52 protein-coding genes, 1 tRNA gene and 2 pseudogenes (2 of these 55 running past the window's edge) are annotated in these 57,553 nt (G+C 56.8%); 22 read left to right on the top strand and 33 right to left on the bottom strand.

Going from position 1 to position 57,553, the window contains the following annotated elements:
• The 5 genes from ACXAET_RS18935 to ACXAET_RS18955 all read left to right on the top strand — a co-directional run.
• Positions 1–749 carry the 3' portion of an ABC transporter permease gene (locus tag ACXAET_RS18935; protein ID WP_475188815.1) on the top strand. Its footprint begins 172 nt before the window's first position, so 749 of the gene's 921 nt are visible here — the last part of the coding sequence; its start codon lies off the left edge, out of view; the stop codon is at positions 747–749.
• A 31-nt stretch (positions 750–780) separates the two neighbouring features.
• Positions 781–1,854 carry a BMP family ABC transporter substrate-binding protein gene (locus tag ACXAET_RS18940; protein ID WP_475188818.1) on the top strand — a complete coding sequence of 358 codons (1,074 nt, stop codon included), beginning with the start codon at positions 781–783 and terminating at the stop codon, positions 1,852–1,854.
• 229 nt (positions 1,855–2,083) lie between these two features.
• Positions 2,084–3,157: an NAD(P)/FAD-dependent oxidoreductase gene (locus ACXAET_RS18945; RefSeq protein WP_475188823.1), complete on the top strand. Its 1,074-nt coding sequence runs from the start codon at positions 2,084–2,086 to the stop codon at positions 3,155–3,157.
• Entirely contained in the window at positions 3,154–3,807 is a 654-nt protein-coding gene (locus tag ACXAET_RS18950) for a DUF938 domain-containing protein (RefSeq protein WP_475188827.1), read from the top strand. The genes ACXAET_RS18945 and ACXAET_RS18950 overlap by 4 nt, the downstream gene beginning before the upstream one ends.
• A gap of 69 nt (positions 3,808–3,876) precedes the next feature.
• Positions 3,877–4,212: a carboxymuconolactone decarboxylase family protein gene (locus ACXAET_RS18955; protein ID WP_475188830.1), complete on the top strand. Its 336-nt coding sequence runs from the start codon at positions 3,877–3,879 to the stop codon at positions 4,210–4,212.
• 34 nt (positions 4,213–4,246) lie between these two features.
• Here ACXAET_RS18955 and ACXAET_RS18960 read toward each other — a convergent pair whose 3' ends face one another.
• The 5 genes from ACXAET_RS18960 to ACXAET_RS18980 all read right to left on the bottom strand — a co-directional run bounded on the left by ACXAET_RS18960 (position 4,247) and on the right by ACXAET_RS18980 (position 12,484).
• Positions 4,247–6,754 (bottom strand): GcvT family protein, encoded by a 2,508-nt coding sequence (locus ACXAET_RS18960; protein ID WP_475188834.1) that lies wholly within the window; start codon positions 6,752–6,754, stop codon positions 4,247–4,249.
• A gap of 135 nt (positions 6,755–6,889) precedes the next feature.
• Positions 6,890–8,146 (bottom strand): hypothetical protein, encoded by a 1,257-nt coding sequence (locus ACXAET_RS18965; RefSeq protein WP_475188836.1) that lies wholly within the window; start codon positions 8,144–8,146, stop codon positions 6,890–6,892.
• A 94-nt stretch (positions 8,147–8,240) separates the two neighbouring features.
• The gene (locus tag ACXAET_RS18970) at positions 8,241–9,653 is read right to left on the bottom strand and encodes an FAD-binding oxidoreductase (RefSeq protein WP_475188841.1); all 1,413 of its coding nucleotides are present in this window, start codon (positions 9,651–9,653) and stop codon (positions 8,241–8,243) included.
• A gap of 12 nt (positions 9,654–9,665) precedes the next feature.
• Entirely contained in the window at positions 9,666–11,459 is a 1,794-nt protein-coding gene (gene ggt, locus ACXAET_RS18975; RefSeq protein ID WP_475188844.1) for a gamma-glutamyltransferase, read from the bottom strand.
• A gap of 38 nt (positions 11,460–11,497) precedes the next feature.
• On the bottom strand, positions 11,498–12,484 hold the full coding sequence (locus ACXAET_RS18980) for a 2-hydroxyacid dehydrogenase (protein WP_475188847.1): 987 nt from the start codon (positions 12,482–12,484) through the stop codon (positions 11,498–11,500).
• A gap of 171 nt (positions 12,485–12,655) precedes the next feature.
• On the opposite strand from ACXAET_RS18980, the gene ACXAET_RS18985 reads away from it, so the two are divergent.
• Positions 12,656–13,144, top strand: a complete 489-nt coding sequence (locus tag ACXAET_RS18985) for an SH3 domain-containing protein (protein ID WP_475190164.1) — start codon at positions 12,656–12,658, stop codon at positions 13,142–13,144.
• A gap of 315 nt (positions 13,145–13,459) precedes the next feature.
• Positions 13,460–13,534 (top strand) — tRNA-Gln (locus ACXAET_RS18990).
• Positions 13,535–13,707: 173 nt separating this feature from the next.
• On the opposite strand, the gene ACXAET_RS18995 is transcribed toward ACXAET_RS18990, so the two are convergent.
• Together ACXAET_RS18995 and ACXAET_RS19000 are read right to left on the bottom strand one after the other, a co-directional pair.
• Positions 13,708–14,865: a recombinase family protein gene (locus ACXAET_RS18995; protein ID WP_475190168.1), complete on the bottom strand. Its 1,158-nt coding sequence runs from the start codon at positions 14,863–14,865 to the stop codon at positions 13,708–13,710.
• A 6-nt stretch (positions 14,866–14,871) separates the two neighbouring features.
• Positions 14,872–14,979, bottom strand: a pseudogene (locus tag ACXAET_RS19000) (recombinase family protein); the annotation flags it as partial.
• Between the two features lie 53 nt (positions 14,980–15,032).
• Between ACXAET_RS19000 and ACXAET_RS19005 the strand changes: the two are divergent.
• From ACXAET_RS19005 to ACXAET_RS19020, 4 genes are all read left to right on the top strand, one after another.
• Positions 15,033–15,293 (top strand): hypothetical protein, encoded by a 261-nt coding sequence (locus ACXAET_RS19005; RefSeq protein WP_475188850.1) that lies wholly within the window; start codon positions 15,033–15,035, stop codon positions 15,291–15,293.
• Positions 15,294–15,306: 13 nt separating this feature from the next.
• On the top strand, positions 15,307–15,822 hold the full coding sequence (locus tag ACXAET_RS19010) for a type II CBASS E2 protein (protein WP_475188856.1): 516 nt from the start codon (positions 15,307–15,309) through the stop codon (positions 15,820–15,822).
• A complete protein-coding gene (locus ACXAET_RS19015) occupies positions 15,770–16,834 on the top strand; it encodes a CBASS cGAMP-activated phospholipase (RefSeq protein WP_475188859.1) in 1,065 nt (354 codons plus the stop codon). Before ACXAET_RS19010 ends, ACXAET_RS19015 begins: the two co-directional genes overlap by 53 nt.
• Before the next feature lie 127 nt (positions 16,835–16,961).
• Positions 16,962–18,536 (top strand): nucleotide-binding domain-containing protein, encoded by a 1,575-nt coding sequence (locus ACXAET_RS19020; protein WP_475188863.1) that lies wholly within the window; start codon positions 16,962–16,964, stop codon positions 18,534–18,536.
• Between the two features lie 293 nt (positions 18,537–18,829).
• Here ACXAET_RS19020 and ACXAET_RS19025 read toward each other — a convergent pair whose 3' ends face one another.
• Complete coding sequence (locus ACXAET_RS19025; RefSeq protein ID WP_475188865.1) at positions 18,830–19,786, bottom strand: restriction endonuclease; 957 nt, start codon at positions 19,784–19,786, stop codon at positions 18,830–18,832.
• Positions 19,787–20,245: 459 nt separating this feature from the next.
• On the opposite strand from ACXAET_RS19025, the pseudogene ACXAET_RS19030 reads away from it, so the two are divergent.
• From ACXAET_RS19030 to ACXAET_RS19040, 3 genes and pseudogenes are all read left to right on the top strand, one after another.
• Positions 20,246–20,395 (top strand): annotated as a pseudogene (locus tag ACXAET_RS19030) (integrase core domain-containing protein); the annotation flags it as partial.
• 347 nt (positions 20,396–20,742) lie between these two features.
• Complete coding sequence (locus ACXAET_RS19035; RefSeq protein WP_475188871.1) at positions 20,743–21,864, top strand: hypothetical protein; 1,122 nt, start codon at positions 20,743–20,745, stop codon at positions 21,862–21,864.
• A complete protein-coding gene (locus ACXAET_RS19040; RefSeq protein ID WP_475188875.1) occupies positions 21,861–22,433 on the top strand; it encodes a hypothetical protein in 573 nt (190 codons plus the stop codon). Before ACXAET_RS19035 ends, ACXAET_RS19040 begins: the two co-directional genes overlap by 4 nt.
• 978 nt (positions 22,434–23,411) lie before the next feature.
• Here the strand turns inward: ACXAET_RS19040 and ACXAET_RS19045 are convergent.
• Entirely contained in the window at positions 23,412–24,215 is an 804-nt protein-coding gene (locus tag ACXAET_RS19045) for a DUF1194 domain-containing protein (protein WP_475188880.1), read from the bottom strand.
• A 665-nt stretch (positions 24,216–24,880) separates the two neighbouring features.
• On the opposite strand from ACXAET_RS19045, the gene ACXAET_RS19050 reads away from it, so the two are divergent.
• On the top strand, positions 24,881–25,627 hold the full coding sequence (locus tag ACXAET_RS19050) for a porin family protein (RefSeq protein ID WP_475188882.1): 747 nt from the start codon (positions 24,881–24,883) through the stop codon (positions 25,625–25,627).
• 14 nt (positions 25,628–25,641) lie between these two features.
• Here the strand turns inward: ACXAET_RS19050 and ACXAET_RS19055 are convergent, their stop codons facing one another.
• The 13 genes from ACXAET_RS19055 to ACXAET_RS19115 all read right to left on the bottom strand — a co-directional run bounded on the left by ACXAET_RS19055 (position 25,642) and on the right by ACXAET_RS19115 (position 38,120).
• Entirely contained in the window at positions 25,642–26,037 is a 396-nt protein-coding gene (locus tag ACXAET_RS19055) for a RidA family protein (RefSeq protein WP_475188887.1), read from the bottom strand.
• Positions 26,034–26,441 carry an acyl-CoA thioesterase gene (locus ACXAET_RS19060; protein WP_475188890.1) on the bottom strand — a complete coding sequence of 136 codons (408 nt, stop codon included), beginning with the start codon at positions 26,439–26,441 and terminating at the stop codon, positions 26,034–26,036. The genes ACXAET_RS19055 and ACXAET_RS19060 overlap by 4 nt, the downstream gene beginning before the upstream one ends.
• A complete protein-coding gene (locus tag ACXAET_RS19065) occupies positions 26,441–27,127 on the bottom strand; it encodes an ABC transporter ATP-binding protein (RefSeq protein ID WP_475188892.1) in 687 nt (228 codons plus the stop codon). The genes ACXAET_RS19060 and ACXAET_RS19065 overlap by 1 nt, the downstream gene beginning before the upstream one ends.
• Complete coding sequence (locus tag ACXAET_RS19070) at positions 27,124–27,873, bottom strand: ABC transporter ATP-binding protein (protein WP_475188895.1); 750 nt, start codon at positions 27,871–27,873, stop codon at positions 27,124–27,126. Before ACXAET_RS19070 ends, ACXAET_RS19065 begins: the two co-directional genes overlap by 4 nt.
• The gene (locus ACXAET_RS19075) at positions 27,866–28,852 is read right to left on the bottom strand and encodes a branched-chain amino acid ABC transporter permease (protein ID WP_475188898.1); all 987 of its coding nucleotides are present in this window, start codon (positions 28,850–28,852) and stop codon (positions 27,866–27,868) included. The genes ACXAET_RS19070 and ACXAET_RS19075 overlap by 8 nt, the downstream gene beginning before the upstream one ends.
• On the bottom strand, positions 28,849–29,769 hold the full coding sequence (locus ACXAET_RS19080) for a branched-chain amino acid ABC transporter permease (protein ID WP_475188902.1): 921 nt from the start codon (positions 29,767–29,769) through the stop codon (positions 28,849–28,851). Before ACXAET_RS19080 ends, ACXAET_RS19075 begins: the two co-directional genes overlap by 4 nt.
• Positions 29,770–29,821: 52 nt before the next feature.
• Positions 29,822–30,952: an ABC transporter substrate-binding protein gene (locus tag ACXAET_RS19085; protein WP_233422034.1), complete on the bottom strand. Its 1,131-nt coding sequence runs from the start codon at positions 30,950–30,952 to the stop codon at positions 29,822–29,824.
• A gap of 109 nt (positions 30,953–31,061) precedes the next feature.
• Positions 31,062–32,693 (bottom strand): AMP-binding protein, encoded by a 1,632-nt coding sequence (locus tag ACXAET_RS19090; protein ID WP_475188913.1) that lies wholly within the window; start codon positions 32,691–32,693, stop codon positions 31,062–31,064.
• Complete coding sequence (locus tag ACXAET_RS19095; RefSeq protein ID WP_475188916.1) at positions 32,693–33,844, bottom strand: acyl-CoA dehydrogenase family protein; 1,152 nt, start codon at positions 33,842–33,844, stop codon at positions 32,693–32,695. The genes ACXAET_RS19090 and ACXAET_RS19095 overlap by 1 nt, the downstream gene beginning before the upstream one ends.
• The gene (locus ACXAET_RS19100) at positions 33,844–34,644 is read right to left on the bottom strand and encodes an enoyl-CoA hydratase family protein (protein ID WP_475188920.1); all 801 of its coding nucleotides are present in this window, start codon (positions 34,642–34,644) and stop codon (positions 33,844–33,846) included. The genes ACXAET_RS19095 and ACXAET_RS19100 overlap by 1 nt, the downstream gene beginning before the upstream one ends.
• Positions 34,634–35,101, bottom strand: coding sequence for a MarR family winged helix-turn-helix transcriptional regulator (locus ACXAET_RS19105; RefSeq protein WP_068340578.1), 468 nt, complete (start codon positions 35,099–35,101; stop codon positions 34,634–34,636). Before ACXAET_RS19105 ends, ACXAET_RS19100 begins: the two co-directional genes overlap by 11 nt.
• Positions 35,098–35,829: an SDR family NAD(P)-dependent oxidoreductase gene (locus ACXAET_RS19110; RefSeq protein WP_475188926.1), complete on the bottom strand. Its 732-nt coding sequence runs from the start codon at positions 35,827–35,829 to the stop codon at positions 35,098–35,100. The genes ACXAET_RS19105 and ACXAET_RS19110 overlap by 4 nt, the downstream gene beginning before the upstream one ends.
• Positions 35,826–38,120, bottom strand: coding sequence for a bifunctional salicylyl-CoA 5-hydroxylase/oxidoreductase (locus tag ACXAET_RS19115; RefSeq protein WP_475190173.1), 2,295 nt, complete (start codon positions 38,118–38,120; stop codon positions 35,826–35,828). The genes ACXAET_RS19110 and ACXAET_RS19115 overlap by 4 nt, the downstream gene beginning before the upstream one ends.
• Before the next feature lie 363 nt (positions 38,121–38,483).
• On the opposite strand from ACXAET_RS19115, the gene ACXAET_RS19120 reads away from it, so the two are divergent.
• The 4 genes from ACXAET_RS19120 to ACXAET_RS19135 are packed head-to-tail and all read left to right on the top strand — an operon-like array spanning position 38,484 to position 44,045.
• Positions 38,484–40,583, top strand: coding sequence for a hydantoinase/oxoprolinase family protein (locus tag ACXAET_RS19120; RefSeq protein WP_475188929.1), 2,100 nt, complete (start codon positions 38,484–38,486; stop codon positions 40,581–40,583).
• Positions 40,580–42,229, top strand: a complete 1,650-nt coding sequence (locus ACXAET_RS19125) for a hydantoinase B/oxoprolinase family protein (protein WP_475188930.1) — start codon at positions 40,580–40,582, stop codon at positions 42,227–42,229. Before ACXAET_RS19120 ends, ACXAET_RS19125 begins: the two co-directional genes overlap by 4 nt.
• Positions 42,226–43,308, top strand: a complete 1,083-nt coding sequence (locus tag ACXAET_RS19130; RefSeq protein WP_475188934.1) for a pyridoxal phosphate-dependent aminotransferase — start codon at positions 42,226–42,228, stop codon at positions 43,306–43,308. The genes ACXAET_RS19125 and ACXAET_RS19130 overlap by 4 nt, the downstream gene beginning before the upstream one ends.
• Complete coding sequence (locus ACXAET_RS19135; RefSeq protein WP_475188938.1) at positions 43,305–44,045, top strand: maleate cis-trans isomerase family protein; 741 nt, start codon at positions 43,305–43,307, stop codon at positions 44,043–44,045. Before ACXAET_RS19130 ends, ACXAET_RS19135 begins: the two co-directional genes overlap by 4 nt.
• A 141-nt stretch (positions 44,046–44,186) precedes the next feature.
• Here ACXAET_RS19135 and comE read toward each other — a convergent pair whose 3' ends face one another.
• The 4 genes from comE to ACXAET_RS19155 form a co-directional block, all read right to left on the bottom strand.
• Positions 44,187–44,741, bottom strand: a complete 555-nt coding sequence (comE, locus tag ACXAET_RS19140; RefSeq protein ID WP_475188945.1) for a sulfopyruvate decarboxylase subunit beta — start codon at positions 44,739–44,741, stop codon at positions 44,187–44,189.
• Positions 44,738–45,244, bottom strand: coding sequence for a sulfopyruvate decarboxylase subunit alpha (gene comD / locus ACXAET_RS19145; RefSeq protein ID WP_475188950.1), 507 nt, complete (start codon positions 45,242–45,244; stop codon positions 44,738–44,740). Before comD ends, comE begins: the two co-directional genes overlap by 4 nt.
• Positions 45,245–45,292: 48 nt before the next feature.
• On the bottom strand, positions 45,293–45,703 hold the full coding sequence (locus tag ACXAET_RS19150) for a universal stress protein (RefSeq protein WP_475188955.1): 411 nt from the start codon (positions 45,701–45,703) through the stop codon (positions 45,293–45,295).
• 67 nt (positions 45,704–45,770) lie between these two features.
• Positions 45,771–45,929 carry a hypothetical protein gene (locus tag ACXAET_RS19155; protein ID WP_475188960.1) on the bottom strand — a complete coding sequence of 53 codons (159 nt, stop codon included), beginning with the start codon at positions 45,927–45,929 and terminating at the stop codon, positions 45,771–45,773.
• 293 nt (positions 45,930–46,222) lie between these two features.
• Between ACXAET_RS19155 and ACXAET_RS19160 the strand changes: the two genes are divergently transcribed.
• Complete coding sequence (locus ACXAET_RS19160; RefSeq protein WP_475188964.1) at positions 46,223–47,191, top strand: agmatinase; 969 nt, start codon at positions 46,223–46,225, stop codon at positions 47,189–47,191.
• Positions 47,192–47,312: 121 nt separating this feature from the next.
• Here ACXAET_RS19160 and ACXAET_RS19165 read toward each other — a convergent pair whose 3' ends face one another.
• The 6 genes from ACXAET_RS19165 to ACXAET_RS19190 all read right to left on the bottom strand — a co-directional run bounded on the left by ACXAET_RS19165 (position 47,313) and on the right by ACXAET_RS19190 (position 53,339).
• Complete coding sequence (locus ACXAET_RS19165) at positions 47,313–48,902, bottom strand: ABC transporter permease (RefSeq protein WP_475188972.1); 1,590 nt, start codon at positions 48,900–48,902, stop codon at positions 47,313–47,315.
• Positions 48,895–49,932 (bottom strand): quaternary amine ABC transporter ATP-binding protein, encoded by a 1,038-nt coding sequence (locus ACXAET_RS19170; protein WP_475188977.1) that lies wholly within the window; start codon positions 49,930–49,932, stop codon positions 48,895–48,897. Before ACXAET_RS19170 ends, ACXAET_RS19165 begins: the two co-directional genes overlap by 8 nt.
• An 82-nt stretch (positions 49,933–50,014) precedes the next feature.
• Entirely contained in the window at positions 50,015–50,965 is a 951-nt protein-coding gene (locus tag ACXAET_RS19175; RefSeq protein ID WP_475188983.1) for an ABC transporter substrate-binding protein, read from the bottom strand.
• Between the two features lie 266 nt (positions 50,966–51,231).
• Complete coding sequence (locus ACXAET_RS19180) at positions 51,232–51,366, bottom strand: hypothetical protein (protein ID WP_475188989.1); 135 nt, start codon at positions 51,364–51,366, stop codon at positions 51,232–51,234.
• Positions 51,367–51,459: 93 nt separating this feature from the next.
• Positions 51,460–52,161, bottom strand: coding sequence for a dimethylsulfonioproprionate lyase family protein (locus ACXAET_RS19185; protein WP_475188994.1), 702 nt, complete (start codon positions 52,159–52,161; stop codon positions 51,460–51,462).
• A gap of 206 nt (positions 52,162–52,367) precedes the next feature.
• A complete protein-coding gene (locus ACXAET_RS19190; protein WP_475188996.1) occupies positions 52,368–53,339 on the bottom strand; it encodes an NAD(P)H-dependent flavin oxidoreductase in 972 nt (323 codons plus the stop codon).
• Between the two features lie 110 nt (positions 53,340–53,449).
• Between ACXAET_RS19190 and ACXAET_RS19195 the strand changes: the two genes are divergently transcribed.
• Positions 53,450–54,280: a LysR family transcriptional regulator gene (locus ACXAET_RS19195; protein ID WP_475188999.1), complete on the top strand. Its 831-nt coding sequence runs from the start codon at positions 53,450–53,452 to the stop codon at positions 54,278–54,280.
• Between the two features lie 196 nt (positions 54,281–54,476).
• Entirely contained in the window at positions 54,477–56,177 is a 1,701-nt protein-coding gene (gene aspT, locus ACXAET_RS19200; protein ID WP_475189001.1) for an aspartate-alanine antiporter, read from the top strand.
• 1 nt (position 56,178) lies between these two features.
• Here the strand turns inward: aspT (ACXAET_RS19200) and aspT (ACXAET_RS19205) are convergent, their stop codons facing one another.
• Positions 56,179–57,553, bottom strand: partial view of an aspartate-alanine antiporter gene (gene aspT, locus ACXAET_RS19205; protein WP_475189003.1) — the 3' portion only. 299 nt of this gene lie beyond the right edge of the window; only the last 1,375 of its 1,674 coding nucleotides appear in the window; its start codon lies beyond the right edge, outside the window; the stop codon is at positions 56,179–56,181.

Genomic DNA, 57,553 nt, shown 5'->3' on the forward strand with positions numbered 1-57,553 from the left:
TCGAGACGGGCTCGCCCTACTTGGGATTTGTTGCGGCTGCTGTAGGTGGCGCGGTGCTGTCACTGTTGTTCGTACTGCTGACACAGGTGGCACTGGCCAATCAGGTTGCCAGCGGGTTGGCGTTGACGCTTTTTGGACTGGGATTCAGCGCCTTGATGGGGCAGGGCTACGTTGGGGTCAAACCGCCCAGCATGGGTGAAATCCATATCCCGGTAATCAGCGATATCCCGGTAGTCGGCCCGATCCTGTTTCAGCATGACCCGATCCTCTATGTCGGTATCGGCCTGACCGCCGCCGTCTGGGCCACACTGAAATACACGCGGGTCGGCCTGATCTTGCGCGCTGTGGGCGAAAACCACGATGCTGCGCACGCGCTTGGCTACAAGGTGATCAAGATCCGCATATTGGCGATCCTGTTCGGCGGCGCCTGCGCAGGCCTGGGTGGAGCCTATATCAGCCTGATCCGCGTCCCACAGTGGACCGAAGGGATGACCGCAGGCGTGGGCTGGATCGCTCTCGCCTTGGTCGTGTTCGCCAGCTGGAAGCCGTGGCGCGCGTTGCTGGGTGCCTATTTGTTCGGCGGCATCACCGTGTTGCAGCTTAATTTGCAGGCAGCGGGCGTTGCCATCCCTGTCGAGTATCTGGCAATGTCGCCATACATCATCACGATCCTTGTGCTCGTGATCCTTTCGGCCGACAAGAGCAGCGCACCTGCCTCACTGGGCCGGATCTTCCATGCCTCACACTAGGGGCCAACTGAACCAACTTGGGGAGTAACACATGAAATTAACTTCAGTTCTGACAAGCGTCGCCATCGCGCTTGGTCTGGCCACAAGCGCCATGGCCCAAGACAAAACCAAAGTCGGTTTTGTCTATGTCGGCCCCATCGGCGACGGCGGCTGGACCTATGAGCACAACAAGGGTCGTCTGGCCGTCGAAGAGCATTTTGGCGACAAGGTTGAAACCGTGTTCGTCGAATCCGTTCCAGAAGGTCCGGATGCCGAACGCGTGATGACACAGATGGCGCTGGACGGTGCAGATCTGATCTTCACCACCTCATTTGGCTATATGGACCCGACCATCAATGTCGCCAAGAAATTCCCGGATGTGAAGTTCGAGCACGCAACAGGTTACAAGACCGCGCCGAACGTTTCGGTTTACTCGGCTCGTTTCTACGAAGGACGCGCCGTTCAAGGCCATATCGCTGGTAACATGACCGAGTCGAATATCATCGGCTATATCGGCTCCTACCCGATCCCTGAAGTGATCCGTGGCATCAACTCGGCCTATATCCACGCCAAGAAGGTGAACCCGGATGTCGAGTTCAAGATCGTCTGGGCCTACACATGGTTCGATCCTGCGAAAGAGGCTGATGCCGCCACCGTTCTGATCGAACAGGGCGCGGATGTAATCCTGCAGCATACCGACTCGACCGCACCGCAAGCGGCTGCACAAGAGGCAGGCAACGTTGTCACCTTTGGTCAGGCCTCGGACATGAGCGAATACGCTCCGTTCCCGCGCGTGTCTTCGATCATCGACGACTGGGCACCCTACTACATCGCTCGGACTCAGGCCGTCATGGACGGCACATGGGAAACCGCCAACACATGGGATGGCATCCGCGAAGGCATGGTCGCAATCGGAGAGATCTCGGACGCCGTACCGGCCAATGTAAAGGAAGAGGCGCTGGCGCTGAAAGCAGCAATGGCCGCAGGTGAATATCACCCCTTCACCGGCCCGCTGAAGAAGCAGGACGGCAGCGACTGGTTGGCAGAAGGCGAAGTGGCCGATGACGGCACGCTGGCGGGTATGAACTTCTATGTCGAAGGTCTGGAAGGTGACATTCCGCAATAGGCAGCACCGAAAAAACACCGAAGGGCTGGCCGCTTAGCCGGCCCTTTTTTTCTGCACTACACAGTAGTTTTGGAATACATTCGCTCCGTTTGATGCAGGACGATCAACGCCGCTTTTGGTCAAGCGGCTTGATGCGTTCCAGCAAGACTGCTTTAAGCGTCCAGGCAGGTTCAGGTGGCAGCGTCTTGCTGGCCTGCACCGTTCAATCGAAGCGTACCGTAGAGAGCAAATGATTGATTTCCTTGTCATAGGCGGCGGCATCGCTGGCCTGAGTGCCGGGGCGCGCCTGTCAGCTAACGGGCGGGTGACCGTTCTTGAGGCTGAAGATGCGATTGGCTATCACGCGTCCGGTCGCTCGGCCGCATTGTTCGAACAAAGCTATGGTCCGCCTTCGGTTGTTGCGTTGAACAAGGCCAGCGCGGCGTATCTGCACGATGAGAATGGCGGATATCTGACTCCACGCGGTATTTTGTTGGTCGGTCGCAAGGACCAGCAAGCCGCGTTTGAAGCTGACGCTGTCGCGTTGAACATGCGTGCCATTTCTGCGGCTGATGCAATAGATCGCGTACCCATTCTGGACTCAGACAAACTTGCCTATGCGGCTGTTAGCCAATCTGCATTCGATATCGACACCTACAGGTTGATGCAGGATTTCGTCCGAACAATCCGCGCCAACGGTGGCGCGGTGCTGACCAAGGCGCGCGTCACCTCAATTCGGAAAGACACCCATTGGATCGTCGAGGCCGGGGATTTTTACGACGCGCGCAATTTGGTGAATGCAGCAGGTCCTTGGGTCGATGAGATCGCTAGTCTCGCGGGGATCAAACCCATAGGTATTACGCCAAAGCGCCGGTCAATGGCGCGCCTGCCTGCCCCGGGCGGGCATGACATCAGGGGCTGGCCGATGCTGTTCGGTGTGGGTGAGGCATGGTACGCCAAACCCGATGCGGGTAAACTGCTGGTCTCACCGTCCGAGGCCGAGCCTGTGCCGCCTCAGGACGCATATGCCGACGATATGGTGCTGGCCGAAGGCTTAGCCCGCTACGAAGAGATGGTCACCGAACCCGTCACACGGGTTGAGGCGAACTGGGCCGGGCTGCGCAGCTTTGCACCTGATGGGACCCTAGTGCTTGGCCCCGATCCGGCAGACCCTTCCTTTATCTGGTCGGCGGGTCAGGGTGGGTATGGATTCCAGACCTCGCCTGCCGCGTCGCAACTGGTTGCTGATCTGGCGACAGGTATGACCCCCGATCTTGATACAGAAACCACAGCCGCCCTCAGCCCGGAAAGACTGCGCCGATGATCAAACGAACCCTTCCCCCTAGCGCCAGCGTTGCCACCAAAGGTCAGGACGGGCGGCTTGTTGCCCCCGCTGCGACCCGCAACGCGGATGCACTTTGCGATTTGCTGGTGAAATGGGCGCCGACCGAGGGTCAGGCCCTGGAAATCGCCAGCGGGACAGGTCAGCATGTCAGCGCATTCGCCCAGTGCTTGCACGCCTTGAAATGGCAACCGACCGAAGTTGAGCCCGAGCGACGCGCAAGCATCAATTCCTATACCTCGGATTTGCCGAATGTTGCAGAAGCGGTCGCACTGGACGCAACGGCCCCCGGTTGGCATGCGAAGTTTTCGGATCAGAACCTTATCGTCTTGATCAATCTGGTGCATCTGATCAGTTGGCCGGAAACGCAGGTGCTGATTGCCGAGGCCGCGCAGGCGCTTGCCCCAAAAGGTCGATTTATACTCTATGGGCCGTTTAAAAGGTCGGGCCACCTGACGAGCGATGGCGACCAGAGGTTCCATGATGCGCTTGTCCAGCAAGATCCGGAAATCGGATACAAAAATGACGGTGATGTTGCTAGTTGGATGGCCACCCAGGGCCTGGAGGTCCTTGAAGTGGTTGAGATGCCGGCAAACAACCTGACGTTTGTTGCAGAAAAACGTGATAGCTGATCAAGATCAAAGTCGGGCTCAGCGCGCTGCAGCATATCCATATCACATTGTGTAAAATGGAATGGTGACATGAGCTGGCAGGAAAAGATCAAGGACACGCGACAAGGTCTGCGCGCCCTTAACGGTGCGCTACCGGATACCACCCGCGCATTCGGTGCGCTTGGGGCAGTCGTGAAGCAAGGGGGTGAGCTGGACTACAAAACCAAAGAGTTCATCGCTTTGGGCATCTCGATCGCGATCCGATGCGAGCCCTGCATCACGCTCCACACCGAAGCCCTGATCAAAGCCGGGGCTTCGCGCGCTGAGTTTTCAGACGTGTTGGCGATGGCCATCCAGATGGGTGGAGGCCCGTCGATGATGTACGCCGCCAAAGCGTTGGAATGTTTCGACGAACTGTCCGAATAAAAAGACCCCGGAGTTCTCCGGGGTCTTTGACTAATCACCCATCCTTGCGGATGGTTTCGTTTTTCGGGTCATAGGGGCTGTCGCAGGTCACGACCGCGTCCCACAGCTTGTCTTGCATCTTGACCTTCAGTTTGGTGCCTTCGACCGCCAATTCGGGCTTCACATAGCCCATGCCGATGGATTTCTCGAACGCCACCGAATACCCGCCCGAGGTCAGACGCCCCACGCGCTCACCTTCCGGAGTGTACAACACCTCACGTCCCCACGGGTCGGCATCGTCTGGCCCGTCGATCAGCAGGGTACAACACTTCACCCGTACGCCGGTCTCTTCCAGCTTGGCCTTTCCGTAGAAGTCTTTCGACAGATCGACAAAGCGCGGCAGGTCGGCTTCCAGCGGGGTCGCATCGCGGCCCAGCTCGGTGCCGAAGGCGCGATAGGATTTCTCCTGACGCAGCCAGTTCTGGGCGCGGGCTCCGACCAGCTTCATACCATGTTTCTCACCGGCTTTTTCCAGCAGGTCGAACAAGTAGTTCTGCATCTCGATCGGGTGGTGCAATTCCCAGCCCAGCTCACCTGTATAAGCCACGCGGATCGCGTTAACCGGGCACATGCCCAGTTCGATCTGGCGCGCCGACAGCCACGGGAAGCGCTTGTTGGACAGTGCAGTTTCCGGATCAGCGTCCTTGATGACCTCTTTCAGAACGTCACGCGACTTGGGTCCGGCGATGGCGAAGACGCCCCACTGAGTGGTCACGTCCTGGATTTCTATGTAACCGAACTCCTCCATCTTGTCCTCGGCCGCTTTACGCAGGTAATCGGCGTCATACTCGGTCCAGGCACCGGCAGAGACGATGTAGTAGCTGTTCTCGCCATTGCGGACGATAGTGTATTCGGTGCGGGTAGTGCCGTGCGAGGTCAGCGCGTAGGTCAGGTTGATACGACCGACCTTGGGCAGCTTGTTGCAGGTGAACCAATCGAGGAACTGGGTCGCGCCGGGGCCTTTGACGACATGCTTGGTGAAGGCCGAGGCGTCGATCAGGCCAACGCCGTTGCGGATCGCCTTGGCTTCTTCAACGGCGTACTGCCACCAGCCACCGCGACGGAACGAGCGGCTTTCCTTGTCGAAATTGTCCGGCGCGTCCAGTGGTCCGAAATAGTTCGGACGTTCCCAACCATTGACCCAACCGAACTGCGCGCCGCGGGCCTTCTGACGGTCATAAGCTGGAACGGTGCGCAGCGGGCGGCAGGCTTCACGCTCTTCATCCGGATGGTGCAGGATGTAGACATGCTCATAACACTCTTCGTTCTTGCGCGCGGCGAACTCGGTGGTCATCCAGTTGGACGAATACCGCTTGGGGTCAAGCGAGGCCATGTCGATCTCGGCTTCGCCATCAACCATCATCTGCGCCAGATAGTAGCCGGTGCCACCTGCAGCGGTGATCCCGAAAGAGAAACCTTCGGCCAACCACATGTTGCGCAGGCCCGGAGCCGGGCCAACCAGCGGGTTGCCGTCAGGTGTGTAACAGATCGGCCCGTTAAAATCGTCCTTCAGGCCCGAGTCGGCGCAGGACGGCACGCGTTCTGCCATCGCCATGTATTGCTCGGCAATCCGGTCCAGATCCAGCGGGAACAGATCCGCACGGAAGCTGTCAGGCACGCCGTATTCAAAGCGCGCAGGTGCACCGTGTTCGTAGATACCCAAAATCCAGCCGCCGCGTTCCTCGCGTGCATAAGATTCGTTGTCAGCGTCGCGGACAACGGGATGCTCGGGGTTGCCTGCCTCACGCCATTTGACCAACTCAGGGTCTTTGTCCATGACGATGAACGTGTGCTCAACCGGGATTGCGGGCATCTTGATGCCCAGCATCTTGGCCGTGCGCTGTGCATGGTTTCCCGATGCAGTCACAACATGTTCGGCTGTGATAACAACCTGCTCATCTGATGGGACAAGGTTGCCACCTTGCTCGACCATCTTGGTGCAGGTGACTTCCCAGTGGGTGCCGTTCCAATGAAAAGCGTCGGCCTGCATTTTGCGTACAATCTCAACACCGCGCTGACGGGCACCCTTGGCCATCGCCTGGGTCACGTCGGCTGGGTTAATGTAACCGTCCTCGGTGTGATAGATCGCGCCTTTTAAGTCGCCGGTTTCGATCAGCGGCCAGCGTTCCTTGATCTGATCCGGGGTCAGCCATTCGTATTTCACGTCGCAGGTTTCGGCCGTGGACGCATAGAGCATGTACTCATCCATACGATCCTGTGTCTGCGCCATACGCAGGTTCCCGACCACGGCAAAGCCCGCGTTCAAACCCGTCTCTTCCTCAAGCGTCTTGTAGAAATCGACCGAGTATTTGTGGATATGGGTTGTCGCATAGGACATGTTGAACAACGGCAGCAAACCGGCTGCGTGCCAGGTTGAGCCAGACGTCAACTCATCCCGTTCGATCAACATCACATCGTCCCAGCCCGCCTTGGCCAGGTGATAGGCAATCGAGGTCCCGATGGCGCCGCCGCCAACGACCAATGCTTTGACTTGGGTTTTCATAACCGGGCGTCTCCCCTTGAATTCAGTTGACACCATATGGCGCAATTGAAGTCCCCGGCGCGACATTCATCCGACCAGTGAGAGAAAGAAAACGACCCGCTATTCAATACGGGCCGTTGATTCAATGGATTTGACCTATTGGCCGGCGGCCGCGCATCGTTTTATGCTGCCAACTTGTGCGCAAGATGTCCCCAACCCGCCCTTGTGCACGCGCACAGGTTGCGACGATTTCTTAGGCGCAGCAGGGTCCGCAGACGCGCCAGTGACCCCAGGTATCCCGAAAGCCGGTAATTTGTCTTTCAACCGCTTGAAAAAGCCCGACCCCTGCGCCGTGTCGTCAGCAAGCGCAGCTTGGCGTTGGTCGGACTCCAACAGCAGCTTTTGCGCCCGACCATATCCGATTTGCAGAACATCCTGGTTTTCGAACACTTTGCCACCGGTAATGTCCATGATGCCATCGCTGTTATACCCAGATGCCGTCATCGCGTTGACCATCACCGCAGCAAAGTTAAGGTTCTCGAGTTTTTCGTCGGTCATCTTTTCCTGAACCAAAATCATCTCAGAGTATAGGTCATCCATCTTCTCTGCGACTTCTGCTTGCCGGTCTTGCGGGATCAGGACACCAGCCCCCACGACGGGCGAGGGGAAGGTCAACAACGCATTCAGGGCGGCATAATCGACAGCTTGCAACAGTTCGAGAATGGCTTCGTCGGACGCATTGGTGTTCATTCGGATCACGACTTCTTCATCGATCCCGATGCGCCCAGAAATCCTGCGATAGTCAGGGGCTTCGTCAGACTCCAACATGGAGTATGTGGTTTCCATGAATGCTACGCCATCAATGACCGCGAAACCTTTGGTGATCTCGGTCATCGCTGCAAAGTTCTGCTGCCGCGACAAGGCGATACCAGCCAATGAATTGCGCGCGGATTTGGGCTTGAGGCTAATGTCGAACCAAAGAGTCTCTTCCCCGTTGGCATAGACCAGCCCCGTCTTGCTCAGCTTGCGGGCGAAGCCCTCTTTCCCCGCTTTGGACAGGCGTATCAACTCGGACGTACCAGAAACCGAGCTTATCAGCGGCGTTGGGTCATACTCCGAAAGAACAGTGTCGACCGGTGCGCTGTCGAGATCTGACAGCTCATATCGATCCCAACCCTGTGCGGCCGCAGGAAGATAGGGTTTGGCCCCGGCATTCCAGCGGTTCTGACGATCACGTTCTACAGCTTTGGCTTCGCGTTCGCCCTGTTGCTGCGCGAAACGCTGCTTGATCGTGTCAACATAACCACTGACGGACAAACTGCCGTCGTGTTTTTTATCCTGCTGGAAATAGTCAAGGCCAGCGATGACCAAACACACGATCATTGCAAAACCCAAAATCCGAAAAACGCCCATTTGCGACCCTAAAATCAATCACTGCTCTTGAACGCGAAAGATAGTCTGCAAATAGGGCAGCCATATGGCTTCAGGGTCAGATTTTTGTCGAAGGTCAGTTTCCGGGGAAAGACAGGATTTTACCTGGATTCATGATGTTATCCGGGTCCAGCGCCTTTTTTATGGCATCCATGTAAGTAACCGCCGCACCCAGCTCTTTGAGCAAGTAGGGGCGCTTGCCCTGCCCGATTCCATGCTCACCCGTGCACGTGCCTTCCATCGAGATCGCCAGGTCGTTCAGCCAGCCAACAAACGCATCTCCACGGGCCACTTCCTCGGCATTGTCCATGTCGATCAGCAGCAGGGTGTGAAAATTTCCATCCCCCACATGTCCGACAATTGGAGCCATGAGGCCCATCTCTTCGGCCTTGTCCCGAGTGGTCGTGACACATTCCGCAAGACGCGATATCGGAACACAAACGTCGGTTGAGATTCCGCGTGCACCGGGGCGCAGTTGCAAGCTGGCCCAATACATATCGTGCCGGGCTTGCCAAAGCTTGTTCCGCTCTTCTGTGGTCGAGGTGGCGGCGAAATCGGCACCGCCGAATTCTTCGGCGATCTGCCCGAAGGTGTCCGCCTGTTCGACCGCGCCTGCGTCCGAGCCGTGAAACTCCAAAAGCAACAGCGGCGTTTCAGGCAAACTCAGCCCGGAATATGCGTTGGCAGCCTTGACCGACAACGCGTCAAGCAGCTCGATCCGGGCCACAGGAACGCCATACTGGATCGTCATCATCACGGCCTGACAGGCCGCATCGACGGACGGAAAAGAACACCGGGCCGAGGTGATCGCCTCGGGGATGCCCTGCAGGCGCAGGGTAAGCTCGGTGATGATGCCCAACGTGCCCTCGGCCCCGATCAAAAGGCGGGTCAGATCGTATCCGGCAGAAGATTTCCGCGCCCGATGCCCGGTGCGAATGATCTGACCGTCGGGCATCACCGCCTCAAGGCTAAGGATATTGTCCTTCATCGTGCCATAACGCACGGCGTTTGTACCTGACGCCCGCGTTGCCGCCATGCCGCCAAGTGAGGCATTGGCCCCCGGATCGATGGGGAAGAACAAGCCCTGATCCCGCAAATGAGTGTTCAGATCTTCGCGCGTCACGCCGGGCTGCACAACGCAGTCCAGATCATTTGCATGTACGGCCAACACCTTGTTCATCTGTGTCAAGTCAACCGAAATCCCCCCTGCCGGGGCGTTCACGTGCCCCTCAAGCGAGGTGCCGGTGCCGAAAGCAATCACAGGGACCTTGTGCAAGGCGCAGGTTTTGACGATCTGCGAAACCTCTTCGGTCGAATGAGGGAAAACCACAGCGTCCGGCGCCTGATTTTCGATCCAGGTGGTCGTGTGGCCGTGTTGTTCGCGAATAGCTTGGCCCGTTTGCAGACGGTCTCCGAATTTCTGCTTGAGAATGCTTACAGCCGTTTCAATCCCGGCCTCGTTTCGCGCCAAAGCTACAGCCTGCACCATTTGTAGTTCCCTTTATTCGCCCAGCGCGATGCCTTCGCGGCGCGGGTCTGCGCCACCGATCAGACCTTCGCTGATCTCAATCGCGTGCAACCCCGAAGTCAGATCGCGTGGATTGACCTCATAGCCCAGTTCGATCAGCGAATCCAAGAACCCCTCGGCTGCCGTACCTTGTTCGACATCGTAGGTGCCGAACCGATTGACAAGATGCGGCAGCGACAGCGCCTGTTGCACATCCATATCCCAATCTGCCCAGGCAATGATCGACTTGGCCACGTACCCGATGATCCGGCTGCCACCCGGTGAGCCGATCGCCAGCACCGGCGCGTTGTCCTGCATAACGATGGTTGGGCTCATGGAGGAACGTGGACGTTTGCCGGGTTCCAACCGGTTCGCGATTGGCACACCGTTGCTGTGGGTTTTGAACGAGAAATCCGTCAACTCGTTATTTAGCAGGAACCCATTGGTCATCAGGCGTGAGCCAAACCCGTTCTCAATGGTAGTGGTCATCGACAACACGTTTCCGTACTGATCCACGATCGAGATATGCGAGGTCGAAGGCAGTTCCAGCGACACATCATCCGCCCAGTTGGATGCGTGATCGAATTCCGGATTGCCGGGCGATACCTCAGTCAGTGCGCCCTCAGCGTTCAGCAACTGACTGCGTTCAGAGAGATAGTCCGGGTCAACCAGCCCCTGCGTGGGCATCGGAACAAAATCATGATCCGCCATGTAACGACCTCGATCCGCAAAGGCGAGGCGTGAGACATCGCCGATCAGCCTCCAGGCATTTGCGTCCTCCGGCCCCATCGCGGCCAGATCAAAATTGTTCAACATGCCCAAAATCTGCCCAACCGTCAGCGCCCCCGACGAGGGCGGGCCCATGCCGCAAACCTCAAAGCTGCGATAGGTGGCGCAGACGGGTTCACGCTCGATCACTTGATACAGCGCCAGATCGACACCGGAAAGAACACCGGGATTACCGGGCGCGTTGCGCACGGTGCTGACGATCCCGGCAGCGATTTCGCCACCATAGAACCCGGCAGATCCCTCGCTGGCTAATACGCGCAAAGTTTCTGCGTAATCCGAATTCATCAGACGCTGACCTTGCTGCAGCGGCTCGCCGCCCGGCAGGAAATACTCGGCCGTGACCGGAAAGCGTGACAGCCGTTCAGCATCCGCTTCGACAAGGGACGCCAGGCGCGGAGACACAAGAAACCCGTCTTCCGCCAACCTGATGCCATCCTGAAACAGGCCCGGCCATGGGCTGCGTCCCCAGCGGCGGTGGGCCTCTTCCATCAGTGCAGGCGTGCCGGGCGTACCGACGGAAAGACCGCCAACAACGGCATCGAAGAATTGCAACGGCTCACCGTCCTTGTCCAAAAACAATCGGTGGTTCGCTTCCAGAGGTGCTGTCTCGCGCCCGTCCAGCGTAGTCAATGTGCCAGTCGCGGCGTCATACCAGACCAGAAACGCACCGCCACCAAGGCCCGAGGATTGCGGCTCAACCAAACCCAAGACGACTTGGACGGCGACCATGGCATCAGCCGCCGACCCACCGGCACGCAACACCTTGGCCCCTGCCTCAACGGCCAGAGGATGCGCCGCAGCAACCATCCAGTTGTCAGAACGCACCGGTGTCCCGGCCATTTTCGCCTCAAGCGAGGCGATAACCTCATCGGTCAGAGCCTGAACCTGACCTTCGGAGGCACCTTCGGGCGCGACCGCATCTGCCGTTTCCTGCGCAAAGGACGTGCCACCAAAGGTCAACGCCGCGAAAAACAACCCCGAAATCAGATTTCTATTCATCGTATCCTCCAGAAAACTGTTTCTGCGGCGCGGGCGCGTCACAGCATAGATGGGACAACTTGGTCCGGCGGGCGGTGTCCGTCCTCAAAGGTTTTGATGTTGATAATGACCTTCTCCCCCATCTCGATCCGCCCTTCCAGAGTGGCTGAGCCCATGTGGGGCAAAAGAACGACATTCGGCAATTGCCGCAAACGCGGGTTCACCTGAGTACCGTGTTCATAAACGTCGAGGCCCGCACCCGCGATATCACCAGACCGGATCAGGCGGGTCAGTGCGTTTTCGTCAATCACTTCACCCCGAGAGGTATTGATAACCACAGCGGAGGGTTTCAACAGCTTCAAACGACGCGCATTCATCAGGTGAAACGTGGATGGAGTCGACGGACAATGGACCGAGATAACATCCATCCGCGCCACCATCTGATCAAGACTTTCCCAATAGGTTGCATCAAGCTCCTGCTCAGTCTCGGGGCGCAACCGGCGACGATTGTGGTAATGAACTTGCATCCCAAACACGCTGGCACGGCGCGCCACGGCCTGCCCGATCCGACCCATTCCCAGAATCCCAAGACGCCGGCCACCGATCCGACCACCCAGTAAGGCTGTGGGCGCCCAGCCGGACCAATCCCCCTGCTGCATCAGGCCAATACCTTCGGGCAGGCGGCGCGTGACAGCAAGGATCAGAGCCATCGTCATGTCCGCCGTGTCATCGGTCAGAACGCCGGGTGTGTTAGAGACAAGGATGCCGCGCTGTCGCGCTGTCGCAACGTCAATGTTATCGACACCCGCCCCGTAGTTGGCAATCAGGCGTAGGTTTTCGCCCGCCTGCCCCAACAAGCCACCATCAATTGTATCGGTAACTGTAGGAACCAATACATCAGCACTTTGAACCGCAGCGACCAGTTCTTCGCGCGACATGGGGGCATCATCGTCGCGCAGTTGAACATCGAACAACTCGCACAGCCTGGTTTCCACTGCCTCGGGCAACCGTCGCGTTACGACAACACTCAGACGTTCTCTTGGCACCTTTGCCCTCCCATCGCTTTGCAAATCTTTGCGCGCCATGGCATCGTGGCGCAGGATCAGGCGGGGCACAAGAACCCCAATCGCATTGAGACGACCTTTTTTCGAAACCAGATCAACAGGCACAAGAGCAGGCAGTCAGTGAGTGGTTTTCTAACGGTAAAACGCCGCCTTCTGGTGATTTCGTGCGCATTTCTTGTGTTTCTGGGGGCATTCAGCGCCAACGCACAAGACAAGCGTGGCCAAGTCACAAACCTGCCGATACCCCGCTATGTTTCGATGAAGGCCGCCGAGGGCAACGTGCGCCGCGGCCCGTCGCTGACGCATCGAATCGATTGGGTTTTCAAGCGGCGCGGTATGCCGCTGCAAATCACGGCCGAATACGGCAATTGGCGCAAGGTGCAGGATCGTGACGGAGCCGGAGGATGGGTACACTATGCACTGCTTTCAGGTGTGCGAACTGTCCTGATCGATTCCGAATTGCTGCCCGTCTACACAAATCCCGACCCCAATTCCCAAGTCAGCGCCAAATTCGAATCCGGCGTGGTGGCACGCCTTGGGAAATGCAGTCTCGATTGGTGCCACATCTCGGCTGGCGGGTATCGTGGCTGGGCAGAGAAATCCAAGCTCTGGGGCGTCGACCCTTCTGAAATCCGCGAATAGTGCGGCGATCAGACCACCGCGCAAGACCGGGCAAGTCTTGCAATTCGAACCAAGCACCCACGTTTTCGCATGTCCGGACCGAATGGGGCAGATCTTCGGCACGCATATTTGCGTTCTCTGTCTCTTTCACCATTTCGTGACTTATCAACTCCGGGTGATATGCGGCGGCGCTCCTTGTGCCCCGCTGCTAAACGAATGCCAGGTTGACTGTTCCGGACTATCGGACATGACAAAAATATTTTTGCCCAACGCCGATTTTTTCGCCCAAAAGCTCTTGAACCCTCCAAACAACAATCGTAGACAGCGCCTCATCGTTGGGGTGTAGCCAAGTGGTAAGGCAGCGGTTTTTGGTACCGTGTATCGTAGGTTCGAATCCTACCACCCCAGCCAAACACTTCTCTGATTTCAGACCCTGAGAAGTTGCCGGGCAATTGCCGCGTGTTTCCGGGCGCTTGGCGTGCGACGCTTCCAGCCGAGACGCAGTCCCGAGCACATTCGAGGCCGTTTTCGGGCCGCAGTCTCTGTTTGCAAATCCGGCGGTACGAGTTTGGCAGGTTCTGATGTCAGAGCGCTGCGAACTGCTCGCGCTGTTCTGACCAGATTGCGGGGAACCGGGTCTTGATCAGATAATCGGTGGTGAGACCTTTGGGTTGTTCACCCTGAACGATTGACCCAAGAACATCAGGGGCAAGCAACGCGAGACTAGTCACGTCCTGGACGCGCCGTTTTGAAACGCCATCGGCTTCTGCGATCTCCGAGAAGGTCTTTCCCGCAATAACCATCGACAACCAACGCCGTCCCTTCACGATGTTCTGCACGAGAGTTTGGTCGATCTCTGGTGGCGGTGCACCCAAATGCAGTTTCAACTCCACCCCGCGCCGGCGCATCTGGAAGGGAGCTTCAATCATCAATTCCGGCTGATTTATTTGTTTCGATTGGAACCCCAACTGCTTTGCGAGAACGGCAGCACTCAATTGCATGGTGACCAAACCCGGTCGCAAATCAGCACGTTCGACGAGTGCCAAGCATGCCTGCGTCGGCGTCAGCTCTTTCAGTTTTTCGGCCGCCGAGACGATCTCCGCCGCTGATGCATTCTGGATCATTGACGACGCCGCATCAGGTCGGCCCAAATGCTGCGCAACCAAATCTGTCAGAAGCCTTTCAACCTGCTCGGCGGGTAGCCGCCAGGCGTCAGGATGTTTCCGACTGCGATCTTTGACCAGCCTGCGGGAGATATAATAGCGCAGACGTTTGCCATTCTTGCGGCTGTGGCTGGGTGTCAGGCGATCGCCAGTGTCATCGAAGAGCTTTCCAGCCAGCAGAGATGTTGTTGCCCTTTTTCTTGAACCGCGTGCGATGGGGGCCCTGCCTTGCAGCATATCCTGAACCGTGTCCCAGATCTCAGGATCAATGATCGCAGGATGCTGCCCTTCATACACCTGCTGTTTGTGACGGATCCGTCCGGCATAGACCGGGCTACTCAGGATGTGCTGGAGGTGACCACGATCAAAGTGTTTTCCGCCTGATATCCGACCACCCGCCCAGTTACGGCACCGGGACCTGAGGTCGAGTTGCTCTGCCCGCTCTTTCACCTCTCGCAAAGCGCCGTGTTTCAGATAGAGGTCGTAAAGCGTCCGGATCGTGGTCGCTTCATTCTCGTCTATCTTCAGCGATCGGCCATCAGGCTGATAGCCAAGTGGAACGCTCCCACCCGTCCACATGCCCTTGCGTTTTGAGGCTGCGATCTTGTCGCGGATGCGCTCTGCCGTGACCTCACGCTCGAACTGGGCAAAACTGAGCAGCATGTTGAGAGTCAGCCGCCCCATGCTGGTGGCCGTGTTGAAGCTTTGGGCAGGCGCTCATAGATCGGCTTAAGAATCTCCAACGCGTGGGGTTTGATCCAGCGGTTATCCAATCGACCTTCGACGATCTTTTCGGCGAAAAGGCGGGTGAAGTAGCATTGCAGGCCTATCATCAGGCGCGGATGGTCCAGCTTGAACACGGCGCGCTCGGAATGAAGCCGGGCGGAGAGTTCAAGCCCGCGGCCCCAGCTTTAGGCGCCGGTGTTGCGGCCGCAAGCGGCCTCATCACACCGGCCCGAGCCAACACCAACATGGGGGGCGTCGTGCCCGATGATAACTGTTGGTAACCAAATCGCGGATATGCGCGCGGTTCTTCCGGGCTGGTCATGCGATCAGCTGGACAATCGAACTGCCGTTTGGCATGGCACACTCACACCGCATAATACGACCTATAGGTTGCGCGTGGAATACACCGAACCTCTGTTGCCCGAGGGGCGGTCAAATCTCTATCTTCAGCCTCTGGTTGAGGTGTTAAATCCGACGCTGATACGGAGATTTGGAAATGCGGAAGGCTCGCTCCCGCATGTCTATATTGCACATCCGCGAACGCAGCGGCACGGCCCCTTTCTTTGCCTCTTTGATGATGAAGCAAACGAATGGACACCCGATGATCGCATTAGTGAAATTACCATCCCTTGGACTTCAAACTGGCTCAGTTGCTACGAGTGCTGGTTGTTGACGGGTAAATGGTTCGGCACGAGCAAGCACATCAGGTCAGAAACAGATAGCCGCAATCCAGTCGCGGCAGCATTGGAACGTTACCATGGATCAACCTCAGTGGCGGCGGTCACACGGCACGATTTTTCATCAGCGTGAACAGCTCGAATGGACGGCCGACACCTTCCGCATCCTCTCGATCGATGGTGGCGGTATTAAAGGCATATTGCCTGCCGCCGTGTTGGCCGAATGCGAGCGGCGATTTTTGAAAGGCGGGTCCGCAGCGGCCTATTTCGATTTGCTGGCAGGGACATCGACTGGTGGCATAATCGCGCTTGGTCTGAGCGCTGGTATGCGTGCGGCGGAGGTTCTTGACATTTACCTTACCCACGGTGGGAAGATCTTTCCCAAAGGCTGGACCCCGCCATTTGCTTTGGGTCGGGCGGCAAAATCCGTCTACGGATTTGCGCGCAACATGGCCGTCTACCGCTATGACCGAGAGCCCTTGGAGCGCGCCCTTAGGGACTGTTTCGGCAACAGAACTCTTGGGACTTTGGATAGGCGGCTGAACATTCCGACCTTTGATGGTTTCAACGAGGTCACCGTTCTAAAGACCCCGCATCACCCTGATTTTCGCCTAGACTGGCAGGAGGAGATCGTCACAGCCGCCCTCGCGACCTCCGCAGCGCCTACCTTCTTTTCGACCTACCGAAATGGCACGCGTCACTTTGCCGATGGAGGTGTCTGGGCAAACAATCCAGCCATGGTCGCGTTGGTTGATGCGCTTTCGTGTTTTGATCTCGACCGACATACCGTCGACATTCTATCTCTCGGATGTGGCGAACAGGATCTGCGGTTGTCAGACTCGCAGATTAAGTGGGGCGGGATGTTTCACTGGCGCACAATCATTGAGACAGCCATGCATCTCCAAAGCCAAAACGCAGTGGGTCAAGCCGGTCTGCTTATAGGGCGGGACAGATTACTGCGGGTAACAACTGCACCTTCATTGGCTCCGATTGCGATGGACGACTTTGAAAGAGCACGTGATGAGCTTCCTGCGCAAGCACGGCGGCTTGTTGAGGAGAACGCCCAGCGGCTAGAATCTCTCTTCGATAAGGAAAGGCCTCGGGTAGATTTTTTTCATGGGGAACACAAAGATGAGTATGAGTGACTGTGTTTGGGAAGTTTCATTCTCCAATGTCACTAGACAGCAACTTTTTCGCCGACCGTGGGCATACGGATATCAGTCGCCTAATTTCATGACATTTTTGCAGGGACTATTTGGAGTGGAAAACTAAATGAGCATTCTCTTTTCGCCTTTTAGTTCCAATTTTTTGGAGAAGCTTCTGGAACAAGTTGAGGTTACGCAAACTCAGTATGAGCAGGCTCAAAGAGCGTACAAATCACTTGGCGATTGGCTTGAGCGGCCTAAGTCGGAGCTTCGCAACCGAGCCCCAACTGTATACGTGCAAGGATCATTCCGCCTCGGCACCGCGATTAAGCCGAGTTCGTCGGATGATGACTTGGACATCGATGTCGTGTGCGAGATCAAAGGAAGCAAGGCAGAGGATACACAACAGCTCGTCAAGAACTTCGTCGGCTATGAGGTAAAATCCTATGCTGATGCTCACGGCGTCAGCATCGATGAACCGGGAAACCGCTGTTGGACCCTTCTCTATGCGGATGGTTCTAAGTTTCACATGGATGTTCTTCCCGCCATCCCAGACGCTGAGGGTAGGCGTGTCTTGCTCGAACAGCGCGAGCTGGATACGAAGTGGACTGATACTTCACTTGCTATCACAGACCAAAGAGACCCAAATTTCAAAAAGATCACGCCCACATGGCCACATAGCAATCCCAAGGGTTTTGCTAGCTGGTTTGCCGAGCAAGGTGGGGATGTCTATCGAGAACGTCGCCAAGCAATCTTTGAAGAAGAACGCAGCGGTATCTTTGATAGCGTCGATGATGTCCCAATGTTTCGCGTTAAGACACCGCTACAGGGTGTCGTACAGCTTCTGAAACGTCATCGGGATATTATGTTTGAGGACAGACGCCATGAAAAACCGATTTCGATCATTATCGCGACCTTAGCTGCGAGGAGTTACGGCTCGGAAAACGATCTTGCTTCTGCTCTTTTCGCCATCCTCTTCAGTATGGATAGACACATTGAGGATAGAGATGGCGTTGCGTGGGTTCAAAATCCAACCGACCCACTCGAAAACTTCGCTGACAAATGGGAACTGGAGCCCAGGCTTGAGGAGTGCTTCTACGAGTGGTTGGAGCAAGCACGTGACGACTTTGAGACTATCGCCGGTGCTTCTTCTGGTGCAGCGCTTCCAAATCACATGGCTGAGCGATTGGGGTCTGGCTATTCAAAGGCACTCGATGAGGCTGTCGGTCCGAAGCTTGAATACGCGCTGGCACCAGCGAGCAACAGTTTTGCAGTTAGGCCAGTACCTGAAATTATTCAGCTAGCACCTCACAGAAAACCGGCAGCATGGGCGCAACATCCGACCGCAATGGGGGAAGTGAAAATTGTTGAAGCTCGGGCGGGCAAGAGCCGGTGGCGGTCCGTCCGATTTCGGAGTGGGGACAAGCCTCTGCCAAAAGGCTGCGATCTACGCTTCCGCGCCAAAACGACCGTCTCAAAACCTTTTGATGTTTTCTGGCAGACGACCAACACTGGGCCAGAAGCTGAAGCGAAGGGTGTGGAAGGTCTTCGTGGCGACATAGATGACGTTAGAACTGAAGCCGGAGGTCTCGTTCGCAAGGAGACCACATCCTATACCGGGTCCCACAGCATAGAATGCTTCATTGTAAAGGATGGCTATCTTGTCGCGCGAAGCGGTCCATTTGTTGTGAACATCGCCTGACGAATAGGGGACACCAAATGCTCGCATGCGCGATGCATCACACCCTACACACTCAAGTCACGAAAATATGCCGGAGCTCATGAACTATGTCCAATAGAGGGCCATCACCCCGTGAAGTAACGAAGCTTCTTGTATGGGCGCGCGCGGCAGGAAGGTGCCAGTTCAAGAACTGTCGGAAGCCTCTGGATCACGATCTTCTTGCGGGAGTGTTTGACCTCAATAGCGCGTAAGGGCCGCTAATTTCTAGTATGCGTGCGTATGAATGAGCGCGACGAAGCTCCCTGAAACCGTATCTACCACAGGGACGTCGGCCTGAGACCATCAGCGCCATGTCCCTCAACCTCGGCAAGGGCCAGTTCCTTCCAATCTGCCCTTAATCGTCCGCCGGAGACGCAATCTCCAGCCCGAAGAATGTTTACAATGTCCTGCCCGGAAAACAGACGTACCGGATAGCGATCCGCCTCGATCTCTTTCTGTGTCTGTTCAGAGTACCACGACGTTGTGAAATACAGTCCGAACTGGCCTCGCCCAAGCCGCGCGACGAGACGGGAAACCTGATCCGGCGTAATGGCCGTCTTGTAGCGTTTGGCCTCGCCCAAGAACTCAATCTCATAGTCAATCGGATAGGGCATCTTAAACATACCGAAGAAGTCGATGCCGTGGTCGCCGGTCCTCCTTGTTCGCGTGACGCGGTGCTCGAGGCCCGGAACGATGTCCGGCAGCTTGTCGATCAGAGCCACCGTGAATGCCTCGAACTCAGCAGGCGTCAACGCTGCAACATCATTGAGGATCTTCTCATCATCTGATCCTGAAGCCGGCACCTGCTGCTGCTTGCTCCGCACCTTAGAAGACCAGACCTGCCGCCGTTCAATCTTTCCCTTCATGGCCTTTCGCCAGACCTCAGGTGCGAGGTTTCTGTCGGCCTTACGAACATCATCGGCCATGACACGTTGCCGAAGCCATTCTGCGGGAACCGTCTCAGTGTCGAGGATGGAAAGAAGGATGCGCAGGTTCTTGATCGGCTTCCCTTCGTCCTCAAACCAAGCATGTCTGACGTCGGACAGGGCGCAAAGACCATTGAACGTCAGCCACCCCGATCTCTGTTTCGAGAAATGAAGGATCAGCCACATCACATGCGAGTGTTCTTGCGGAAGAGTGTCCAAAGTTTCCGCAAGCAAACTAGAGCCATTGGTCGGAAAGAAGTTGACTGCGGCCAATGTGTTGGCATTGAAAACCAAGTTACGTTGCATTGAGTGCAACTCCTCTCCGGACAGGATTTACGACGACAAGATGAAGCAGCTTTTGGGTCCGCCAAAAACTTAACATAATGGCGCTTACGCGTTTGAGGTGGCGATCAGTCGATTACGTGCCGATCGCCGACTCCGTGAAAAATGTTCACTTACTATGCCGAGTGGATAATCTCAGATTGGTGGGCTCCGCACGGGTTCGCCGCCATCCCCACTGTCGCAATTGATCCGCCCCACCGTGCGCCGTCTCCTGCGGTCCCTGCGCTTCTATGGGTCCGGGTCCCCTGTCACAGCCCAGCCGAAATTGACCAAACCGCTTGAATCAGGAAGCCAGTGCCTACGTCTCCGTGATCTTTTCAAACTCAGGCAGAAACTCGAGATGATACATCTCGAGATAACGTGTGACGCGTGCATTCGCGATGAGTTCTGTTTGGCACCGCGTGTTGGCTTGAAGATCGGCAAATGGATCACGGTCGAGGCGCTCCGTATCATCCGCAAACTCAGGGGAAGATTGAGCGATGGCACCAGACCTTGAAAAACCGCATCTTGCTGGAAAACTACTACCTGCCCGGTGATCTCAGGCAGCAGATTGATGCCTTTGTCGATCATTATGCATCAAACGAATGTCGCTAAACTTCGTAGAGCCGAGCACTGATATGTAGATTTGGTCGTCGTTTGAGACAAGGGTCGCCTCGCTCCACTCTGCTGATGTTGGTGGATTGCAGTCTTGTTTAACGACTCAATGTTGGCTTCGGAATTGACCTTCAGCCGATACTGCGTTGTAGTGTTTCGTGCGCAAGCCTGAACACGTTCACCATTTTCAGATGGTGGAACCGTAGTGAATGAAACGCAGTTTAGATTGTGGTACTTTGCCCCCTACAGGAACGCGTTGGCAGCGGTCTAGCTTCAGCCGTGAAGGCGGTTGTCAAAGGGAGAGACCGTGGTACTTGGAGGCTAGATTGAGAAGACTGATTAGCAGCAGCACCGAGGCCAACGCGTGGGCCACTAGTCAAGGTCATACACCTCTTTCGATCCAAGAAGGAACAGTGCTTTCAGCTGCGATGCGTCATGCAAGCCGTTTGAACCCTATTAGGATCGGCAATTACCGAAACTATCGGGGGGTGACGGCCCACATTGAGGCCTTGGCGCTTCATAGTTCTTCGCCAAACGCCCTTGCCGCTGTTTCAGGCGATAAGTACTTTGTCGCCGTCACGAATGGGTTGTACGAGCTGAGCCTTGACCTTGCGACCACGGTCTTTGCAACCTGGAATGCCCTCCCAGCATTTGGGGAGCACGAATTGGAAGCGCCGGCAAGCACGCAAGCGCCGTTCAGAAATATCAATATGCATAATGAAATCGAACCCGGTTTCATGCGTAGGTTACCACAGATATTGCCAGTGTGCCCTGTACGTCGTGACTTTGCCTATCTCGTCACAGAGTTAATGATTTGCTGCGCGCTTTATCACGAGGAGGCTCACGTATTTTGGGGACACATCGATTACCGCGCATCGGTCGGCGACTCACGTGATGCGACCTTGGAAGAGAAATCGCCCATGCAACCTGGCGAGCTCAGCGCAATCCTCAACTGGTGCGAGATTGGTGCGGATCGTATGGCTAGAGGCAAACTACTTGGCCTGCCGCACATGGAGCATTTCCTCAAAAACCATCGAACCTACAATGTGAGCCTTCGCGAGGGCATTTGCCTCGCATGGATCGCCACCACGTTCCTGGGTTTTATGTTTGCGCTCCTTGGCCGAAGAGCCAACCTTTTCGCGCCTCTCCAATGGAAGAGCCATCCGCATGGCATTATCCGTGCGAGAGAAATGATACTACCATCGTTTGCACAGCAGTGCGCGTCTCAGTGGCCTGAGGCACCTTACCTGGATGCATACGTTGACACGCGACATGCCTTGCAAACGTTGAGTGGCATTTGGCCTCACTTCGAGGTGTTTGAGTATGCACTTGATCCGACTGACGATGTGTCACGCGCGATTGATGCGTTCAATGGCGATGTACTTCATCCATACCAGTCTGAGTACGCCGAAATCGTAGAAACTTATCAGTTCAGAGAAGCGATATGAACGAAAAAAACAGTCTGCTGGATTCTATGCGTAGATGCGCGCCTGCGCTGTCTGAGTTGCCGGATGAGGATTGGGCCACTGTCTTCTCCTCATTCATTCGTCAGGATCCCGCCGCCTCAAACAACAGCCATATGGAGCTCATCAGCTTCATCAATGAAGGGCGCGGTGGCGCACAAAGCCGAAAAATCGGGAACATCGCGCTGAGCTGGTCTACCCTCTTTCGATCGGTTCCCGGATTGGTTTTGACCGCTGCGGGCGTCGTATCGCAGCCTTGGCTGGTGCCTTTGGCGGCACTCGCAATCTGGAATGAACTATCCAATCAGGCAACCGTTGAGCTTGGCGTCAAACATGCCGCCGCCATCAAGGCCATCTGGGAGAGCACGAGGAGCGTTATAGAACTCACAGAGGAACAAGCGAGAGACGCCACCAACGATTGCTTGAAAAAGTTCGACGAGAATTCACTTGGCGTTTCGTCATTCGCCGTGATCATAAACGATCTCGACAGGATGGGATGCCTCCGTTTGAAGGATGGGCGAATTCGCTTGATGGAAGCCGTATCTGTCTCATAAACCCCAAGGGGACCGTGGGACAATTTACTCTCCCTACACTTCAAGTTTAACCAATTCACCGAATTCGACCGCCTTCGATCAACCGGCTGCGCTCTGCCTGAGAATACTGGGATTCTCACCGTTCTCCTAGCGCCCGAGCGAGTCCCACAGCAGGCTCGATTGTCATCAATGATGACTGGGCTGATCACGCCGAACGCTCTGAAGCTTTTCTTGATCTGAGCGATCTGCGCCTTCGAGTGGAGCTTGGCGTTCGTCGGATGAGGCACCAGAACTGATGGTGGCAAGTACTCGATCTTCGGATCATCGACCGCCTTCTCCACCACGCCATCCGGTTCGGATGTTTGGTTAGTTGGTCTTTCATTGTTCATACGGATTCCTCCGATCAAAAAAAGATTACTCCCCTGCTGTGGTGAGCAGGAGAAGGTCGCTCCCTTTTTGATCGGAGCCTATCTATGTATCGCCGCTGGAATTTCCGCAAGTACCACATGTGGGGATCTTTTGGCGTACTGGTCGCGAGCCAAACAAGCGTTGTGCAGGGCAATTGGTGACTTGCATCTACGCTCTCTTAGCTTCCCTGCTCGGGAAAAATATTTCCCTGTTGTTTGCGAAGAATTTCCCTTTTCTTAGGCATAGGGAAGTCCGCACCAACGCATTGAATTCCCTCCAGAAATCGTGAGCCAGCATAGCGTAAATCGTCAATATTCGACCGATTTCCCTGTAAATTCCCGGTTTTCAGGGAAATTCAGCGGAGACCGGATAGCTGAAGACTGCGTGCACAGCCACAATTATCCCTGCGTTTTGAATTGACCATAAGCGCGAAGACTTCACGCGTTTCTTACAAATCGATGTCAAAGCGTTTGTTTACTTACAGCGAGTCGAACACATCCTTTTGTGCGGGTTGCCTTGGAACAACAGGACCTTCCTATTTTGCGGCGAGTCTTGTGTGTCGAAACGTGAGATTTGATATCTGGGTCGTTTCTAAGGTTCGCTCCAGATGTGTCGGTTCCGTTCCCAGATCTTCTCACCGATCAAACAGTCGTAATCTGTGATCGGAGCGTATTGTGCCGGGATAATCCTTTCGGGCAGCGGCGCGGATGCGATTTCCAGCACGAGTTTTCGGCGTACAGCCTCTGCGAAATCCTGCCAGTCAAACACCGGAATTACAAAGGAACCGGGTCCGCCTGTGACGCAGTTCTTGTAGTAAACGTCAAGGTCGTCAAGATGCCACTGGTCTCCCATACCTTCGCGGGTCATCAACGGTAACCCATTTATAATAATCGACTTCGACAATACTGTCTTACGAGCTCGCAAGACCGGGCGACCCTGATTGTTCGGCCCGTCACCTGACACGTCGATTACCCTGCGAAGGCCGTTGAAATCGTTCCCTTCGATCATCGCCGCCCCAAAGATCAGGGCCTCAGAGATCGACGTTCGGCGCAGGGCGGGATCGAAACGTGAAGTCAGAACACGCGCAAATTCGTCCAGATCAGCGCGCGTTTCCAAAAGTCTCCAATCAACGATCACTTCTTGCGTACCGGCCCACTCGACATACGTCATGGCAACCCGTTGCAGCAGGCCCGACTGAACCGCTGTGAAAACCTCATCCGACTGCAGGGCTGCTGCATAGCCTTGTCGTTGAATCTCAAGCTCGCGCTCCGTCATCGACCGGGATACGTCAACGAGAAGGACAAGCTCAAGATCTACCTCTATCTCATCAGCAGCGGTAGGCGACGACAATAGAAGGGCGGACGTGACGATGATTAGGATTTTTTTACTCAGCATAAGTAAACCGGTGGTGCGTTGACGCCTTAAGTCAAGGAACGAATGTCAATGAAGTTGCCAGATGGGAGCCCTAGATTAAGATTTCGACAGATTACGCAGGCCCCGAAAAGAAAGGCCGCGACACTACAATCCAACGAAACACTGAATCACGAACGGCTGAGCGGGCTTGTTGCCTTGCCGTTCCAGGTGCGGCTCACGATGGTTGCGGTGCTGTATCTAGGAATTGGTCGGTGGCTTCGTCCACAAAACTGCGACCCATTGCTTGGGCGCGTAGGTTTAGCTTGCTCTCAAAGGATATTGGTTGCGTTTGCGGCCCTGTCTGCGACCATTCACATGCGGCGCGGTTCGGGCGACAAAGAGGTCATCAATGCCTGATGTTTATGTCGCGATCCGCCGTGCCGGTTCGCTGGGCTCAATCCGGTGGTGCCATAGCAAGTTTTTTACAAAATACCAAAGCCTCCGGTTATGATGTACTGATAACTGCAAGCTCCTTTCCTGCAACGATTTCCGGGGCGTTTCAGATCAAGGTCAGGCGCACCCTGTCCTATCTGGCTCGGACGTCCCCGGATTTCGATGAGTGCCAGGAACGCGGGAGTCCAAAGGCAAAAAGGATTGGCAACCGTCTGACAAACACCCGCAACTCGGGGACCATATGGGAGAGGGAAATGACACCAGCGCAAACGGCAAAGCTTAGCCTCATTACATCGGCTGCGCTTGCAACCATGGCAACAGCATCTTCGGCGCAGCAGTCAGATTGGTCTTACTGGGCCACGATTTACCTCTACACGCCCGAGACCGAAACCAGCTTTGAAACCCCTGTGGGCAAGCTGGACGCCACGCTGAGCTTTCAGGACGCGCTGGAAAACCTGGACTTTGCCTTTATGGGAACACTGTCCGCATCAAACGGACAGTGGAGCGTGCTGGCCGATTATAATTATACAAACCTGTCTTTCGGTGGAACAGGTCCAGCAGGTGGAGAGCTGGAAACATCGGTCAAAACGCAATTTCTATCAGCCTTGCTGGGTTACAGGGTACGCAACGACCCCTCTGTCAAGGTTGATCTTGCGGGTGGTTTCAGATGGTACAGCACAGATACCGACTTCACATTCACACCGGGCGGGGCGCCGCCGCAACGCAATGCAGCCGATGACAGCTGGTTCGATCCAGTCATCGGTGTCAGAGCCCGCTTCACCTTGTCTGACTCGTGGACCAGCACTGCATATGCAGATTACGGCGGTTTCCGCAGCGGCAGCCAGACATGGTCGGTTCTTTTGACCGCCGACTATGCCATCAATGACAGGTGGGTGCTGCGAGGCGGATATAGGCACATCTCATTTGATCACGAAATTAATGGCAACGATTACACCTTTGATCAGTCTGGACCGGTGTTTGGTGCCACCTATCGGTTCTAGGCAGGGTTCGCGTGTCAGGACAAATGTGCCGTGGCTTCGATTTCCACTAGCGCTTCGTCCTCGACCAGACCAGCCACTATGATCATCGACATGGCGGGAAAATGCTTGCCGAACACCTCGCGGTAGGCGGCACCAACCTCGGCCTGTTTGGTAAGGTATTCGCTTTTGTCGGTGACAAACCATGTCAGCCGGGTCACGTCTGATACCTGACCGCCCGCAGCTTCGACGATGTCCACGATGTTTTGCAGCGCCTGTTTCATCTGGCCGATGAAGCCTCCGCTGACGAAGGTCTTGTTTGCGTCCCAGCCGATCTGGCCGCCGATATGAAGTGTCCCATCCTTGGTCAGAACGCCATTTGCATAGCCTTTTGCCGGAAGCCATCCGTCAGGTTGGATGATTTTGTGGCTCATGTCGCGCCCCCTTTGAATTCCGTTAGCTTGCTGCGGATCGCATCTGGCCAAGCCTCGGGGCGGCCGTTTGCGGTGACGTTGACCAAGGTTGCCGAAGTGATCAGGCGCACCTCATCCCCGCAACGTGCGGTCATCTTGTAATCTGCCGAGCTGCGGCCAACCTGTGTGATCTCGAGCTGAAAAACCAATTCATCGCCATGGCGGCTTGGAGCCGGAAACTGAGTCTGGATTTGAACGGTCGGCACCGCCCCATTACGATGCAGATCATGAAACGGGGCACTTAACCCCTGATCAAAGAACGCTTCGACACAATCATTGACCATTTCAAAATAGCGTGGAAAAAACACGATCCCGGCGGGGTCGCAATGTTTGAAAAGCACTTTTTGATGAAATTTGAACGCCATCAAACCCCCACGTATTTCTCTGAAATGTCCGAGGTCAGTTCGTCCATCTTACCCGACCAAACGGTACGCCCACGTTCCAGTATGACCGCCCTGTCGGACACAGACGCCAGTTCCTTTATCGACTTGTCGATCAGCAGGATCGCCACGTTGGTTTCTTGCCGTAGACGGCGCAACGCCGCCCAGATTTCCTGTCGGACGATTGGCGCAAGACCCTCTGTTGCTTCGTCAAGGATCAATAGCCGAGGGTTCGTCATCAACGCCCGGCCAATCGCCAGCATCTGCTGCTCTCCGCCCGACAATGAAACTGCCCGTTGGGTCTGCCGCTCGGCCAAACGGGAAAACAGGTCGGTCACGCGGCCCAAGGACCAGTATCCCGGGCGCGCGGCGGCGATCAGGTTCTCACGCACGGTCAGATCGGCAAAACAACGGCGTCCTTCCGGTACCAGACCCACGCCTTGCCGGGCGACCTTGTGGCTGGGTAATGCGTGCAGATCCTGCCCGTCCAGCGTCAACGTGCCCTCAGACCGGATCATCCGGCAAATGGCCTTTACCGTTGTGGTCTTGCCCATCCCGTTGCGCCCCATCAGGGCCGTGACCTGCCCTTCCGACATCTCAAGATCAACGCCGAACAGCGCCTGGCTGACGCCATAGGTCGCGGTGAGGTTTTCTATCCGCAAAAGCGTCATGCCTCATCCCCCAGATACGCGTCTCGCACTTCACGGCTTGAGCGGATTTCATCCGCTGTACCAGTGGCGATGACCTTGCCGTAGACCAATACGCTGATCCGATCAGCCAAGGCAAAAACTGCATCCATGTCATGCTCGACCAGAAGAATGGGGGCTTCTTGCCGAAGACCATCAAGAAACCCGGTCAGACGCTTCGACCCCTCGGCGCCCAAACCCGCCATCGGCTCATCCATGACAAAGGCCTTCGGCGACAAGGTCAGCGCCACCGCGACTTCCAACTGCCGCCGTTGGCCGTGGCTGAGATTGGCACAGCGCGTATCGCGGTTTTCCGTCAGACCAACCCGCTCCAACGCGGCCTCGGCCCGCTCACGCAGGGCTGAGCGTTTCAAGGCAGGCCGCCAGAACCGCCAGGCCATATGTTCGGCCCCCATTGCGCCCAGCACCGCGTTTTCAAGAACGGTGTCCTCCATGCAAAGCTGCGAAATCTGGAAAGTGCGCCCCAGCCCGGCCTGCGCACGCGCTTGGGTGCTAAACCCCGAGACGTCCTGACCCTTTAGCATCACCCGCCCCGAGTCGGGCCGTAGCCCCCCGCAAATCTGCTGGATCAACGTCGACTTACCCGCGCCATTAGGGCCGATAATGGCGTGGATTTCCCCTTGCTTCAGATCAATGGACACATCATCCGTGGCTTTGAGCGCCCCAAAGCTTTTGTTCAGGTTCAGCGTGGCAAGAACGGGATCAGACATGCGCGCCCTCTTTCCCGGTCAGCAATCCAGTTAGGCCTCCACGCCCGAACAACACGATACACAACAAGACCAACCCCAGATAGACGTGCCAAAAGTCGGTCAGTTCGCCAAGGAAGTGTTCAAGCGCAACAAAGACGCAGGCACCGATAACCGGCCCCATCAGCCGACCCACCCCACCAATAATGATCAGAACGATCAACTCACCCGACAACTGCCAACTGAACATTGTAGGGGACACAAAGCGATTCAGGTCCGCGAACAACGCACCCGCCAGCCCGGTAATCGCGCCTGAAATCACAAAGGCAAGCAGCTTCAGCCGCATCGGGTTCAGGCCCACAGTCTCAACCCGCACCGACGTCTGGCGCGCAGCGTTCAGGGCCAATCCAAAGGGCGATGCCTGAAGGCGCGCGAACAGAAACAGCACTATGCATAGAAGCGTGAAACAGATGGCATAAAACTGGATCGGTGCCAGTGTGTTCAGGCCGGGGAAATCGTTGCGAACGTAGATCGACAACCCATCCTCTCCTCCATACTGCGCCCAAGAGATCGCGAAGTAGAAGAACATCTGCCCGAATGCCAGCGTGATCATGATGAAGTAAACACCAGAGGTTCGCAGCGACAACAACCCGATAAAAACCGCCACTATTGCTGACAGGATCATAGCCACAAGCCAGATCACCGGCATGGACTTCGTTCCGTCCATCGAGAAAAGCCCAAGGTCAAGCGGCGTGTAGGTCTGCGCGTGATAGGCAAGGATGCCCATCGCGTACCCTCCGATCCCGAAGAACACAGCGTGGCCAAAGCTGACCATCCCGCCGATCCCCAGGATGATGTTCAGCCCCACCGCGGCCAAGGCAAGGACCACCGCCCGCGTCACCAAGGTGATTGTAAACGGCTGATCCGCAACAACTGCCCACAGCGGCAGCGCCAGCAGGCCCACGATCATAACGGCGTTGAGATACTTCTCATTCAACCTCATGCGCGTGCTCCGAACAGGCCGGTGGGTCGCCAGATCAGAACCAGCCCCATCAGCACGTAAATACCCATGGACGCCAGCGCCGAGCCCGTTTTCTGCGCGGCCCCCGTCTCCATGAACAGTTTGAAGAGTTCGGGAAGGAACACACCGCCCAGCGTGTCGGTCAATCCGACCAGCAAGGCACCAACAAAGGCACCGCGTACAGAGCCGATCCCGCCAATAACGATGACAACAAAGGCAAGGATCAAAACAGGCTCGCCCATGCCCACCTGAACTGACTGGATCGCGCCAACCAAAGCTCCGGCCAGACCCGCCAGCGCGGCACCCAGCGCGAAAACCAGCGTGTAGAGTTTTGAGATATCGACGCCCAGCGCCGCAATCATCTCGCGATCATTCTCTCCGGCGCGAATCTGAATGCCCAGCCGAGTACGTTCGATCAGTGCCCAAAGGCCGACGGCCACGGCCAGCCCGATACCGATCAGGGTCAGACGATACAGCGGATATTCGATCCCACCCGGCAGCGTAACAGGCCCCGACAGCGCATCGGGGATGTCCAAAAACAGCGGGAAAGACCCAAAGACCCAACGGGTGCCTTCAGAAAAGATCAGGATGAGCGCAAAGGTGGCCAGCACCTGATCCAGATGCGGCGCGTTGTATAGCCGTCGGATCACGGCCATTTCGACAATCGCGCCAGCCAGCGCCGCAGCAGCCAGCGCGGCAACCAATGCCAACAGGAAAGACCCGGTTGCCCCGGCCACGGCAGCGGCGGCAAACGCGCCAACCATGTAGAGTGAGCCATGGGCCAGATTGATCAGACCCATAACGCCAAAAATCAGCGTCAGGCCAGCCGCCATCAAGAACAGCATGACGCCGAATTGCAGCCCGTTGAGGATCTGCTCGATAATCAGGATCGAGGACATGGAAACTCCGGTGGTCTGCCCGCCCCGCGATCAGGGGCAGGCAGCAAGTCAGTTACATTTTGCACTCAGCCGCGTAAGCGTCCGAGTGGTTTTCCAGCGCAACGCCGATGATCTTGTTGGTGAACACGTCACCTTCCTTGATCACTTCGCGCGCATAGATGGTCTGAATCGGGTGGTGGTTCGGGCCAAAGCTGAAATCACCGCGGGTGCTGTCGAACTCGGCCGCACGCAGCGCTTCGCGGAAAGCATCGGCATCCGACGGGTCGGCTTTCTCAAGCGCGGACAGCAACAAGTTTGCCGTGTCGAACCCCTGGCTTGCATAGAGCGAAGGCAGACGTCCGTATTCAGCCTGGAAGCTTTCGACGAAGGCCGCGTTGGTCGGGTTGTCGATATCCTTGTTCCATTGCGAAGTGTTCACCACGCCCAGCGCCGCATCGCCAACCGCTTGCAAGATACCCTGATCAAAGCTGAAGGCCGGGCCGACCACGGGTAACTCGATACCGCTGTCAGCATATTGCTTGAGGAACGAAATCCCCATGCCACCGGGCAAGAAAAAGAAAACGCTGTCCGCATCGCTGGCCCGGATTTGGGCAATCTCGGCGGCGTAGTCTGTCTGCCCCAGTTCGGTGTAAACCTCACCAGCCAGATTGCCCTCGAAGAACCGTTTGTATCCCGTCAGCGCGTCCACGCCCGCCGGGTAATTCGGTGCCAGGATAAAGCTGTTCGAGTAGCCCGCGCCGTTGGCATATGCTCCGGCGGCCTCGTGCAGGTTGTCATTTTGCCAGGCCACGTTGAAATAGTTCTGGTGACAGCCTTGCCCTGCCAAAGGCGACGGGCCCGCATTGGGCGACAAGTAGAACACGTTCTGATTCACCGCCGCCGGCACAACCGCCATCGCAAGGTTGGACCAGATGATACCCGTCATCACGTCGACGCGTTCAGATTGGATCATCTTATCGGACAATTGCACGGCGATGTCCGGCTTGCGCTGGTCATCCTCGATCACGACCTCAATGTCGTCGCGACCCGATTGCGCGATCGCCAGCATGAAGCCGTCGCGCACGTCGATACCCAACCCTGCACCACCACCGGACAGAGTCGTGATCATCCCGACCTTGACCTCTGCCAGCGCACCGGTGGCGCATAGCGCCGAAACCGCAGCGGCTGCTAAAAACTTTTTCATCTTCATCTCCCTTTGTTGGTCTTTTGAACGCACCTTGTGTCGTTGTTCTGCGCGTTCACCTATGCCCCTGTCAGAGTGTTCTTTTTTGTTGTTTTGCTATTCACACCGATCATACCCCCTTCGTCGAGAGGGTTTTCAGCTTGAATCGCTGAATTTTTCCTGTTGCCGTCTTTGGCAAGGACTCACAAAACCGGATAGAGCGCGGATATTTGTACGGCGCGATGACTGATTTCACGTGATTTTGCAGCGCCTCGCGCAGGGCATCGTCGGCTGTTACGCCCTGGGCAAGGACAATATGCGCCTGAACGATTTCCCCGCGATCGGTATCTGGTGCACCGACCACCGCACATTCCGCAACGGCCTCATGCGCAAGTAGGGCGGCCTCAACCTCGGGGCCTGCGATGTTGTATCCTGCGGACAGGATCATATCGTCGTTTCTGGCCGCGAAATGGAAATAACCGCCGTCATCCTTGTAGAAACTGTCGCCCGTGATGTTCCACCCATCCAAGACATATTTTTTCTGCCGCTCATCGTCCAGATACCGGCAGCCGGTCGGGCCGCGCACAGCCAACCGGCCAACCTCACCAATCGCCGCCTCTGATCCATCGCGGTTCAAAACCTTCGCTTCATACCCCCTGACAGGACGCCCGGTACACGCGGGCCGGTGATCGTCAAACCGGTTCGAGATAAAGATATGCAGCATTTCCGTCGCGCCGATCCCGTCGAGCATCGGCTTACCCGTCCGTTCGATCCATTCGTCGTAGACGGGTTTAGGCAGCGTTTCCCCGGCGGACACCGCTGCGCGCAGGCTGGACAAGTCGGCCCCATCCTCCATCGCCCGAAGCATCACACGATATGCGGTTGGCGCGGTAAAACAAACGGTGGCCTTGTACGTCTCTATGATTTCGATCATTCCCGAGGGCGAGGCTTGTTCCAGCAAGGTCGCCGTGGCCCCGAACCGCAAGGGAAACACCGCCAGACCACCCAGCCCAAAAGTGAATGCGAGTGGGGGTGAGCCGACAAATACGTCTTCGGGCTGCACATCCAGAACCTCTTGCGCATAGCCATCGGCGATGATCATCAGATCCCGGTGGAAATGCATCGTGGCCTTTGGGTCCCCCGTCGAACCGGATGTAAAGCCCAACAACGCCACATCATCGCGCCCGGTTTTGACACAGTCGAATTTTACTGGTTTTTGTAGCGCCAGACGATCCAGCTCAGCATCGTGGTTCGATGTCCCGTCAAAGCCCACGACCCTTTTCAAGAAGCGACTGTCACGGGCGCAGACCTCCATTTCCTCCATCAAACGCGTGTCGCAGAGGGCAAGCTGGATCTCTGCCTTGTCGACATGTTTCGTCAATTCGCCAGAGCGAAGCATGGGCATAGTGTTGACGACCACTGCGCCCGCCTTGGTTGCAGCAAGCCAGCAGGCCACCATCGCCGGGTTGTTTGCCGACCGGATTAATACGCGGTTACCGGGCTGCACACCCAAATCCTCGACCAGCACATGCGCCAGCCGGTTGGTCCAGTCGGTAAGCTCTTTATAGGTCCGCTGGCGTCCATTGCCGATCAGCGCGATGTTGTCGCCAAAACCTTTTTCGACCATCGCGTCCGTCAGCTCGTGCGCCGCGTTCAGGTAGTCTGGGTAGTCGAAACCGTCCAACAGAAAGTCCGGCCATTGATCCTCGGGCGGCAGGTTGTCTCGGGTGAACGTATCGGTATGCGCGGACGGTCCCAACATTACTTTCCCTCGCTCTGCGCGGCCATTGTCTGGCGGGCAATCACCACCTTTTGCACGTCCGAGGCACCTTCGTAGATGCGCAATGCCCGGATTTCGCGATAAAGCGTCTCGACCGGCATGCCCGAACGTACGCCGTCACCGCCAAACAGTTGCACCGCCTTATCGATGACCTGCTGCGCATGGTCCGTGGCGAACAGCTTGGCCATCGCCGCCTCACGCGTGACACGCGGCGCGCCACTGTCCTTGGCCCATGCAGCGCGATAGACAAGCAAGGCCGCCGCATCGATATCCAACGCCATGTCTGCAACGTGACCCTGCACCATCTGCAAATCGAACAGCGGTGCGCCCTGTACATGGCGCTCGCCGACCCTCTGCAGTGCCTCATCCAGCGCGCGGCGCGCAAATCCCAAAGCCGCCGCTGCCACGGTCGAGCGGAACACATCCAACACGGACATTGCGATCTGAAACCCTGACCCACCTGCCCCGATCATGGACTGCACTGGCACGCGGACATCGGTGAACCGCAGCGTGGCCAGCGGATGCGGCGCGATTGTGCTCAGACGCTCGACAACCTTAAAGCCCGGCAGGTCGGGCGTGACGATGAAGGCGGACAAACCCTTGGCCCCCGGTGCTTCGCCGGTGCGGGCGAACAGAGTGTACACATCCGCGATCCCCCCGTTCGAAATCCACGTCTTTTCGCCGTTCAAAACGTAGTCATCCCCATCCCGCGTCGCGGTCATGGTCGAATTTGCAACGTCCGAACCCGATTGCGGCTCGGTCAACGCAAAGGCCGAAATCGCCTGCCCGCTGCGCGTCTTCGGCAACCATGCGGCTTTTTGTTCGGGCGTTCCGAAAAGCGAAATCGCGCCGGTCCCCAACCCTTGCATCGCAAAGGAAAAGTCGGCCAATCCGTCATGGCGAGCAAGGATTTCACGCGTCAGGCACAGCGTCCGAACATCCAGCTGACCGCCTTCATCCGCCGTCGGGTGCAGCAGGCCAGCCGCCCCCAAATCTCGCACAAGTCTGCGACAGGCGGCATCCGTGTCCGTGTGGTCGATCTCAAGCCCTTGCGCGACCTGTTCCACCCGCGCGGCCCAGTCCCGGTGACGCGGTTCGAAAAACGGCCATGTCAAAAAGCTGCTATCTGGCATCAATCCCCCATAAAGTCCGGTTTTTCCTTGGCCACGAAGGCGTTGTAGGCGCGTTCAAAATCTCCGGTCTGCATGCAGATGGCCTGCGCCTGCGCTTCAGCCTCGATCGCCTGTTCGATGGACATGGACCATTCCTGCGCAAGCATCGTTTTGGTCATCATATGCGCAAAATTCGGGCCATCCGCGATCCGGCGGGCCATATCTTGCGCCGCACTGTCCAACTGATCGGCCTCAACCAGTTTGTTGTAGAAGCCCCAGGAAAACCCTTCCTCGGCACTCATGGACCGCCCGGTATAGAGCAATTCCGCAGCCCGACCCTGTCCGATGATCCGAGGCAGGATCGCACACGCTCCCATGTCGCAACCCGCAAGGCCAACGCGTGTGAACAAAAAGGCGCATTTGGCCTGTGGGGTGGCGATGCGCAGATCGGACGCCATAGCGATGATCGCCCCCGCGCCAACGCAAACCCCGTCAATCGCAGCGATAACCGGCTTACCGCAATTCACCATCGCCTTGACCAGATCACCAGTCATGCGGGTGAAGGCGAGCAATTGTTTCATGTTCATGCGGGTCAGCGGGCCAATGATGTCATGCACATCCCCGCCTGAACTGAAGTTGCCTCCGTTCGACGCAAACACCACCGCGTCAACATCATCCACATAGACCAGATCGCGAAACCAGTCGCGCAACTCGGCATAGCTGTCGAAGGTCAGCGGATTTTTCCGATCAGGCCGGTCCAGCGCGATTGTTGCAACCCGGTTCTGAACTTCACACCGAAAATGTTTGACGTTACCGGTCATTGGCTTCCTCTGGCAGATTGAATTCCGTGGTCAGCGTCCGGGCATCTTCGGCCGAAAACTGGCCCAGCATGTCAGCAATCCAGGCCTCATGCGCAGCGGCCTGCCGGGCGAACTCCTCGCGCCCTTTCCGCGTCATACAGACACGATGGGCGCGTCGGTCGCCGGGCACCGGAACACGCACCAGCAACCCGTCGTCAGCCAACCGATCGACGATACCGGTCACATTTCCGTTGGAGACGCGCAAAACGCCCGATATCTCACTCATCTTCAGGCCATCTTCATAGCGTGACAGGGCAGCCATAACGTCGAACCGGGGCAAGGTCGTATCGAACTCGGCCCGGAAATTTTCGCGCAGTTTTGCCTCAATCCCGCGTGTGGTTTTAAGCAACCGCAACCAAAGGCGCAGCCGCTCTTTCGAGGCATCTTCAAGCGGGGGTTGCGCAAGCGTTGGCGTCATACCTCCCCCCCTGACAAGCTAAGAGCGTGGCCGTTCACTGATTTTGCTGCATCCGAACACAACCACATGACCGCACTTGCGACCTCATCTGTTTCAATAAACCGACGTTGAGGGTTGCCCCGATGAAGCGAGGCGGCGGCGTCCTCTTCGCTCATCCCCGTCTTTTCGACGATGTTCGCGATTGAGCGGTCCAGCATGGGGGTGTCGACATAGCCGGGGCAAACGGCGTTCACGGTAATCCCAGTGGGGGCCAGTTCAATCGCCAGCGAGCGGGTCAGGCCGACAACGGCGTGCTTCGCGGCGCAATACCCCGCGACATAGGCAAAACCTTTCAGCCCTGCGACCGACGCTATGGTGATCAGGCGTCCTGTGCCTGCGGCCCGCATGTCTGCCAGCCCGGCCTGCCACACATTGAAAACGCCAACAAGGTTCACCTCGGTCATGGCCCGCAGGTCATCTGCGGTCATCTTTGAAAACGGGGCGGAGTGTGCTGCACCCGCATTGGCGATGACCGCGGTAACCGGACCTCGATCTGCGCGGGCCGACTTGAAGGCCGCTTGTACCTGCGCCGCATCGGTCACGTCACACACTTCGTAAGGCAGCCCTTGTTCCTGCAAGTTAGCTTCGGTCCGCCCCAATAGCGTGACTGCCGCGCCATCTTCCGCAAAACGTTTTGCAATCGCGGCGCCTACCCCAGTGCCGCCGCCGGATACAACAACGTGGCTCATACCTTACCTTCCATTTCCGCTTCACGATCAGCCAGTCGCCAGGCCTGATCCCGCCCGGCCTCATAGGGCTTGGGCCAGACCTCCTGCCGGTCGCCCAGCGCGGTGGCTGCGTGCAGGGTCCAGTAAGGATCGTTCAAATGCGGCCGTGCAAGGCAAACCAGATCGGCACGCCCCGCCATCAGGATCGAATTGACGTGGTCCGCCTCATATATGTTGCCGACCGCCATGGTCTTGATACCGCGCTCATTTCGGATGCGGTCCGAGAACGGGGTTTGGAACATCCGTCCGTAAACCGGCTGCGCTTGTGTCGAGGTTTGACCGGCAGAGACATCCACGATATCCGCGCCTGCCGCATCGAACATGGTGGCGATCTCGACGGCCTCTTCCGGGGTGATGCCGTTTTCGCCAACCCAGTCGCTGGCAGAGATGCGCACCGCCATCGGTTTTGCCTCGGGCCAAATCGAGCGCATGGCTGTGAAGACTTCCAGCGGATAGCGCATGCGGTTTTCCAGACTGCCACCATATTCATCATTGCGCATGTTGGACAGCGGTGAAATGAAGGACGAGATCAGATAGCCATGAGCCGCATGCAGTTCGATCATGTCGAACCCGGCGCGATCAGCCATGCGCGCGGCCTCAACAAACTGCGTGGTCACGCGATCCATATCCGCGCGATCCATCCCTTTGGGTACTGCGTTTTCGTCTGACCACGGGATGGCAGAGGCCGATATCAACGGCCAGTTTCCATCCTCCAGCGGTTGATCCATACCTTCCCACCCGATGCGGGTCGATCCCTTGCGTCCCGCATGACCGATTTGGCAGCAGATTTTGGCTTCGGTCTCGGTGTGTACAAAATCGGTCAGTCGACGCCATGCTGTTTCATGCTCGGGCGCATAGAGCCCCGGACAGCCCGGCGAGATGCGGCCATCTGCACTGACACAGGTCATCTCTGTATAAACCAGCCCTGCCCCACCCTTGGCACGCTCGCCATAGTGGATCAGGTGCCAATCGGTCGGGCAGCCATCCACCGCTTTGTACTGCGCCATGGGCGATACCACAATCCGGTTTTTCAACGCCATTTCACGCAATCGAAACGGCGCAAACATTGGCGCACGGGCGGGCGCGTTGGTTTCGGCCCCGGCCTGCTGCATGAACCAGGCTTCTGCCCGACCAAGCCATTGGGCATCGCGTTCGCGCAGGTTTTCATGGCTGATCCGCTGTGACCGTGTCAGCATGGAATAGTTCAGCTGCACCGAGTCCAAATCGAGGTATCGTTCCACATCTTCGAACCATTCGACCGAGTTCCGCGCAGCCGATTGCAGGCGGAGAACCTCTAATCGGCGTTCGTCTTCATAGCGGGCAAATGCCGCCTCAAGCGTGTTTTCAGTGTGAATATACTCGGCCAGCGCAATCGCGCTTTCCAGCGCCAGCTTCGTGCCCGACCCGATTGAGAAATGCGCCGTGGCGGCCGCATCCCCCAGCAGGACGACGTTCTTGTGACTCCATTTTTCGCACAGGACACGCGGGAACCGCAGCCAGGCCGATCCGCGAATGTGACTGGCATTGGTCATCAGGGCATGGCCGCCCAGATGATCCTTGAAAATCTCTTCGCAAACTGCAATCGACTCCTGCTGGCTCATGTCGGCAAAACCGTAAGCATCGAAGGTTTCTTGCGTGCATTCGACGATGAAAGTCGCAGTATCCGGGTCGAACTGATAAGCATGTGCCCAGACCCACCCCTTTTTGGTCTTCTCAAAAATAAAGGTAAAGGCGTCATCGAATTTCTGATGCGTTCCCAGCCAGATGAACTGACACAATCGCTGATCGATATCCGGTTTGAACACGTCTGCAAACTCGGTTCTGGTTTTCGAGTTCAACCCATCCGAAGCGATAACGATATCGTAGTCATTCATATAGTCCGAGGCTGACGCGATCTCGGTCTCAAACCGCATTTCAACACCCAACTCGCGGGCGCGGTTTTGGAGAAGCAGCAAAAGCTGCTTGCGTCCGATCCCGCAAAAGCCATGCCCGCCAGAAACTGTACGCTGGCCGTTGTGAACAAGTGCAACGTCATCCCAATATGCAAAGTGGTCGCGGATTTTGGCAGCACTGACGGGATCGTTGGCCGCCAAGTTTTCCAGCGTCTCATCCGACAGGACAACGCCCCAGCCAAAGGTGTCATCGGGTCGATTGCGTTCGATCACCTCAACCTCAGCCCCCGGATTTCGAAGCTTCATCGAAATCCCGAAATAAAGGCCCGCAGGTCCACCGCCAAGGCAAGCAATGCGCATCGCCACCCTTCCCCTCATCCCTTTGAATACCTGAAACGCTAGACCGAGTCGCGTATCCCTTCAAGTAAAAATATTTTATGCTTAAAGTTTATACGCTCAACCCACTTTTTGGTGACCAGCGGCGAGATGGTTTTTTCTATCAAAATACCCGGGCATCCTAAAAAGTTTTGTTGACGCAAGAGACAGTCTTCAACCTATACTTAGGTTATCTGAGGATGAGGAACCGACGCGGTGAAACCACGCCTTCGACAGCCGATGATGCGCCGCGATACTGGGTGCGATCTGGTCGCCTGACCTGAGGGTTCCGATCGTTTTCACCTGACCCGTCAGCGGGTTTGCTTCACCCTTCAGGCGACTTCCCTTATGAACCAAACAAATGGATTGCGTATGGCAATCGACATCGGCGGCACGTTTACGGATACCGTCCTGCTGAATGGTGTGTCGCAGGTGTTGGCGACGACCAAAACACCCACCACGACGCGCCGCCCTGCCCTTGGCGCGGTGGCCGGGGCCACCCACGTTCTTGAGGCAGCTGGCGCTGGCTGGCATCAGGTGACTGGTTTCATCCACGGCACGACGCTCGCCACCAATGCCCTGATCGAGCGTCGAGGCGCAACCACCGCAACCGTCACCACGCGCGGGTTTCGCGATATTCTGGAAATCGCCTATGAGCGTCGCTACAGCCAATACGCGATTGATCTCGTCAAGCCCGACCTGATCGTATCGCGGACCCATGCGTTGACCATCGGCGGTCGCATGGATGCCAGCGGGCAAGAGCTTGAACCGTTGGACACTGAGAGTATCGTGCCTTTGGTGGCAGATCTTGACCGGCTTGAGGTCGAGGCTGTCGCCATCTGTCTCCTGCACGCTTATGCCAATCCTGCGCACGAGCTGGCGCTGCGCGATCTGCTGTTGCAGCATAGACCTGATCTGGTGGTCTCGCTCAGCCATGAGGTCAGTCCCGAAGCGCGCGAATTCGACCGGCTCTGCACGACAATTGCAAACGCCTACGTTCAGCCCCTGATGTCCGGGTATCTGCGGGATTTGGAAAATCGGTTCCGGCAGATGGGGCTTGTCTGCCCGATCCTGATGATGACCGCAGGCGGGGGTATGACCACGCTGGAAACCGCTGCCCGATTGCCGATCCGCCTTGTTGAGTCCGGCCCCGCAGGAGGTGCCATTCTTGCTGCGCGCATCGCCGAGGCCACAGGCGAAACTGAGGTGCTGTCCTTTGACATGGGCGGAACCACGGCCAAGCTATGTCTGATCGACGACTATCGCCCGCAAACCGCCCGTAAATTCGAAATTTCACGGGCCGAACGCTTTATCAAAGGATCGGGCATGCCGGTTCGCATTCCGGTAATCGAGATGATTGAGATCGGTGCCGGGGGTGGCTCAATCGCGAGTGTGGATCGTCTGGGTCGCCTTCAAGTCGGCCCACACAGTGCGGGGTCTGATCCTGGCCCGGCTGCCTTCGGTAAAGGTGGCGACAAACCTACAGTCACCGATGCCGATCTGACATTAGGGCTGATCGACCCGGGGCGCTTCGCCGAAGCGAGGTTGAAGATTGACCCCGACGCGGCACAGCAGGCAATGGCGCAGGATGTCGGTGACCCGCTGAACCTCGGCCCGGATCACGCCGCTTTCGCGGTCAGCGAGATTGTTGATGAAAGCATGGCCAGCGCAGGCCGTATGCACGCGGTTGAATCCGGCAAAGACCTTGGAAATCGGCTGATGATAGCCTTCGGCGGCAATGGTCCGCTGCATGCAACCCGCGTAGCCCGCCGCGCACAAATGCGACGGGTATTGATCCCCCGCGATCCGGGCGTCGGCTCGGCGGTTGGCTTCCTGTTCGCCCCAGTGTCCTATGAAATCATCCGGTCGCGCTACGCCCGGTTGGGCGATCTCGATATAGATGGGCTGAACCGTTTCTTTGACACCATGTATTCCGAGGCAAAGCACGTTGTCCGCGCTGGCGCACCCAAAGGTGCGCTTCAGCAGTGCAGGATCGCCTATATGCGTTATCACGGACAGGGCCACGAGATCGAAATCCGCCTGCCCGATCGGCCTTTGGCCGCCTCGGATATCGACGCTTTGAAAAAGGCTTTTGAAGCCGAATACAGTCGACAGTTCAGCCGGATCGTGCCGGGCATGACCATCGAGGTTCTGAATTGGGGGCTGTCAGTCTCATCTTTCGCACTGACGCATGACGCCTTTCCAGAAGACCCTTCGCTTGCGCACGTACAGGCTATCGAACATCGCGAAATCCTGTGTGACGTCACCGGTGAATGGCGTTCCGCGGGTGTGTTCAACCGTGCCGACCTTGCACCCGGAGCTGCGTTCAACGGGCCGGCGCTTATCGTCGAAGCGCAGACAACCACATTCGTAAGCGCTGATTTCAGCGCCCGGGTGGATGGCCAGGGCAATATCTGGCTGACACGGGAAAAGGAGGGTCAGGTATGATCCAATCAGACATACGCCTTCAAGTCATGTGGAACCGTCTTCTGGCCGTGGTCGAGGAACAGGGCCAAGCCCTGATCCGCGCAGCCTTCAGCCCGATTGTGCGCGAATGCGGGGATATTTCGGCCGGGATCTTTGATGCTCAAGGCCGGATGCTGGCACAGGCTGTGACCGGCACCCCCGGCCATATCAACACCATGGCCGAAGCGGTCAAAACCCTTCGGGAGACATTTGTTCACACCGAAATGAAGCCCGGCGATATCTACATGACCAACGATCCGTGGATCGCGTCAGGCCATCTGAACGACTTTCTGCTGATGATGCCGGTCTTCTTCGGCGAAACCGTCATTGGCTACACCGCTTGCACATCCCACCTTGTTGACCTTGGCGGGCTGGGTATGGGGCCCGAAGGGTCGGACATTTTCGACGAAGGGCTGCTGATCCCACCTTGCAAACTGGTCAGCGAGGGCGAGGTCAACGAACTGCTGCTTGAGATTGTCAAAGCCAACTCACGCGAGCCGATCGCCAACGAAGGTGACATCTATGCGCTGATCGCCTGTTGTGAGGCCGGGTCTGTGCGGCTGCTCCAGATGATGGAAGAATTCGGTATTTCAGACCTGTTTGCCCTGGCGGACTACATCATTGAAACCTCTAGACGCGGAACGCTGGATGCCATTGCCGCCCTGCCCAAAGGCACGTGGACCACAGCACTAAGAGTGGATGGGTACGATGATGAGATCGAGCTGCACGCAGCGCTCACAATTGCGGATGATCATCTGCTTTTGGATTTCGACGGCACTGCCGCCTGCGTCAGCAAAGGGATCAACGTGCCGCTGAATTATGCCACGGCCTATTCGGTTTTTGCCCTGCGCTGCATCATCGGGGCTGATATTCCAAACAATGCGGGCTCGCTCGACCCGTTTCGCGTGACTGGTCCGAAAGGCTGTATTCTGAATGCGCAGCCCCCGGCTCCGGTGGCGATGCGGCACACGCTGGGGCAGATGACGCCGGATCTGGTCTATGGCTGTTTGGCTCAGGCCCTGCCAGACAAGGTTCCGGCCGAAGGAGCTTCCTGCATGTACGACCTGCCCCTGCGCCACGCACCCGAAGCAGCAGACCGAGGTGATGACCTCTTTGCGCTCGAACTGGTGTTCAACGGCGGCACTGGCGCCCGACCCCTGCTGGACGGCCTTTCAGCCACCGCCTTTCCCAGCGGCGTATGGGGCAGTCAGATTGAAACCACCGAAGCCGTCGCGCCGGTACTGTTTCACCGACGTGAGTTAAGACAGGATTCCGGTGGGGCCGGAAAACAGCGCGGCGGGCTTGGACAGCGTGTCGAGCTCAGCGCATCCAAGGATCAGAACCTGATGCTGTTCCTGTCCGTCGAGCGGATCAAAAACCCCGCCAAGGGCCGTGAAGGTGGCCTGAACGGCGCGCCGGGTCGCATCACGGTACAACCCGGAAACCGCCAATTGCCGGGCAAAGGAGAGGTTCGGATCAAGGCGGGCGACACACTGGTTTTCGAGACTCCGGGCGGTGGCGGGTTTGGCCCGCCCGCAGACCGCCCGGACAGCGCCGTACAAAACGACATTCGCGCCGGTCTGGTCAGCACGGAAATGGCCCGAAACCTGTACCGGAGACAGATATGACAAAGCCGCATCCCCATATTGCGCAGATGTCGCCCTACGCGCTGGCGGACCTGCATGCTCCCGCGGGTAAAACGCTGATATCATTGTCGCAAAATGAAAGTATTCGACCACCCAGCCCAATGGCGATTGAGGCAGCGGCGCGGGCGATGGGTACGTCGATGCTTTATCCCGATCCCGACTGGACGGACCTGCGGCAGGCGTTGGCGGACCTGCACGAAATAGAGGCCGACAACATTCTGTGCGGCAATGGATCGCTTGACCTGATCGGGTGTCTAACACGGGTGTATTCGGGGCCGGAGCGGGCGGTGCTGGCGCCAGCGCATGCCTACCCGTTTTTCCAGACCGCTGCGAGGGTGGCCAATGCGCGGTTTGATACCGCCACCGAGGTGGAGGCCGTCGTGAGTATTGATGCCTTGCTGACAGCCGTTAGACCGGATACAGGGATCGTGTTCATTGCCAACCCAGGCAACCCAACCGGCACGCGCATCCCAAAATCCGAACTCGTCCGACTGCGCCATGGCTTGCGGTCTGATATCCTGCTGGTGATTGACGAAGCCTATGGCGAATTCGCGGATCATCTGCACGAGCGGTGTTTCGATCTGGTGCAAAGCGAAAACACCGTGGTATTGCGGACATTCTCCAAAGCGTATGGCATGGCCGGGTTTCGCGTCGGCTGGGGTCTGTTCCCGCCGGCCATTGCCCGGGAGATACGCAAGGTGATGAACCCGAACAACATTCCGGCCTGCGCGCAATTCGCCGCAGTCGCAGCGGTACGGGATGACGCCTATATGCGCGAAACCTGTTCGATGACTGCCGCGCTGAGGGATCAGGCGTCAGCGCAGCTGCGACACGAAGGGTTCGCACCCTACCCCAGTTTGACAAACTTTGTGTTGTTGAACCTAGGCAGCGCCGAAGCCGTGGCAAGTGCGGACAGGATGCTGCGATCCGAAGGTGTTTTCCTACGGCCGCAAGGCGGCGCTGGATTGCCCCACACATTGCGTATGACTGTTGGTCCGCAAGCGGCGATGGATATGGCTATCTCAATCCTGAAACAATGGAAACAAGAGAGGCAAGCATGAACACACCCAGAGGGCGCGCCCGGTTCGGCATACTGGTGCCTTTTACCAACACCAATCTCGAACCTGATCTGGCTTTGATGGCACCAAACGGCATCTCTTTGCACGTGGCGCGGATGGGAGGGTATGACGAGGATCAGATTCCCGATGAAACTCAAATGCATAATCTTGGGGCGGCTGATCTGGACGAACCCCTACGCCTGTTGATGGGGGCCAAGCCGGATGTTGTCTTTTATGGATGCACCTCTGCCACCCTGACCCATGGTCCCGAGTTCGACCGGACCCTTGCCAGCCGGATCAACGCCATCAGCGGAGCCAAAACGGTCACTGCTGCCGGTGCCTTGGTGCATGCCTTGTCGGCATTAGGTGCCAGACGCATCGGCTTTGCCTCGCCCTATGTGCCGGCAATCAATGACCTGGCGATCAGGTTTCTCACCAAGCTGGGGATTGAAACGATCCAACGCTCCGAAGTCACGGAAACGCTGGACAATGAAGGCCAAGGGGCGTTGGACCCGAATGCGGTTTTTGAACTGGGCCGCGCGGCGGATCACACCGATGCAGATGCACTGGTCTTGTCCTGCACCGATATGCGCAGCGTCGAGGTGCTGGCCCGGCTGGAGGACGCAGTTGGCAAGCCGGTTATCAGTTCCAATCAGGCAATGCTGTTTCAGGCTTTGCATCTGTTGGATATCGCCGAGCCTATTTCAGGGTACGGCCACCTGTTGGAGCGAACCAAGTGACAAGCCAGTCACGTCTTTGGTTCAGCTCCATAAGCTATTCCCATCAAAGCGATCGCGACGGACGTGTCCCGCACCTTTGCTCGCAAAGACTCCCATCCTCCCCACGCAGATCCGGCGCGGTTTGACGGGCATGGGCTGCCATCAGGCCTGAACCGCCTTCATAAAGCGGTCGCGGATGACAACCGGGTCCATCGTGATCGGCGGCATCTTAGCATTGCCGCTTTCACACTTACTAACGATGATGGTCATCTGCCGGGCATCCAGCGCCTCTTGCAGTACACGGCCGGTCTGCTCGGCCTGACATTCGATGACACGGTCGCAGCCTGCAGCTTCGGCCATTTTCGCCAGCGAGGTTTTCTGTCCTGCATAGGTCGGCTGATCCCCGGTAGACCCATAGGACCCATTGTCGATGATCAGCAAGATGTAGTTGTCGGCCACATTGTTGGCGATGGTCGGCAGCGTGCCAAGATTGGTCAAAACCGAGCCATCGCCGTCAATCACGATCACCGGTTTGGGCTGCGAAAGCGCCAGCCCAAGGCCAATGGACGAGGCCAGCCCCATCGTACCCAGCATATAGAAATTGCTCGGTTGGTCGTCGATGGCATGAAGTTCCTGACTGGGAATACCGATATTACAGATAACCAGTTGGTCGCGCAGGATCGGGGCGATTTCATTTAGAATTTCGGAGCGTATCATTGGTCGCCATAGCCTCCCCAGAAATTGGCGTCGGTCAGAATGGCGACCGGTTTGTTGCACATGAAGGTATATTTCAGGATCGCGTCTAACTCATCCACATCCTCCTGATGGTGGAAGTGATAAGTCGGGATGTGCATCTGGGCCAGCAGTGCCTTGGTATGCACAGCCATTTCCACCTGACAGGCGATCGGCTCGCGTAGTTCCCCCCGGTACGAGATCAGCATGGGCAGCGGCATCCGATAATACTGGATCAGCGTCGCCAGAGTGTTGATCGTCACGCCAATAGCGGTGTTCTGCATGATGATCGCAGGGCGTTTGCCACCCATCCACGCACCAGCACACAGGCCCATCCCTTCATCTTCCTTGTTGGAGGGGATGTGATAGATGCTTTCGCGCTTGTCAATTTCGTCAATCACCCCGGCCAATTGCTTGCACGGAACAGTGGTCACAAACGAGATATCGTTTGCAATCAGATCATCAGCGATCTTTTTGTCTATGTTCATAGCGGGTCTGTCGGTCCTGTCTGGGGCGCGATCGGCGCGATTGAAGGGTCAGATGCTGCGATGCACATGCACGGCACATCCGGCATGGCGGACAACGCGGGACGCGGTAGAGCCGAGGAAGTAATCGCTGAGGCCGGGCTTGTGCGAGCCGATAACGATACAGTCGAAATCCCTGCCATTGGCATAGTCGATGATGGTTCGGGCGGTATGTCCCTTGACAATATCGGACGTGACACCTTCGATATCTTCGATTTTCTCGCGCAACATGTTGCTGGCCGCGCGAAACCCACGCGCGACCAAATCCTTGTCCAGATAAGCGCTGACCGAACCCTGAGGCATTTCATATACATGTAAGGCAACGATCTCACCGCCGTCCGCTGAAAGGGCGCGGGCCACCTCAAGCGTGTGGTGTGAAATACCGTGATCCAGTGCCATTGGAACAAGAACTTTCTTATACATGACCCTCTCCGTTTTGCCGGGCTTATGCCCAAAGCGCAAGCTTGGTTGAGGGGCTGCAACCACCGCTTTACACGGGTCGCGGTGCGACAGCCCCCTTGATCAAAGCCCGTTCCTCGATCCAGTCAAGAGCAGACCGTGGAGCATCAAAAAAGACCCGCCACGTCTGCCGGGTAACCTCAGCCTTTTCTGTATAGGTGCCGATAAACGTGATGTCTTGCAAGGTCATGCACAGATGTCTGTCTCTCGGACTGTTTGTCCGACCTGACAGGTTATCAGCGAACTTATCCTCTCTGCCGCATCGTCCCTATTGGCAGCCATGATGACGGATGTGGGCAGAACCACGCGCCAAGACATTCTGTCAGCACCGCACGCTTTAGGGTAGGGTTTGCTGGCCTGAAGCTTGGTTACCAAACCCAAAGGAGCGGGAATTCAGCTGGCGGCACATATTGTCGAACACCTGTCCTTAGGGCCGCACCCGAGGTTCAGGCTTTTTCGCGGCCTTTCATGAGCGGAGCACAAATGACCGATACTTTTTTTCAACCCGTCTCGGCGATGGAGCTTGCCCGATTTGCCGGTATCCCCACATTCATGCGCCTTCCCAGCATGAGTCTTGACCATGAGCGTATCGATGAGGTCGAATTGGGATTGATCGGCATTCCCTGGGACGGGGGTACCACCAACCGGCCCGGCGCACGGCATGGACCCCGTCAGTTGCGGGACTATTCCACTATGATCCGGGCGATGAACCCAGTAACCGGGATCGCGCCCTTCTCGCTGGTGAATTGTGCTGACTTGGGGGACGTTGCGCCAAATCCGGTGGATATCGACGACACACTGAACCGCGTAACTCAGTTCTATTCGAAACTGCACGACCGGGGCATAACCCCTTTGACAGCCGGCGGAGATCACCTGACGACCTTGCCTGTTCTGCGCGCGCTGGCTCAGTCCGGTCCTCTGGGCCTGATCCAGTTCGACAGCCACACAGATCTGTTCGACACGTATTTCGGCGGCCACAGGTTTACGCACGGCACACCGTTCCGTCGCGCGGTCGAAGACGGGCTTGTCGACCCCAAGCGCTTTGTTCAGATCGGTATTCGCGGCACGGCCTATAACACTGAAGACATTGAATGGGGCCAAGCGCAGGGCATCCGCATCATCCGTATCGAGGAACTGTTCGACCGGGGCATTGATGACGTCATGTCAGAGGTGCGCGGCATCGTGGGGGCCGCCCCAACCTATTGCACCTTTGACATCGACTTCGTTGACCCAACTTATGCACCGGGCACGGGTACTCCGGAAATCGGGGGCCCAAACAGCTTTCAGGCGCAGCAGCTCATTCGCAAAATGGCTGGCGTCAACCTTTTAGGTGCTGATCTGGTTGAAGTCGCACCACCTTTTGACCCCAACGGCGGTACCGCTTGGCTTGGCATTTCGTTGATGTTTGAGCTGCTTTGCATCCTTGCGCAGGCGGTCCATGCGCGCCGGTAGCCGACGTTCCGGATGCGCACCGAGAGTATTCGACTATCTCGCTCAAGATGGCCAACGACCTTCGCTGTTGTGACTGATCAACAAAACGCCCCCAATGCTCATTTTTTGGGGGCGTATGCGTTCAGATTTTTTCGTCTTCCCTCCGGAAGGCCCCTTGCACGATACGGTCAATGACCATAGCGCAGAACAAGATGGCAAAGCCGCCCAGCAGACCCGGCCCCTTGGCGGCGTATTGCAGCGCCTCAAGGATTTCCTTGCCCAGACCTCCGCCACCGATCAGCGAGATGATCACTACCATTGACAGACACATCAGGATGGTTTGGTTCACCCCTGTCATGATCGAGGGCAAGGCCAGCGGAATCTCGACATCCTTTAACAGTTGCCATTTCGAAGCCCCAAAGGCCACGGCAGCCTCTTTGATGCTTTCTGGCACACCCCGCATGCCCAGCGCAGTCAGGCGAATAACGGGAGGCATTCCAAAAATGATCGTGGCCAAGATACCCGGTGGATTTCCGGTACCGAAGAACGCGATGATCGGGATCAGGTACACAAAGGCCGGAAGTGTCTGCATCAGGTCCAGAACCGGCTCTGCTGCACGATACGCACGCTGAGATTTGCCAAACCAAATGCCCAGAGGGATACCGATCACCACACATAAAAGCACCGCAGCACCAACCAGCGCCACCGTCTCCATCGCCACATCCCAGTAGCCCAGCAGGGCGATATAGGCCAGCGACGACGCGGTAAAGATCGCCACCCGTGGCCCGGCCGCGCGCCATGCCGTCACGCAAATGACCAGCATGACCACTGGCCAGGGTGACCCGATCAGCGCCACGGTCAACGCATCCAGGACCGAGCGGACACCAGCGACAATACCGTCGAACACATCGCCCCCAGCCGCTGCGGCCGCATCAATCCGCGCCTCCATCCAACTGGCAAGGTTTGAAAACAGCGTGCCTTCGCCTTCACCTAGGAAGAATGCCGAAACTTCTTGCTCCGGGAAAGCATCCAGCATCGCCAGCGAGGCGTTCACGGTGAACTTGTAAACGATCAACGGTGCAATCGCGGCCACAAGAACAGCACCCAGCACGGTATTTCGTGTGGATCGGCCACTTTCAGTACTGGTCGGATCAATCCGCCACCTTGAATATTGTTTCTCGTATACGCGATCGGCATAAAAGCCCTGCACCAGCTTGAAAACCAACAGCATCAAAAGCCCGGTGATCATTATGCTTGACGCTTCGGACTGTGCGGCGACAGCTCGCTCCAAGCTCGTATCAGCTGCTTTCTGGATGTTCTCGGCAAGCCGCGTAAAGCGATCTATGTCGGCCTGTTCCGTGGCTGCCGCTGCGCGCTCCAGCAATTCGGCGGCCCGTGCCTGTTGCCCGGCCGCCCGCTCAGAGAATTCCGCGCCCGGGTTGCCCCAAGCACCGCGCCCGATCTGCACCCACGCAATGATCTCAAGGATCAGGAACGCCCAGAACATACCCCAGATGGCCCGCGACGCTGACCAGAAGGGCCCCAGCACCGCGGCCCAAACATTAAAGGTATTGGGCATCGCGCTGGTCGCGTCGTGGATCTTATGAAAGGCCGAAATATAGTAGCCGCCGTTTGGCCCGGCGAAGTCCCGAATGGACCTGTCCAGCGCATCGCGGTCGACCTCCACATCAGAGGCAGCCGTTACCTTGAGCTCTGCGGTTGCATCAGTCATTTTTGCCCCCTTGAATTCCGCGTAACAGACGCGGCTTGGTCACGACACCCACGTCACTTCCCGTGTCGGTTATGACGACGGGCAGTTCAGTATTGACCGCAAGATCGATGAGTTGATCGAGGTCCGCGCCCTCATCTGCGCGCGGCGCGCCGTCAAGCGAACCTGAATAGCTGCCCATCGGCTCCATGATCGAATGCGCTTTGACCAGTTTCAGCTTGGAAATGCCTTGCACAAACTCGCGGACGTAATCGTCAGCCGGGTTCATAACGATATCTTCCGGCGTGCCGATCTGAACGATAACCCCATCTTTCATGATGGCGATCCGGTGACCGATACGAATGGCCTCATCCAGATCATGCGTGATAAACAAAGTGGTTTTCTGAAGCTGGGCCACCAGCGCCTTGAACTGATCCTGCAGTTGCAAACGGATCAGCGGGTCCAGCGCCGAAAATGGCTCGTCCATCAGCAGGATTTCAGGGTCAGAGGCAAGCGCGCGCGCAATTCCGACACGCTGCTGCATGCCGCCCGACAGCTCTTTCGGAAGGCGGTCCTCGTACCCGGTCAGGTTTACAAGGCTCAGCGCGTGATCGGACACCGCCCATCGTTTCGATTTGGAAACCTTCCTGATCTCCAAAGGATAGGCCACATTGTCCCGAACCGAGCGGTGCGGCATCAGAGCCATATGTTGAAACACCATTCCGATCTGCTGCGCGCGGATGCGACGCAATTCAGTTTCGGACAGTTTCGATACATCCTGACCCAGAATCTCGATCTTGCCCGCAGTGGGCTCAATCAGACGGTTGACGTGACGCACCAGTGTGGACTTGCCCGACCCGGACAGGCCCATTATGCAAAAAATCTCACCGCGCGACACGTCGAATGTTGCGCCCTGCACCCCGACCACACAATTGAATTTTTCCAGAACTTCCGGCTTGCCAATGCCTTCGGCGCGCACAGCAGCCATGGCTTCCTCGGCTCGATTGCCGAAAATCTTCCAGACATTTTCGAGTTTTACGACAGGTTCGTTCATTTGCCCCTCTAACGGCGAAGTTTCGCCCGCAGATAAGAAAAGGGCCGCCGCGAGGGATCGCGACGGCCCGGGTATCTGCAATTTAGTTCGTTAGCCAACCGATAACGGTGTCTTCGTTTTCCGCCACCCATTGCTTGGCGAAGTCGGCCGCTTCGATATTATCCACGGCCAGCGCCTTGCCCATCGCGCTTAGATCATCCCCGTTCATCTGGAAGTTGCTGAACAGGGCAGCCACCTCGGGGAAGCTGTCCTGCAGTTCCTTGGCGTAGTGCAGATGAAGCGTCGCACCATTCCAGGCGGTCGATGCTTCGGACTTGGACAACCAGTCAGGATCGTCGGTGGGTTGAACGATTGTCCAGGTCGCGGGATCGTGCGGCGGCTCTTCAAGCACGGTCAGGTCCTGCGTGACAAAAATGTAATGCGGGCTGTAGCAGAACCCAATCCACGGATCGCCCGCCTTGGTGGCGTTTGCAAGATTCGCGTAGGCGATCGTTTCTTCATACTCTGTCAGTTCGAAAATCTGGTCATAGCCATAGGACTTGGCGCGAATTTTCTCGACAACGGTCGAAGCCCAGCCCGGCGCGCCGATCCATACTTCCGGTGTGCCATTTCCATCGGTATCGAAAATCGCCATCTTGTCGGGATCACTTAGGTCATCAATCGACGTGATGTCGTGTTGTTCCGCGATGTAGGTCGGTACGCACATGCCCTGCTCGGCCTGCACCGGGTTTTCGTTCATCACCACGGTGCCGTTTTCTTTGACATATGTGTCATGCAGGTTCTGCTGGTTGGGCATCCAGACTTCGGGATGCACATGCATGGACCCACTGTCCATTGCCTCGAAAACAATTGGGTTTGTGCCATTCTGCAACTCGACATCAAGCCCGAGGTTTTCTTCGATGACAACCTCAAGCACATGAGCGGTTGCATTAACCGATGCCCAGTTTGGAACGCCGATTACAATATCCGCAGCCAGAACCGGCCCGGCGATCACTGTGGATGCGCCTCCAAGTAGTGCTGATATTCTTTTCATGTGATAACTCCATGTTGGTCGTTTTTTGTGCTTATTTTTATCTCGGCCATGCCGAGGCGCACCCTTCGATCAATCGCGGCAAGGCTACTCCTCCCGCGCTTTGTGGTCATAGGCATCACCTGCCATAGCGACCTGAGTGTCAAACAGGCCGACGCGCAATCCAGCACGAATACACGTCTTAACGCCATGTTTGCTGGTCTATGGTAATTTAGTTTTAACTTTTTTCAAACACCGTGAGTGCATTAGCTTGTACTGATACAAGGCTGTTATGTGCCGATGTTCGAACCGCGTACAATCAACACCAGCATAGGCATTGGATCGGGTGTTTTCATCACACCCCTCAGGCAAGTTGCGCGCAACCTGTTCGACATGACGTTGACCGCGCGAAAAGGCAGGCTCATTCAGAAAACCCGAAAGCAAGTCCGTTACCCGCGCTAGCTTCTGCTTCGGGTATGCTGCAACAGGTTCAAACATGTGCAAGCCTACCGCAGCAGCTATGTCGTTTCGAGTATCGGATATTTTTTCGGTTCCGAAAAATCGTTCATGTCATCCCGATACCAGCTCGGTTCGTCAATGGCACCGACCTGACCGTAGACGGCGAACACAGGAGTGTCGAACGTCTGGATAGCGTGGGCTTCATTGCTTCTGATAATGGTAAGATCACCATGTGCTTTGCAAATAGCCTCTGCGCTACTGCTTCGATGGAACAGAACGTCCCCTGAAAGAACAATATAAAATTCTGCCGCGGCATGGGCATGCGGTGGATAGTAGGAATTCGGGCCGAGTATAAACAGACCGAGGATTAGTTCCTGGCTTTTCAAGAGTCCATTCGGACCAACGCCTTGCCCTTTCGCAAATTCCGACAGGAACGGGCGGCTCCAGTTGTTTTCGGCATAAAACTCGGCCCAGTTGACATAACCAAACGCCGATATGGCCGCCTGCTGCAACGGCGCCAACGGCGCGGGCACATTGGCCGCGAATACCTTTGGTGCGTGGCGTAGCGCACGGACCTCTGCCACGTCGGGCAGTGTCACAGGCCCGACAGGTCCATCGATGCGGTCCAACGCAGAGGACATGATGCGCGTCAGCTCTTTTTTATCCTCTGAAAAGTCATCTCCGTTCGACAAAACAAGATGCTCGGACGCTCGACGAGCCAATTTTTGCAGCGCGCCAATGGCAGTGTGTTTGATGTTCATAGGATAGTCAGGCTTTTACTGTTCACGTTTCCCCTGCACCGAAATCGCCTGAGGGATCACTCAGGTGACCAGCGCCACAGCAAAGGCTAAGGCGTATTTTTACTCTGATGGAAGAAGATGGGCACTTTTCACACAGACTATTGATCATCCCGGAGCTTCGTTCATGACACCAACACCGTGTCGGTCGAGACTGAATCTATAGGCCGTTACCGCACCAGTACGCCCGCACCATTTTTTAGCAGTTCTGCGGCCTGAGATACGGTTTCTTCAACTATTTGCTCAGCACTTTCGATTGAATCGATTAAATCCAGCGCCTCACCAGCGATCAGAACCCGTGTCGCGTAGTCTTGGGGATCGGATGCATCATACACTTCGCGCTGCGTGTCAGCGTTTTCTTGCAATGCTTCGATATTGGAATGCCATTTCCTTGCGAATTCGTTCGCAACCACACGGCCGCTAAAGTGCCACGGCCAGTCCAGCCCTCGGACCACGTCGAACACTTTTGATCTGATTGTGTCGTCGCCTTTGGTGGCCACCAACAATCGCTTTGCCGCGTCTGATCCCACTGCTTCGTCGCTGGCCCAAAAGCGTGTTCCCATCATGACACCGTCCGCACCCAGCATAAGGGCAGCAGCAAGACCCCTTCCATCCGCGATACCACCCGCTGCAACAATAACCTGATCTGGACCCGCCAAGTCCCTGACGGCTGGCAACAATGCAGTCAGCCCACGATCCATGCCGTGGCCGCCGCCCTCTTGGCCTTGCACGACAACTATATCCACGCCAGCCTTGATGGCCATGTCTGCTTGCTCAAGGCGTTGAATTTGCCACAGGGTTTTCACCCCCGCAGCACGCGCCTTTTGCACCGCTTCGGTTCCATCGCCGAAGGACAGCATCAGTACCTTGGGACCCAGTTCCAAGGTTTTGTCCAGCAATCCCGGCTGTTTCAACATGCTCCACGTGATGAACCCGACACCAACAGCCTGGTTTCCCGCTTCCTCAAATTCCCTAGTGATCCAGTCAAGGTCGCCATACCCCCCGCCGATCAGGCCCAAACCACCCGCAGATGTAACGGCACCCGCCAGCTTACCACCAGAGACGAGGTCCATGGGCGCCAGTAGAATAGGGTGTTCAATGCCGAGCATTTCGGTCAGGCGCGTATGAAGTATCTGTTCCACGTTGTTTGTTCCCTAGCCATTGTTTCCCAAAATATAGCATTTTTCCTTTTCCTGAAAAAATGATTGAATAAGGAATTTTCTATCAATAATTTTAGAACATGGATTTTGCTTTGCTTAGAACATTCCTCGCCGTTGTTGAAAAAGGTGGCTTTGCTGCTGCGGCCCTGAAACTTGGAACCGTGCAATCCAATGTGACGCACCGGATTGTCCGTTTGGAAGAGGAGTTCGGGCAGAAGCTGTTCACGCGCGGACGGGGCGGTGCCAAACTGACGCCCTTTGGTGAAATTGCGCATTCCCAACTGGATCGGCTGTCAAAAGAGATCGGGTACGTCGAAAGCAACCTGAAGGACATTGCAAACGGGTCTGGTCACTTGCGACTGGGGGCGATGGAGACCACGGCCTCTGCTCGGCTACCGGCGTTGCTGAAGACCCTGCGCGAGGTCTGCCCTGATGCACAGCTGTCCTTGACAACCGGCCCGACAGCCCAGCTTACGCAGTCTGTTTGGAATCGTGAGCTTGACGCAGCGTTTATTGCGGGCCCCGTGGATGAAAACAGGTTCAAAGCAATTCCGGCCTTTGAGGAAGAGCTAGTGATCGTTTCCGCAAAGAACCTGAAAGACGATGCTCCGGTTTTGGTGTTTGGCTTTGGATGCCACTACAGGGCGACGACCGAAACGTGGTTGAGGTCTATCGGCAGGCCGGATTCCGACCTTTTGGAAATGGGGACGTTCGACGGAATTATGGGATGTGTCGCGGCCGAAATGGGGCGTACGATTGCACCCAGGAACGCCGTGTCAAATACTCTGGCCGGTCAGAACCTTGATATCACACCCCTGCCCGAGCCATTCGGCACCTCTCCGACGTCGCTGATCATGCGCCACGACTACGCGCCGGTACGCGCAGCAATCGCGTTGCAGAAACTTCTTACCCGCGATCAATGACGACAAACGGTGTTAATCACCGCGCTATGCAGACAGAGCTTAGCGCTAATTTCCTTGCATCAGTTTGACAGAACGCAAAACCGCTGCTTTCCTGAGTTCAAGCAAGAAAGGATCACTTGATTAACGAGCATTTTCAGCATTCTGCCGCGACCTCGAAGGCGTGGCAAAAGCCAGACTTGAAACCTGGAGATTTTAGATGGAATTGATCACCGAACAGCTCCGCGCCTTTCCAATCATGGCGCTTTTTCTCTGTCTGGGCCTCGGGTACGGCTTGGGGAAGTTTCGGGTCGGCAAGTTTGAACTCGGCGGTATCGCCGGAACCTTGCTGGTGGCGGTTTTTGTAGGTCAGATCGGTGGCATTAACCTAAGTACCGACGTTCAAAACGTTTTCTTTTCCCTCTTTATTTTCATGGTCGGGTACAATGGCGGGCCCCAGTTCTTTGCAGCGCTGAACCGAACGGCCCTGACCAAACTGTTGGCCGCGTTCATGATGACCCTTTGGGGGTTATTCTTCGTCATCGTCGTCGCCCGCCTGGCCGGGTTGGACAAAGGGTTGGCCGCAGGGCTCGCTGCCGGAGGGCTGACACAATCGGCCATTATCGGCACCGCCGGAAACGCCATCGACCTGCTTGGATTGGCCGCAGACGAGGCGGAGAAGCTGAAAACCAACATCGCTGTGGGATACTCGGTGACATATATCTTTGGCTCGATCGGTCCTATTTTGGCAGTCAGCGTTATTCCCATCATTATGCGCGTGGACCTGCGGCAAGAGGCGATCAAACTGGCCCAGAAACTCAGCGGTGGCGGCCTCAAATTGGAAGAGGGTGAGTTCCTTCCCATGAACCGGTTCGACGCCCGCGCTTATCAGGTCAACGCCAATGCCGAAATTGCCGGTCAATCGGTAAAGGCCATCGAAGACGGTTATGACGGTGATCTGATCGTCGAGAAGCTGCTGCACGAAGGCGCCCCGGTGGACCCGACGCCTGAAACAGTTGTTACAGCCGGCGACGTGATCGTCGTGTCCGGCCTAGTTGCAACCCTGACCCGGTTCGAAGACACAGCAAGCGGTGAGATTGGCGAATACCCACCTGAACTGACCGTGGTAGAAGAACGCCGTAACGTTGTTGTCACCAACCGCAAACTGACGGGCAAAACCCTGGCCGAGCTGCGTAAGGCGCTGACAGCCGATCAGCGGCGCGGCGTTCATATCTCAAAGATCACCCGAATGGGCCACGATGTGCCGGTTCTTCGCGATACCGAGATTCACGCAGGCGATGAGGTCAGCATCGTTGGACATAAGGACGATCTGAACCGAGTGGCAAAACAAGCGGGATATGTCCCGCCCTCGGCTTCGGTCACGAACTTCATCGCACTGGGGATCGGTGTGGCAATCGGCTATCTGATCGGTGAGATCAGCTTTGTTATTGCAGGGACCAAAGTGGCGCTTGGCTCGGGCCTTGGTTGCCTCGTGACAGGACTTATCATCGGGTATATGCGTATTCGGCGCCCAAGGATCGGTGGAATAAATCGCGGGGCTGCAAATTTCCTGCAGAGCTTTGGTCTGGCGGTTTTTGTCGGGGTTGTTGGCCTGAATGCCGGAAAGCCAGCATTGGAGGCAATCCAGCAATACGGTGTTATCCTGCTGTTGCTGGGTGTTGTGGTCACGCTGATGCCGATGATCGTCCAATTCCCGATCAACTATTTCGCCCTGCGGATCAAAAACCCGATTGAGGCCTGCGCTGTTGTGACCGGATCACGCTCGGGCAATCCTGGCTTTGCGACGCTATTGGAAAAAGCCGGAAACTCGACCCCGACGCCCGCATTCACAATGACCTACGCGGTGGCGAACATCTTCTTGACGCTTTGGGGGCCGTTGGTTGTGGCGTTTGTGCCGTAAATCACATCAGCAGGATCACGATGACTGATCCCCAAAGCGCCAGCAGCACATTTCCAACGGCATATCCAAGGCCGTAGCCCAAGGTTGGAACCTGGCTTTGGGCGGCCTCTTGCACCGCCGCCAATCCAGGCGCCGAAGTTCCCGCTCCACAACAGGTTCCCGCAAGAATGCCCTCGTTGATGCGGAACACTTTTCGACCTACCAAAACAGCCGTGCCGTGGGCCAGCAATACGATGGCAACCGATCCAAAGATCAGCGATGGGCCGCTTTCGACCACTCCGGTGACAAAACTGGGTCCCGAGGTGATCCCGACACAGGCAACGAACACGCACAGACCCAGCGAGTCGAAAATCCACAACGTCGCTTCGGGCACAAATCCAAACGTTCGGTGGACCGAGCGCAGCCACCCCGCCACCAAACCGCCCAGCAGCACCCCGACCGACGTGCCCAGACCCAGCTCAATCGCGCCGTATTTCAGCGCCGGAATCCCGATCAGCCCCCCAAGAAGGATGAAAAAGGCAACATAAAGCATGTCCGTCTTGTTGGTTTCGCGATCCATGTACCCCAAGCGCGCAGCGGCGTCCTCGATATGGCTACGCGTGCCAGAAACAGTCAGAATGTCACCTTTGTGCAGCGTCACCCCACGAAAAATCGGCAGCCGCTCTCCGCTCCGCATGATCCCGCGCAGATAGATTGTGCGCGCTTCGGGACGGGCCGACAGCTCTGCCAGTGTTTTGTGAACTACGGAATTGTTGGTCACGACGATATCAGTCGTTTGAACCGGCAGGTCCAGAAGTTCGGGGTCTTCAACCTCTTCGCCCAACATGCCTGTGTGATCGATCAGATAGGACCGCAACCCGGCGATGGCGGCGATGTCGCCCTCTTGCAGAACCATATCGCGCGTGGTGGGCAGGATTTTGTTGCCACGCCGCACGCGATCAAAAAATGCCCGAACGTGCTCGGGTACACGCGCTTCTAACTCGGAAATCCTGCGTCCGGCCAGAGCCGGGTTGATGCGATACGCCCGAGCTTCAAAATCGCGATGCTCTGATACCATCGGAGCATCGTCACTATCCAACTGGGCCTCATATTCGGCGCAGGCCTCTTTTAGCGACCGACCAAAGAAACGGGGTGCCAGTTGTGTGTGAAAAAAGATCGTGGCTATGACACCAACGAAGTAGGCCACGGCGAATCCTGTTGCGATCTCGGCGTCGAAAACCTGTTGCGCGGCCTTGTCAGCTGCGGTTTTGGCAAAGGTGTCGATGGCCACGCCCAACGTCGCGCTTTCGGTGACGCCGCCCGCCAACAATCCTGCGGCCAACCCCACGGGCAATCCCAAAAGCGGCGCTAGTAAGGCGGCAACCACCAGCGCCACG

The sequence above is a fragment of the Ruegeria sp. AWH4_226 genome (genome assembly GCF_056159225.1).

Bases quoted from the DNA above. Each gene is read 5' to 3' on its own strand.
- ACXAET_RS18940 (WP_475188818.1), top strand. From the start codon at position 781: ATGAAATTAACTTCAGTTCTGACAAGCGTCGCCATCGCGCTTGGTCTG.
- ACXAET_RS18945 (WP_475188823.1), top strand. From the start codon at position 2,084: ATGATTGATTTCCTTGTCATAGGCGGCGGCATCGCTGGCCTGAGTGCC.
- ACXAET_RS18950 (WP_475188827.1), top strand. From the start codon at position 3,154: ATGATCAAACGAACCCTTCCCCCTAGCGCCAGCGTTGCCACCAAAGGT.
- ACXAET_RS18955 (WP_475188830.1), top strand. From the start codon at position 3,877: ATGAGCTGGCAGGAAAAGATCAAGGACACGCGACAAGGTCTGCGCGCC.
- ACXAET_RS18960 (WP_475188834.1), bottom strand. From the start codon at position 6,754: ATGAAAACCCAAGTCAAAGCATTGGTCGTTGGCGGCGGCGCCATCGGG.
- ACXAET_RS18965 (WP_475188836.1), bottom strand. From the start codon at position 8,146: ATGGGCGTTTTTCGGATTTTGGGTTTTGCAATGATCGTGTGTTTGGTC.
- ACXAET_RS18970 (WP_475188841.1), bottom strand. From the start codon at position 9,653: ATGGTGCAGGCTGTAGCTTTGGCGCGAAACGAGGCCGGGATTGAAACG.
- ggt (WP_475188844.1), bottom strand. From the start codon at position 11,459: ATGAATAGAAATCTGATTTCGGGGTTGTTTTTCGCGGCGTTGACCTTT.
- ACXAET_RS18995 (WP_475190168.1), bottom strand. From the start codon at position 14,865: ATGTGGACGGGTGGGAGCGTTCCACTTGGCTATCAGCCTGATGGCCGA.
- ACXAET_RS19010 (WP_475188856.1), top strand. From the start codon at position 15,307: ATGCGCGCGGTTCTTCCGGGCTGGTCATGCGATCAGCTGGACAATCGA.
- ACXAET_RS19015 (WP_475188859.1), top strand. From the start codon at position 15,770: ATGGATCAACCTCAGTGGCGGCGGTCACACGGCACGATTTTTCATCAG.
- ACXAET_RS19020 (WP_475188863.1), top strand. From the start codon at position 16,962: ATGAGCATTCTCTTTTCGCCTTTTAGTTCCAATTTTTTGGAGAAGCTT.
- ACXAET_RS19025 (WP_475188865.1), bottom strand. From the start codon at position 19,786: ATGCAACGTAACTTGGTTTTCAATGCCAACACATTGGCCGCAGTCAAC.
- ACXAET_RS19040 (WP_475188875.1), top strand. From the start codon at position 21,861: ATGAACGAAAAAAACAGTCTGCTGGATTCTATGCGTAGATGCGCGCCT.
- ACXAET_RS19045 (WP_475188880.1), bottom strand. From the start codon at position 24,215: ATGCTGAGTAAAAAAATCCTAATCATCGTCACGTCCGCCCTTCTATTG.
- ACXAET_RS19050 (WP_475188882.1), top strand. From the start codon at position 24,881: ATGACACCAGCGCAAACGGCAAAGCTTAGCCTCATTACATCGGCTGCG.
- ACXAET_RS19055 (WP_475188887.1), bottom strand. From the start codon at position 26,037: ATGAGCCACAAAATCATCCAACCTGACGGATGGCTTCCGGCAAAAGGC.
- ACXAET_RS19060 (WP_475188890.1), bottom strand. From the start codon at position 26,441: ATGGCGTTCAAATTTCATCAAAAAGTGCTTTTCAAACATTGCGACCCC.
- ACXAET_RS19065 (WP_475188892.1), bottom strand. From the start codon at position 27,127: ATGACGCTTTTGCGGATAGAAAACCTCACCGCGACCTATGGCGTCAGC.
- ACXAET_RS19070 (WP_475188895.1), bottom strand. From the start codon at position 27,873: ATGTCTGATCCCGTTCTTGCCACGCTGAACCTGAACAAAAGCTTTGGG.
- ACXAET_RS19075 (WP_475188898.1), bottom strand. From the start codon at position 28,852: ATGAGGTTGAATGAGAAGTATCTCAACGCCGTTATGATCGTGGGCCTG.
- ACXAET_RS19080 (WP_475188902.1), bottom strand. From the start codon at position 29,769: ATGTCCTCGATCCTGATTATCGAGCAGATCCTCAACGGGCTGCAATTC.
- ACXAET_RS19085 (WP_233422034.1), bottom strand. From the start codon at position 30,952: ATGAAAAAGTTTTTAGCAGCCGCTGCGGTTTCGGCGCTATGCGCCACC.
- ACXAET_RS19090 (WP_475188913.1), bottom strand. From the start codon at position 32,693: ATGTTGGGACCGTCCGCGCATACCGATACGTTCACCCGAGACAACCTG.
- ACXAET_RS19095 (WP_475188916.1), bottom strand. From the start codon at position 33,844: ATGCCAGATAGCAGCTTTTTGACATGGCCGTTTTTCGAACCGCGTCAC.
- ACXAET_RS19100 (WP_475188920.1), bottom strand. From the start codon at position 34,644: ATGACCGGTAACGTCAAACATTTTCGGTGTGAAGTTCAGAACCGGGTT.
- ACXAET_RS19105 (WP_068340578.1), bottom strand. From the start codon at position 35,101: ATGACGCCAACGCTTGCGCAACCCCCGCTTGAAGATGCCTCGAAAGAG.
- ACXAET_RS19110 (WP_475188926.1), bottom strand. From the start codon at position 35,829: ATGAGCCACGTTGTTGTATCCGGCGGCGGCACTGGGGTAGGCGCCGCG.
- ACXAET_RS19115 (WP_475190173.1), bottom strand. From the start codon at position 38,120: ATGCGCATTGCTTGCCTTGGCGGTGGACCTGCGGGCCTTTATTTCGGG.
- ACXAET_RS19120 (WP_475188929.1), top strand. From the start codon at position 38,484: ATGAACCAAACAAATGGATTGCGTATGGCAATCGACATCGGCGGCACG.
- ACXAET_RS19125 (WP_475188930.1), top strand. From the start codon at position 40,580: ATGATCCAATCAGACATACGCCTTCAAGTCATGTGGAACCGTCTTCTG.
- ACXAET_RS19130 (WP_475188934.1), top strand. From the start codon at position 42,226: ATGACAAAGCCGCATCCCCATATTGCGCAGATGTCGCCCTACGCGCTG.
- ACXAET_RS19135 (WP_475188938.1), top strand. From the start codon at position 43,305: ATGAACACACCCAGAGGGCGCGCCCGGTTCGGCATACTGGTGCCTTTT.
- comE (WP_475188945.1), bottom strand. From the start codon at position 44,741: ATGATACGCTCCGAAATTCTAAATGAAATCGCCCCGATCCTGCGCGAC.
- comD (WP_475188950.1), bottom strand. From the start codon at position 45,244: ATGAACATAGACAAAAAGATCGCTGATGATCTGATTGCAAACGATATC.
- ACXAET_RS19150 (WP_475188955.1), bottom strand. From the start codon at position 45,703: ATGTATAAGAAAGTTCTTGTTCCAATGGCACTGGATCACGGTATTTCA.
- ACXAET_RS19155 (WP_475188960.1), bottom strand. From the start codon at position 45,929: ATGACCTTGCAAGACATCACGTTTATCGGCACCTATACAGAAAAGGCT.
- ACXAET_RS19160 (WP_475188964.1), top strand. From the start codon at position 46,223: ATGACCGATACTTTTTTTCAACCCGTCTCGGCGATGGAGCTTGCCCGA.
- ACXAET_RS19165 (WP_475188972.1), bottom strand. From the start codon at position 48,902: ATGACTGATGCAACCGCAGAGCTCAAGGTAACGGCTGCCTCTGATGTG.
- ACXAET_RS19170 (WP_475188977.1), bottom strand. From the start codon at position 49,932: ATGAACGAACCTGTCGTAAAACTCGAAAATGTCTGGAAGATTTTCGGC.
- ACXAET_RS19175 (WP_475188983.1), bottom strand. From the start codon at position 50,965: ATGAAAAGAATATCAGCACTACTTGGAGGCGCATCCACAGTGATCGCC.
- ACXAET_RS19180 (WP_475188989.1), bottom strand. From the start codon at position 51,366: ATGAGCCTGCCTTTTCGCGCGGTCAACGTCATGTCGAACAGGTTGCGC.
- ACXAET_RS19185 (WP_475188994.1), bottom strand. From the start codon at position 52,161: ATGAACATCAAACACACTGCCATTGGCGCGCTGCAAAAATTGGCTCGT.
- aspT (WP_475189001.1), top strand. From the start codon at position 54,477: ATGGAATTGATCACCGAACAGCTCCGCGCCTTTCCAATCATGGCGCTT.